Origin of the sequence: Micromonospora sp. NPDC005173, from assembly GCF_040608515.1 — a bacterium.
In the GTDB taxonomy this organism is placed as follows: Bacteria; Actinomycetota; Actinomycetes; order Mycobacteriales; family Micromonosporaceae; genus Micromonospora.
Window position 1 is genome coordinate 1 of record NZ_JBEXIK010000026.1, and the last position, 55,326, is coordinate 55,326.

General features: G+C 70.3%; 60 protein-coding genes and 2 tRNA genes (1 of these 62 only partly in view). 30 read left to right on the forward strand and 32 right to left on the reverse strand.

What is annotated here, in order from left to right; genetic code table 11:
- Window positions 1-575 precede the first annotated feature (575 nt).
- Window positions 576-800 (forward strand): hypothetical protein, encoded by a 225-nt coding sequence (locus tag ABZV00_RS24740; protein ID WP_328419478.1) that lies wholly within the window; start codon window positions 576-578, stop codon window positions 798-800.
- A 4-nt stretch (window positions 801-804) separates the two neighbouring features.
- Here the strand turns inward: ABZV00_RS24740 and ABZV00_RS24745 are convergent, their stop codons facing one another.
- Complete coding sequence (locus ABZV00_RS24745) at window positions 805-1,602, reverse strand: carbon-nitrogen hydrolase family protein (protein ID WP_355610024.1); 798 nt, start codon at window positions 1,600-1,602, stop codon at window positions 805-807.
- A 39-nt stretch (window positions 1,603-1,641) separates the two neighbouring features.
- Complete coding sequence (locus tag ABZV00_RS24750; RefSeq protein WP_355610026.1) at window positions 1,642-2,475, reverse strand: DMT family transporter; 834 nt, start codon at window positions 2,473-2,475, stop codon at window positions 1,642-1,644.
- Window positions 2,476-2,516: 41 nt separating this feature from the next.
- Between ABZV00_RS24750 and ABZV00_RS24755 the strand changes: the two genes are divergently transcribed.
- Window positions 2,517-3,143, forward strand: coding sequence for an XRE family transcriptional regulator (locus tag ABZV00_RS24755; protein WP_355610028.1), 627 nt, complete (start codon window positions 2,517-2,519; stop codon window positions 3,141-3,143).
- Window positions 3,144-3,168: 25 nt separating this feature from the next.
- Here the strand turns inward: ABZV00_RS24755 and clpX are convergent, their stop codons facing one another.
- From clpX to ABZV00_RS24780, 5 genes are all read right to left on the reverse strand, one after another.
- Complete coding sequence (gene clpX, locus ABZV00_RS24760) at window positions 3,169-4,464, reverse strand: ATP-dependent Clp protease ATP-binding subunit ClpX (protein WP_139588132.1); 1,296 nt, start codon at window positions 4,462-4,464, stop codon at window positions 3,169-3,171.
- 211 nt (window positions 4,465-4,675) lie between these two features.
- Window positions 4,676-5,338, reverse strand: coding sequence for an ATP-dependent Clp protease proteolytic subunit (locus ABZV00_RS24765; protein WP_130339200.1), 663 nt, complete (start codon window positions 5,336-5,338; stop codon window positions 4,676-4,678).
- 10 nt (window positions 5,339-5,348) lie between these two features.
- Window positions 5,349-5,990, reverse strand: coding sequence for an ATP-dependent Clp protease proteolytic subunit (locus tag ABZV00_RS24770; RefSeq protein WP_328419489.1), 642 nt, complete (start codon window positions 5,988-5,990; stop codon window positions 5,349-5,351).
- Between the two features lie 194 nt (window positions 5,991-6,184).
- The gene (tig, locus tag ABZV00_RS24775) at window positions 6,185-7,531 is read right to left on the reverse strand and encodes a trigger factor (protein ID WP_328419491.1); all 1,347 of its coding nucleotides are present in this window, start codon (window positions 7,529-7,531) and stop codon (window positions 6,185-6,187) included.
- Between the two features lie 147 nt (window positions 7,532-7,678).
- Window positions 7,679-7,752 (reverse strand) — tRNA-Pro (locus tag ABZV00_RS24780).
- 286 nt (window positions 7,753-8,038) lie between these two features.
- Here ABZV00_RS24780 and ABZV00_RS24785 point away from each other — a divergent pair.
- Both ABZV00_RS24785 and ABZV00_RS24790 read left to right on the forward strand, forming a co-directional pair.
- Window positions 8,039-8,112: transfer RNA gene (locus ABZV00_RS24785), tRNA-Gly, on the forward strand.
- Between the two features lie 229 nt (window positions 8,113-8,341).
- Window positions 8,342-9,559 (forward strand): low temperature requirement protein A, encoded by a 1,218-nt coding sequence (locus ABZV00_RS24790; RefSeq protein WP_355610031.1) that lies wholly within the window; start codon window positions 8,342-8,344, stop codon window positions 9,557-9,559.
- Window positions 9,560-9,788: 229 nt separating this feature from the next.
- Here the strand turns inward: ABZV00_RS24790 and ABZV00_RS24795 are convergent, their stop codons facing one another.
- Window positions 9,789-10,157, reverse strand: coding sequence for a hypothetical protein (locus ABZV00_RS24795; protein ID WP_355610033.1), 369 nt, complete (start codon window positions 10,155-10,157; stop codon window positions 9,789-9,791).
- A 180-nt stretch (window positions 10,158-10,337) separates the two neighbouring features.
- Between ABZV00_RS24795 and ABZV00_RS24800 the strand changes: the two genes are divergently transcribed.
- Entirely contained in the window at window positions 10,338-12,488 is a 2,151-nt protein-coding gene (locus ABZV00_RS24800) for a M14 family zinc carboxypeptidase (protein WP_355610035.1), read from the forward strand.
- Window positions 12,489-12,725: 237 nt separating this feature from the next.
- Here ABZV00_RS24800 and ABZV00_RS24805 read toward each other — a convergent pair whose 3' ends face one another.
- Entirely contained in the window at window positions 12,726-13,271 is a 546-nt protein-coding gene (locus tag ABZV00_RS24805) for a hypothetical protein (RefSeq protein WP_355610037.1), read from the reverse strand.
- Window positions 13,272-13,406: 135 nt separating this feature from the next.
- On the opposite strand from ABZV00_RS24805, the gene ABZV00_RS24810 reads away from it, so the two are divergent.
- Window positions 13,407-13,748, forward strand: coding sequence for a hypothetical protein (locus ABZV00_RS24810; RefSeq protein WP_328419502.1), 342 nt, complete (start codon window positions 13,407-13,409; stop codon window positions 13,746-13,748).
- Window positions 13,749-13,764: 16 nt separating this feature from the next.
- Here ABZV00_RS24810 and ABZV00_RS24815 read toward each other — a convergent pair whose 3' ends face one another.
- The 4 genes from ABZV00_RS24815 to ABZV00_RS24830 all read right to left on the reverse strand — a co-directional run bounded on the left by ABZV00_RS24815 (window position 13,765) and on the right by ABZV00_RS24830 (window position 17,065).
- Window positions 13,765-14,232, reverse strand: coding sequence for a ribose-5-phosphate isomerase (locus ABZV00_RS24815; RefSeq protein ID WP_328419504.1), 468 nt, complete (start codon window positions 14,230-14,232; stop codon window positions 13,765-13,767).
- 88 nt (window positions 14,233-14,320) lie between these two features.
- Window positions 14,321-15,520 (reverse strand): DUF1015 family protein, encoded by a 1,200-nt coding sequence (locus tag ABZV00_RS24820; RefSeq protein WP_355610040.1) that lies wholly within the window; start codon window positions 15,518-15,520, stop codon window positions 14,321-14,323.
- A 91-nt stretch (window positions 15,521-15,611) separates the two neighbouring features.
- The gene (locus ABZV00_RS24825; RefSeq protein WP_355610042.1) at window positions 15,612-16,247 is read right to left on the reverse strand and encodes a hypothetical protein; all 636 of its coding nucleotides are present in this window, start codon (window positions 16,245-16,247) and stop codon (window positions 15,612-15,614) included.
- A 191-nt stretch (window positions 16,248-16,438) separates the two neighbouring features.
- On the reverse strand, window positions 16,439-17,065 hold the full coding sequence (locus ABZV00_RS24830; RefSeq protein ID WP_355610044.1) for a disulfide bond formation protein DsbA: 627 nt from the start codon (window positions 17,063-17,065) through the stop codon (window positions 16,439-16,441).
- Between the two features lie 221 nt (window positions 17,066-17,286).
- Between ABZV00_RS24830 and pepN the strand changes: the two genes are divergently transcribed.
- Window positions 17,287-19,836: an aminopeptidase N gene (gene pepN / locus ABZV00_RS24835; protein WP_355610046.1), complete on the forward strand. Its 2,550-nt coding sequence runs from the start codon at window positions 17,287-17,289 to the stop codon at window positions 19,834-19,836.
- An 80-nt stretch (window positions 19,837-19,916) separates the two neighbouring features.
- Complete coding sequence (locus tag ABZV00_RS24840; RefSeq protein ID WP_355610048.1) at window positions 19,917-20,483, forward strand: Uma2 family endonuclease; 567 nt, start codon at window positions 19,917-19,919, stop codon at window positions 20,481-20,483.
- A 66-nt stretch (window positions 20,484-20,549) separates the two neighbouring features.
- Here ABZV00_RS24840 and ABZV00_RS24845 read toward each other — a convergent pair whose 3' ends face one another.
- The 14 genes from ABZV00_RS24845 to ABZV00_RS24910 all read right to left on the reverse strand — a co-directional run bounded on the left by ABZV00_RS24845 (window position 20,550) and on the right by ABZV00_RS24910 (window position 33,652).
- Entirely contained in the window at window positions 20,550-20,957 is a 408-nt protein-coding gene (locus tag ABZV00_RS24845) for a DUF5130 family protein (protein WP_355610050.1), read from the reverse strand.
- Complete coding sequence (locus ABZV00_RS24850; RefSeq protein ID WP_328426029.1) at window positions 20,944-21,240, reverse strand: hypothetical protein; 297 nt, start codon at window positions 21,238-21,240, stop codon at window positions 20,944-20,946. Before ABZV00_RS24850 ends, ABZV00_RS24845 begins: the two co-directional genes overlap by 14 nt.
- Window positions 21,241-21,312: 72 nt before the next feature.
- Complete coding sequence (locus ABZV00_RS24855) at window positions 21,313-22,776, reverse strand: amidase (RefSeq protein WP_355610052.1); 1,464 nt, start codon at window positions 22,774-22,776, stop codon at window positions 21,313-21,315.
- A 72-nt stretch (window positions 22,777-22,848) separates the two neighbouring features.
- Entirely contained in the window at window positions 22,849-23,850 is a 1,002-nt protein-coding gene (locus ABZV00_RS24860) for an amidohydrolase family protein (protein WP_355610054.1), read from the reverse strand.
- Window positions 23,850-24,374 (reverse strand): 3-hydroxyanthranilate 3,4-dioxygenase, encoded by a 525-nt coding sequence (locus tag ABZV00_RS24865; protein ID WP_355610056.1) that lies wholly within the window; start codon window positions 24,372-24,374, stop codon window positions 23,850-23,852. Before ABZV00_RS24865 ends, ABZV00_RS24860 begins: the two co-directional genes overlap by 1 nt.
- Complete coding sequence (locus ABZV00_RS24870) at window positions 24,371-24,799, reverse strand: RidA family protein (protein ID WP_328419525.1); 429 nt, start codon at window positions 24,797-24,799, stop codon at window positions 24,371-24,373. The genes ABZV00_RS24865 and ABZV00_RS24870 overlap by 4 nt, the downstream gene beginning before the upstream one ends.
- Window positions 24,796-25,569, reverse strand: coding sequence for a fumarylacetoacetate hydrolase family protein (locus ABZV00_RS24875; RefSeq protein ID WP_355610059.1), 774 nt, complete (start codon window positions 25,567-25,569; stop codon window positions 24,796-24,798). Before ABZV00_RS24875 ends, ABZV00_RS24870 begins: the two co-directional genes overlap by 4 nt.
- 114 nt (window positions 25,570-25,683) lie before the next feature.
- Window positions 25,684-26,757, reverse strand: a complete 1,074-nt coding sequence (dmpG, locus tag ABZV00_RS24880; protein ID WP_355610061.1) for a 4-hydroxy-2-oxovalerate aldolase — start codon at window positions 26,755-26,757, stop codon at window positions 25,684-25,686.
- Entirely contained in the window at window positions 26,754-27,683 is a 930-nt protein-coding gene (locus ABZV00_RS24885) for an acetaldehyde dehydrogenase (acetylating) (RefSeq protein WP_355610063.1), read from the reverse strand. The genes dmpG and ABZV00_RS24885 overlap by 4 nt, the downstream gene beginning before the upstream one ends.
- 76 nt (window positions 27,684-27,759) lie before the next feature.
- On the reverse strand, window positions 27,760-28,557 hold the full coding sequence (locus tag ABZV00_RS24890) for a fumarylacetoacetate hydrolase family protein (RefSeq protein WP_328419533.1): 798 nt from the start codon (window positions 28,555-28,557) through the stop codon (window positions 27,760-27,762).
- A gap of 22 nt (window positions 28,558-28,579) precedes the next feature.
- The gene (locus ABZV00_RS24895) at window positions 28,580-30,061 is read right to left on the reverse strand and encodes a 2-hydroxymuconic semialdehyde dehydrogenase (RefSeq protein WP_355610144.1); all 1,482 of its coding nucleotides are present in this window, start codon (window positions 30,059-30,061) and stop codon (window positions 28,580-28,582) included.
- A gap of 23 nt (window positions 30,062-30,084) precedes the next feature.
- On the reverse strand, window positions 30,085-31,422 hold the full coding sequence (locus ABZV00_RS24900) for an NAD(P)/FAD-dependent oxidoreductase (protein ID WP_355610065.1): 1,338 nt from the start codon (window positions 31,420-31,422) through the stop codon (window positions 30,085-30,087).
- Window positions 31,419-32,729 (reverse strand): kynureninase, encoded by a 1,311-nt coding sequence (kynU, locus tag ABZV00_RS24905; protein WP_355610067.1) that lies wholly within the window; start codon window positions 32,727-32,729, stop codon window positions 31,419-31,421. Before kynU ends, ABZV00_RS24900 begins: the two co-directional genes overlap by 4 nt.
- A 20-nt stretch (window positions 32,730-32,749) precedes the next feature.
- Entirely contained in the window at window positions 32,750-33,652 is a 903-nt protein-coding gene (locus ABZV00_RS24910) for a tryptophan 2,3-dioxygenase family protein (protein ID WP_328426033.1), read from the reverse strand.
- Window positions 33,653-33,798: 146 nt separating this feature from the next.
- Between ABZV00_RS24910 and ABZV00_RS24915 the strand changes: the two genes are divergently transcribed.
- The 3 genes from ABZV00_RS24915 to ABZV00_RS24925 all read left to right on the forward strand — a co-directional run bounded on the left by ABZV00_RS24915 (window position 33,799) and on the right by ABZV00_RS24925 (window position 35,738).
- Window positions 33,799-34,263, forward strand: coding sequence for an Lrp/AsnC family transcriptional regulator (locus tag ABZV00_RS24915; protein ID WP_355610069.1), 465 nt, complete (start codon window positions 33,799-33,801; stop codon window positions 34,261-34,263).
- A gap of 104 nt (window positions 34,264-34,367) precedes the next feature.
- Complete coding sequence (locus ABZV00_RS24920; RefSeq protein WP_355610071.1) at window positions 34,368-34,889, forward strand: hypothetical protein; 522 nt, start codon at window positions 34,368-34,370, stop codon at window positions 34,887-34,889.
- A gap of 12 nt (window positions 34,890-34,901) precedes the next feature.
- Window positions 34,902-35,738, forward strand: a complete 837-nt coding sequence (locus ABZV00_RS24925; protein ID WP_355610073.1) for a class F sortase — start codon at window positions 34,902-34,904, stop codon at window positions 35,736-35,738.
- 23 nt (window positions 35,739-35,761) lie between these two features.
- Here the strand turns inward: ABZV00_RS24925 and ABZV00_RS24930 are convergent, their stop codons facing one another.
- From ABZV00_RS24930 to ABZV00_RS24945, 4 genes are all read right to left on the reverse strand, one after another.
- A complete protein-coding gene (locus tag ABZV00_RS24930; protein WP_074313833.1) occupies window positions 35,762-36,298 on the reverse strand; it encodes an HNH endonuclease in 537 nt (178 codons plus the stop codon).
- 539 nt (window positions 36,299-36,837) lie between these two features.
- Window positions 36,838-37,719 (reverse strand): hypothetical protein, encoded by an 882-nt coding sequence (locus ABZV00_RS24935; protein WP_355610075.1) that lies wholly within the window; start codon window positions 37,717-37,719, stop codon window positions 36,838-36,840.
- 239 nt (window positions 37,720-37,958) lie between these two features.
- Window positions 37,959-38,441 carry a hypothetical protein gene (locus tag ABZV00_RS24940; protein WP_355610077.1) on the reverse strand — a complete coding sequence of 161 codons (483 nt, stop codon included), beginning with the start codon at window positions 38,439-38,441 and terminating at the stop codon, window positions 37,959-37,961.
- A gap of 534 nt (window positions 38,442-38,975) precedes the next feature.
- Window positions 38,976-39,551, reverse strand: a complete 576-nt coding sequence (locus tag ABZV00_RS24945) for a hypothetical protein (protein ID WP_355610079.1) — start codon at window positions 39,549-39,551, stop codon at window positions 38,976-38,978.
- A gap of 629 nt (window positions 39,552-40,180) precedes the next feature.
- On the opposite strand from ABZV00_RS24945, the gene ABZV00_RS24950 reads away from it, so the two are divergent.
- The 19 genes from ABZV00_RS24950 (at window position 40,181) to ABZV00_RS25040 (ending at window position 55,206) form a co-directional block, all read left to right on the forward strand.
- A complete protein-coding gene (locus ABZV00_RS24950; protein WP_355610081.1) occupies window positions 40,181-40,561 on the forward strand; it encodes a hypothetical protein in 381 nt (126 codons plus the stop codon).
- Between the two features lie 455 nt (window positions 40,562-41,016).
- Window positions 41,017-41,334 carry an antibiotic biosynthesis monooxygenase gene (locus tag ABZV00_RS24955; RefSeq protein WP_355610082.1) on the forward strand — a complete coding sequence of 106 codons (318 nt, stop codon included), beginning with the start codon at window positions 41,017-41,019 and terminating at the stop codon, window positions 41,332-41,334.
- Window positions 41,327-42,523: a helix-turn-helix transcriptional regulator gene (locus ABZV00_RS24960; protein ID WP_355610084.1), complete on the forward strand. Its 1,197-nt coding sequence runs from the start codon at window positions 41,327-41,329 to the stop codon at window positions 42,521-42,523. Before ABZV00_RS24955 ends, ABZV00_RS24960 begins: the two co-directional genes overlap by 8 nt.
- Window positions 42,524-42,709: 186 nt before the next feature.
- On the forward strand, window positions 42,710-43,042 hold the full coding sequence (locus ABZV00_RS24965) for a hypothetical protein (RefSeq protein ID WP_355252205.1): 333 nt from the start codon (window positions 42,710-42,712) through the stop codon (window positions 43,040-43,042).
- A 120-nt stretch (window positions 43,043-43,162) separates the two neighbouring features.
- On the forward strand, window positions 43,163-44,089 hold the full coding sequence (locus tag ABZV00_RS24970; protein WP_355610086.1) for a hypothetical protein: 927 nt from the start codon (window positions 43,163-43,165) through the stop codon (window positions 44,087-44,089).
- A 111-nt stretch (window positions 44,090-44,200) separates the two neighbouring features.
- Window positions 44,201-45,079 carry an FtsK/SpoIIIE domain-containing protein gene (locus ABZV00_RS24975; RefSeq protein ID WP_355610088.1) on the forward strand — a complete coding sequence of 293 codons (879 nt, stop codon included), beginning with the start codon at window positions 44,201-44,203 and terminating at the stop codon, window positions 45,077-45,079.
- Complete coding sequence (locus ABZV00_RS24980; protein WP_355610090.1) at window positions 45,076-45,267, forward strand: hypothetical protein; 192 nt, start codon at window positions 45,076-45,078, stop codon at window positions 45,265-45,267. The genes ABZV00_RS24975 and ABZV00_RS24980 overlap by 4 nt, the downstream gene beginning before the upstream one ends.
- An 85-nt stretch (window positions 45,268-45,352) precedes the next feature.
- A complete protein-coding gene (locus ABZV00_RS24985; RefSeq protein ID WP_355610092.1) occupies window positions 45,353-45,871 on the forward strand; it encodes a hypothetical protein in 519 nt (172 codons plus the stop codon).
- Entirely contained in the window at window positions 45,868-46,290 is a 423-nt protein-coding gene (locus ABZV00_RS24990) for a hypothetical protein (RefSeq protein ID WP_355610094.1), read from the forward strand. Before ABZV00_RS24985 ends, ABZV00_RS24990 begins: the two co-directional genes overlap by 4 nt.
- 764 nt (window positions 46,291-47,054) lie before the next feature.
- Window positions 47,055-47,387: an RRQRL motif-containing zinc-binding protein gene (locus ABZV00_RS24995; RefSeq protein ID WP_355610146.1), complete on the forward strand. Its 333-nt coding sequence runs from the start codon at window positions 47,055-47,057 to the stop codon at window positions 47,385-47,387.
- Window positions 47,388-47,403: 16 nt separating this feature from the next.
- The gene (locus ABZV00_RS25000; protein ID WP_355610096.1) at window positions 47,404-47,610 is read left to right on the forward strand and encodes a hypothetical protein; all 207 of its coding nucleotides are present in this window, start codon (window positions 47,404-47,406) and stop codon (window positions 47,608-47,610) included.
- Window positions 47,607-48,470: a hypothetical protein gene (locus ABZV00_RS25005; RefSeq protein WP_355610097.1), complete on the forward strand. Its 864-nt coding sequence runs from the start codon at window positions 47,607-47,609 to the stop codon at window positions 48,468-48,470. Before ABZV00_RS25000 ends, ABZV00_RS25005 begins: the two co-directional genes overlap by 4 nt.
- Entirely contained in the window at window positions 48,467-50,062 is a 1,596-nt protein-coding gene (locus ABZV00_RS25010; protein WP_355610099.1) for a replication initiator, read from the forward strand. The genes ABZV00_RS25005 and ABZV00_RS25010 overlap by 4 nt, the downstream gene beginning before the upstream one ends.
- Window positions 50,063-50,150: 88 nt before the next feature.
- Window positions 50,151-50,354, forward strand: coding sequence for a hypothetical protein (locus tag ABZV00_RS25015; protein WP_355610101.1), 204 nt, complete (start codon window positions 50,151-50,153; stop codon window positions 50,352-50,354).
- Window positions 50,351-50,545 carry a helix-turn-helix domain-containing protein gene (locus ABZV00_RS25020; protein WP_355610103.1) on the forward strand — a complete coding sequence of 65 codons (195 nt, stop codon included), beginning with the start codon at window positions 50,351-50,353 and terminating at the stop codon, window positions 50,543-50,545. Before ABZV00_RS25015 ends, ABZV00_RS25020 begins: the two co-directional genes overlap by 4 nt.
- Window position 50,546: 1 nt before the next feature.
- Window positions 50,547-51,788 carry a tyrosine-type recombinase/integrase gene (locus ABZV00_RS25025; RefSeq protein WP_355610105.1) on the forward strand — a complete coding sequence of 414 codons (1,242 nt, stop codon included), beginning with the start codon at window positions 50,547-50,549 and terminating at the stop codon, window positions 51,786-51,788.
- 249 nt (window positions 51,789-52,037) lie between these two features.
- Window positions 52,038-53,060, forward strand: a complete 1,023-nt coding sequence (locus tag ABZV00_RS25030) for a mechanosensitive ion channel family protein (RefSeq protein ID WP_355610148.1) — start codon at window positions 52,038-52,040, stop codon at window positions 53,058-53,060.
- Between the two features lie 236 nt (window positions 53,061-53,296).
- Window positions 53,297-54,670: an MFS transporter gene (locus ABZV00_RS25035; RefSeq protein WP_355610107.1), complete on the forward strand. Its 1,374-nt coding sequence runs from the start codon at window positions 53,297-53,299 to the stop codon at window positions 54,668-54,670.
- A 119-nt stretch (window positions 54,671-54,789) separates the two neighbouring features.
- Window positions 54,790-55,206 carry a globin gene (locus ABZV00_RS25040; RefSeq protein WP_328419547.1) on the forward strand — a complete coding sequence of 139 codons (417 nt, stop codon included), beginning with the start codon at window positions 54,790-54,792 and terminating at the stop codon, window positions 55,204-55,206.
- Between the two features lie 43 nt (window positions 55,207-55,249).
- On the opposite strand, the gene ABZV00_RS25045 is transcribed toward ABZV00_RS25040, so the two are convergent.
- Window positions 55,250-55,326: the final stretch of a YbjN domain-containing protein gene (locus ABZV00_RS25045; RefSeq protein ID WP_109817147.1), read on the reverse strand. 508 nt of this gene lie beyond the right edge of the window; the window shows 77 of its 585 coding nt (coding positions 509-585); its start codon lies off the right edge, out of view; the stop codon is at window positions 55,250-55,252.

A 55,326-nucleotide genomic window follows, 5' to 3' on the forward strand; every position in this document is an offset into this window, starting at 1 on the left:
CAATCCAAAAGGATCACCAGTCCGGGGTATAAATCATAATTGGCACTGGCTTTTCAAGCACCCTGTTGAGTTCTCAAAGAACAACCACACACCGATCAGAAGCTCCACTTCGTGGAACCCCGTTTCGGGGCAACCGCTCAAACCTACTTGGTCGAATTTTCATTGTCAACCTCGTGTTCGAGGCGATCAATGTGATTCGTCCGGACCCACGATGACGCACGCCGTACCCGGCGGTCGTTACTGTCGTGGGAAGCCGCAGACCGGCCGATCGCCACTTCGTGGCTCTCCGCCCGGCTCCTGCCGGCTTCAGAACTCTACCCGGTCGGCTTCGCGTTCGCAACCCCGTTTCCGGAGTGTTCCGCACCGCCCGATCCTCAGTCTCGCTCGGCGTTCCCGCCACGAGCCTGGTGCCTGGTCTCGGCCGGTTTGTCCGGCCTCCCCCGTGCAGAGAGAAAGTTACGCGGACGGCCCCGAGAAGGCAAATCAGGGTTCATCACTGGTTCGGCTCGCGAGGGCGCTGCGATGTCCCACGCAGCCGGGGACGCGGGGCGCGTCGGCGTGCCAGAGTGTCAGGCATGGATGAGTCCGGGCTCGGCGCCACGGTGTTCGCCGAGGAGGCGCTGCTCGGCCTCCTCCTGCCGTTCTGGCAGTTGGTGATCGGCGCGGTAGTGCTGGTCGTGCTGGTGCTCTCGGTAGGGCGGTTGGCGCGGCGGGGCCGGTCCCGGATGAGCACCGCCCTGCTGGTCACCGCCGCGGCCATCGCCGGCTTGGCGACGATCGGCGTCCTGTTGGAGGGCTGAAGGCTCAGAGCCGGCGGTTGGCCAGGCTGGGCAGCTCGGCACGGATCGCGGCGAGCCGGTCGAGGTCCAGGTCGACGACGGACACCCCCGGGCCGTCCGGCAACTGGGTGAGGACCGTCCCCCACGGGTCGACCACCATGCTGCGCCCGAAGCAGGTGCGGCCGGGCTCGTGGTCGCCGGTCTGGCCAGCGGCCGCCACGAAGCACTGGTTCTCGATCGCCCGGGCCCGCAGCAGGACCTCCCAGTGGTCCCGCCCGGTGTGGAGCATGAACGCCGCCGGGACCACCAACAACTGGGCGCCCCCCTCGGTGGCGAGTCGCCGGTACAGCTCCGGGAAGCGCAGGTCGTAACAGATCGACAGGCCGACCCGGAGGCCCTCGACGTCGACCACCACGGGCTGGACACCAGCAGCGACGCTCGCCGACTCCAGGTATGAGACCCGGCCGGGAATCTCCACGTCGTACAGGTGGATCTTGCGATAGCTCGCGGCGAGGCTGCCGGACCGGTCGAACACCAGCGAGGTGTTCCAGGTGTGCTCCGGGTCCGGGCCGGCCTCGTGGAACGACCCGGCCACCAGCCAGATGCCGAGTCGCCGGGCGATCCCGGCGAAGAAGCTGCCCACCTCGCCGTCCACCGGCTCCGGCTCGGGCAACCCGGCGGCGGGGCCGAGGTAGTCGACGTACTCCGGCAGGACGGCGAGGTCCGCGCCGCCGGCGGCGGCGCGTTCCAGCAGGGCCTCTGCGGCGGCCAGGTTACCCTTGCGGTCTTCCCGGGCGTTCAGCTGGCAGACGGCGACGCGCATGAGCCCAGAGTACGGCCGGAAGGGCCGGCGCCGACAGCTTCAGATGCTGGCCAGCACCAGAGCCCCGGCGGCGAAGCCGAGGCCGGCGACCTGGATCGGGCGCAACCGCTCTCGGTCGACGGCGAGCGCGAGCAGCACGGTACTGGCCGGGTAGAGCGCGGTGATCGCCGCGACGATGCTCAGGTGGCCACGGGCGGCGGCGGCGAGGAAGAGCGCGTTGGCGGCGCTGTCGAGCAGGCCGGCGACTGCCGCCCAGCCCAGCACCCGCCGTCCGAGCCGGAGCCGCACACCGGTTCCGACGGCGAGCGCGAGACCGAACGCGATCGAGCTGGCCCGCACCGCCGCCACCGGCCACATGCCGGCGCCCTCATCGGCCTGGCCGAGCAGCGTGAAGAAGACGCCGAAGAGTGCGCCGGCGGCGAGGGACAACCCCACCAGCCGCGCCGGGACGGACCGCCGGCTACCACCGTCTCCCAGGCTGACCAGTGCGATCGCCAGCACGGCGAGGCCCGCCCCGGTGAGTGCCGCTGCGCCGGGGAAGGTCGCGGTGAACAGGCCGGCGACGATCGGCACCACGGCGGCGGTGATCGCGGTGACCGGCGCCACCACGGCCATCATCCCTCCGGCGAGCGCCCGGTAGAGCAGCATGACCCCGGCCGCGCCGGCCACCCCGGCGAGCAGCCCCCAGGCGATGTCCCCGACGGTCGGGGTGCCGGGCACCACCAGCACCAGGACGACCAGCAGCGGGACGCTCAGCAGCTGGGAGATCACGGTCACGGCGATCGGGTCCGCACGGCGGGACGCCTTCCCACCGGAGAAGTCGGCGGTGCCGAACGCGACTGCGGACACTGCGGCAAGGACAATGGGGAGCATGGAGTGTTCGTATCACAATAGTGACCGTGAGGGATAGTTTAATGACCGAGACCGGAACCGGCCGGGTGGGCGCGGTCACCGCCGCGGTGGCCCAGCAGGTACGCGAGCTACGCGCCGCCCGGGGCTGGTCCTTCGACGAGTTGGCCGGCCGGTCCGGGGTGAGCAAGGGCATGCTCGTGCAGATCGAGAGCGCACGCACGAACCCGAGCGTCGGCACGCTGTGCCGGGTCGCCGACGCGTTCGGCGTCAACATCGCCCGACTGCTGGAGCCCGCCGAGGAACGGACCGTGAAGATCACCTCGGCCGCCGAGGCGCCGGTGCTCTGGCAGGGCGAGCGCGGCGGCACGGGCCACCTGCTGAGCGGGCTGGGCGAGCCGGATCTGGTCGAGCTCTGGGACTGGCGGATGGAGGCCGGGGAGGCGCACCGCTCCCCCGACCACCCGCGCGGCACCCGGGAGGTGCTGCACGTGCTGACCGGCGCGGTGGTCGTGCGGGTCGACGGGCAGGACCACCCCGTCCGGGCCGGCGAGACCATCGAGTTTCACGCCGACCGGGAGCACGGCTACCGCAACGACGCCGACGTACCGGCACGGCTGATGATGGTGACGGTCACCCCGTCGGGCGAATGGGATCGACGAACCCGTTCGCGCCGGCCGCGTCAGGACTGAACGGGCCGGCGCGACGCGAGAAAGATCAGGCCGACTTCTCCTCGCGGTCCCGCCGGGCCCGACGGCCGGTGAACTCGCGCGGCACGATGGTCGGGTTGACGTTCTCCAGGACCACCTCGCGGGTGATCAGCACCCGAGCGGCGTCGGGGTTGCTCGGCACCTCGAACATCGCGGAGAGCAGAACCTCCTCGATGATGGCCCGGAGGCCACGGGCACCGGTGCCCCGCAACATGGCCTGGTCGGCGATGGCCTCCAGCGCCGGCTCGTCGAACTCCAGCTCGACGCCGTCCAACTCGAAGAGACGCTGGTACTGCCGGACCAGGGCGTTGCGCGGCTCGGTGAGGATCCGTACGAGAGCGCTGCGGTCCAGGCTGCGCACATTGGTGATCACCGGCAGCCGGCCGACGAACTCGGGGATCAGCCCGAACTTGAGCATGTCCTCCGGCATGACCTGGCTGAAGATGTCATCGGTCGACCGGTCGGAGACCGACCGGAGCCGGGCACCGAAGCCGGTGCCGCCCTGCCCGGTGCGGGACTCGATGATCTGATCCAGCCCCGCGAAGGCACCACCGCAGATGAACAGCACGTTGGTGGTGTCGATCTGGATGAACTCCTGGTGCGGGTGCTTGCGACCGCCCTGCGGCGGCACGTTGGCCACCGTGCCTTCGAGCATCTTGAGCAGGGCCTGCTGCACGCCCTCGCCGGAGACGTCCCGCGTGATCGACGGATTCTCCGACTTGCGGGCGATCTTGTCGACCTCGTCGATGTAGATGATGCCGGTCTCGGCGCGCTTGATGTCGTAGTCGGCGGCCTGGATCAGCTTGAGGAGGATGTTCTCCACATCCTCGCCGACGTAGCCCGCCTCGGTCAGCGCGGTGGCGTCGGCGATGGCGAACGGGACGTTCAACATCCGGGCCAGCGTCTGCGCCAGGTGGGTCTTGCCGCACCCGGTCGGGCCGAGCAGCAGGATGTTGGACTTGGCCAGCTCGACGGCGTCGCTGCCGGAGCCCGGCGCGCCGGCCGCCTCGGCCTGGATCCGCTTGTAGTGGTTGTAGACCGCGACGGCGAGCGCCTTCTTGGCCTGATCCTGCCCGACGACGTAGTTGTCGAGGAACTGGCAGATCTCCATCGGCTTGGGAAGCTCTTCCCACTTCACCTCGCCGGACTCGGCCAACTCCTCTTCGATGATCTCGTTGCAGAGATCGATGCACTCGTCGCAGATGTAGACCCCAGGGCCCGCGATGAGCTTCTTCACCTGCTTCTGCGACTTGCCGCAGAAGGAGCATTTCAGTAGGTCGCCGCCGTCACCGATCCGTGCCACCTACGTTCTCCCTGCACTCATCGGCCGGAGACCCGGCCCTGACCTGCGGACGCTGCGCGCCGTCCCGCTCCGTTCACCCCCGCCGGCCCAACCGGCGAAGCGGTACGGACCCGACGTTACCCGCTGGCGGGGCATTCTCCGACCCCCAAAACGGGTGTGTCAGAGGTCGGCCGGGAACCGATGCCCCGGCCAACCTCTGACCCGGTGCTGCTCAGCTGGCGGCGTTGGCTGCCAGCAGGCCCTTCTTGCGGCTGGTCAGGATCGTGTCGACCAACCCGTACTCCTTGGACTCCTCGGCCGTCATGATCTTGTCACGGTCGATGTCCTTGCGAACCTGCTCGATCGGCCGGTTGCAGTGCCGAGAGAGCATGTCCTCCAGCTGCGTACGCATCCGGAGGATCTCCCGAGCCTGGATCTCGATGTCCGAGCCCTGCCCGTAGCCGCCCTCGGTGGCCGGCTGGTGGATGATGATCCGCGAGTTCGGAAGAGCCATCCGCTTACCCGGCGTGCCGGCCGACAGCAGCACCGCTGCCGCGCTGGCGGCCTGCCCGAGGCAGACCGTCTGGATGTCCGGGCGGACGTACTGCATGGTGTCGTAGATCGCCGTCATCGCGGTGAACGAGCCACCCGGCGAGTTGATGTACATGATGATGTCGCGGTCCGGATCGGTGCCCTCGAGCGTCAGCAGCTGGGCCATCACGTCGTTGGCCGACGCGTCGTCCACCTGGACGCCGAGGAAGATGATCCGGTCCTCGAAGAGCTTGTTGTACGGGTTCGACTCCTTGACCCCGTACGACGTGCGCTCGACGAACGACGGCAGCACGTAACGGTTGTGCACGGCCGCGAACTGGGGCGGCAAGCTCAGATCGGTCATCGTCAGCTCCTCAGCTCAGGGTCCCGGCGCCATCCGGAACCTGAGCGGCCCCGATGATCACCTTGTCGATGAAGCCGTAGTCCATGGCCTCCTGGGCGGTGAACCAACGGTCCCGGTCCGAGTCCGCCTCGATCTGCCCCTGGCTCTGGCCGGTGTGGTGCGCGACCCGCTCCTGGAACATCCGCTTCGTGTAGAGCATCTGCTCCGCCTGGATGGCGATGTCGGACGCCGTGCCGCCCAGACCACCGGACGGCTGGTGCATCATGATCCGGGCGTGCGGCAGGGCGTACCGCTTGCCCTTGGTGCCCGCGCAGAGCAGCAGCTGGCCCATCGAGGCCGCCATGCCCATCGCCACGGTCGACACGTCGTTGTCGATGAACTGCATGGTGTCGTAGATCGCCATGCCGGAGTAGACCGAGCCACCCGGCGAGTTGATCCACAGATTGATGTCGCGGTCCGGGTCCTCCGCGGCGAGCAGCAGCAGCTGCGCGCAGATGCGGTTGGCGACCTGGTCGGTCACCTCGCTGCCCAGGAAGATGATGCGCTCCTTGAGCAACCGGTTGTAGACCGAGTCGTCGAGGTTGCCAATGGTGTCGCCACCTCGGGCATCAATCGCCCGGAGCGGCTTCGCTGGGATGTGCATGTCGGTCATGGCAGCCCTTCGCTCTCCGTACCGTCTTTCCCGACACTAACCGCTGTGCGGGGCGGCAGAGTCCCGGTCGGGGCACTGTTCGCTCTCAGCGCAGCTGTGTCGGGCGTACCCGCGGCGCGGGCTTCCGGGCGTACCCGGAAAAGGATTTGGCCGCCGTCCACCGCACAGCGGCGGACGGCGGCCGCACCCGACGATCAGTGCTCGTGGTTGTGCTCCGCCTCGTTGGCCGCACGCAGCGCGTCAAGGGTGACCTCGTTGCCGGCCGAGTCCTTGATCTTGATCCGCTCCATGACTGCCGCGAGCGCCTTGCCCCGCCGCACGTCACCGAAGACCGCGGCAGCCGCCCCGGAGCGCATGAGCTGGTCGTAGTACTGCTGCGGGGCCATCCCGGCGCGCTGCGCCCGGTGCACGATCTCGTGGCCGAACTCGTCGTCGGAGACCTGCACGTCCTCGGCGTCGGCCAGGGTGTCCAGCAGAAGCTGCACCTTGACGCCCTCGGTCGCCGCCTCGGTCAGCTCGGCGTCGATCTGCTCCTCGGTCTTCTCCTCGGCGGCGAGGTACTCCTCCATCGAGGCGCCGATCCGCTCCAGCTGATCGATCATGGCCTGCTTGCGGCTGGCCACCTCCTCGCGGATGACACCCTCCGGCGCCGGCACCTCGGCGGCCTCGACCAGCTCCGCCAGGGCCTTGTCCCGAGCCGCGTAGATCTGCTCGACCTGCTTGCCCTGGGTGACCCGCGCCCGCAGGTCGCCGCGCAGCTCCTCGATCGTGTCGAACTCGCTCGCCATCTGGGCGAACTCGTCGTTCAGCTCCGGCAGCTCCTTCTCCTTGACCGTGCGCACGGTCACCGCCACCTCGGCGTCCCGGCCGGCGAAGTCGCCGCCGACCAGCTGCGTGGTGAAGGTGGTGCTGTCACCGGCGGCGAGGCCGACCGCGGCCTCGTCGAGGCCCGGCAGGAGCTGCTTGCTGCCCACCTCGTGGGAGATGTTGCTCGCCTGGCCGCCCGGCACGTCCTCGCCGTCGACGGTGGCGTTCAGGTCGATCTGGACGAAGTCGCCCTCGGCGGCGGCGCGCTCGACGGTCTTGAGGGTGGCGAACCGCTCACGCAGGTTCTTCACCTGCTCGTCGATCTCGCTCTCGTCGATCTGCAGCTCGTCGACGGTCACCTCGATGGTCGTGGCGTCGGGGAGGGTGATCTCCGGCCGGACGTCCACCTCGGCGGTGAAGTTCAGCGAGTCACCGTCGTTGAACTCGGTGATCTCGACCTCGGGACGCCCCAGCGTCTTGAGGTCGTGCTCGCGTACCGCGGCGAGGATGTTCTCCGGGATGGCGTCCTGGACCGCCTCGTTGAGGACGGTGCCCCGGCCCACCCGCTGGTCGATCACCGCGGTCGGCACCTTGCCCCGGCGGAAGCCCGGGACCTGGACCTGCGAACCGATCTCCCGGTACGCCTTCTTGAGGCTCGGCTCGAGCTCGACGAACGGCACCTCGATGGCGAGCCGCACGCGCGTCGGGCTCAGAGTCTCGACGGTGCTCTTCACAGGCGTACTCCTTGACGGATCTCAGTTGAGTCTGGGCGTGGATTCAGCCCATCGAGTGTAGGTGAGCCGGCCTGACGCTCCGGCATCGCCCGGGGACCGCACGGAAAACTCGGGCGGCACCCGGGGCTGCCCGGCCGCGGACGACAGTCGGGGTGGCGGGATTTGAACCCACGGCCCCTCGCTCCCAAAGCGAGTGCGCTACCAAGCTGCGCCACACCCCGTGGCGACGTGCAGTCTATGCCGTCGCCGCTCCCGGGACGTGCCGGGGCCGCCCCCACCCGGACACAATCCCCCGAAAGCCGCGGGCGGCGCCCAAGATCCACACAACTTCGGGGAAAGTGTGGCCTCCCGGCGCGCGGAGACCACTACATCCCTGAAGTTGTGTGGATCTTGGGCACATCGCGACGCGGCACAGGGCGACGCGGTGGCGCAGGGCGGTGGCGTGGCTGCGCGGTCGGCAGGGGCATTGGGTACGCTGTCGGCGCATCCCGTTCCGGTGGGATGCACGCGGGCGTAGCTCAATGGCAGAGCTTCAGTCTTCCAAACTGACGGTGCGGGTTCGATTCCCGTCGCCCGCTCCATCGACAAAGGCCCAGGTCGACCGCATGATCGCGGCACCTGGGCCTTTCGCTTCTCCCCCACTGCGCAGGTCGTGGAAGTGGAAGCCGGCCAGGCCCAGCGAGGCGACTGTTCTGGTCCACTTCACCGCCCGAGCGAAGTTGCCGGAACGCAGCGGCGCCCGCCTTCGCCGCCGATCGATGAAACAGCGAAACCGGTGCGCGCAAGGCGACGTCCCGCAACCATGGGCGGATGGGGCGTCCATCGGAGCCGGCGCAGACCGGGGACATCCTGCGCGGCGAGGAGGACGCTCAGCAGGCCAGCTTCCTGGAGCTGTTCTTCGACCTGGTGTTGGTCTTCGCCCTGGTCGGGGTCGTAGGCCGGATGGTGCCGGAACTTCTCTCCGACAGCGCTGGCATGCGCTGGCTGGCGCTGTTGGACGTCGTCGTTCTGGGCCTGCCGCTGCTCTGGCTGTGGACGACCACGGCGTACGTCACGAGCCGGTTCGACTACCGCAACCGCTGGATTCAGCTGCTGGTCCTGGTCAGCGCGTTCGGCCTGCTGATCATGGCGACGTCCCTGTACGAGTTCGAGCAACGCGGCGCCGCCTTCGCCGTTGTGTACGTGGTGCTGCACATCGGACGCCCCTTGCTGCTCCGGCCGTTGTTGCGGGAGCACAAGGAAGTACGGGCGCTCTACACCCGTCTGGCCATCTGGGCCAGCGTCTCCGGCGTGATCTGGCTCGCCGGGGCGGCGATGCGCGGAAACCACCGGATCGCCCTGTGGTTGATCGCCATCACCGTGGACATGGTCGTGGCGCGGTTCAGATGGCCGGTACCCGGCATGGGCCGACCACCGACCAGCGCGTGGGCGATGGCCAGCAGCCGATACCTCCCCGAGCGCTACCAGCAACTGTTGCTGATCGCGCTCGGCGAGACGGTGCTGTCCATTGGCCTCGCCTACGCCAATCACCCCACCACGCTCGCCGCAAAGACGGCCCTGGTGATCACGTTCCTGTCGTCCGTGCTGATGTGGCGGATCTACTTCTATCGCGCTGGCCAGGTGCTGGCCGAAGCCGTCGAGATGGCGTCGAACCGAGCAGCTGCCGGCGGTATCGTCGGCGTGGCCCACGTGCTCATGGTGCTCGGCATCACCGCCACTGCGGCTGGCTCGGAAATCGTGCTGGCGCACCCCGAGGGGCCCTCCGTGCCGGCCTGGCTCGCGGTCATCCTCGGCGGGCCGGCGGTCTTCCTGTTCGGCCGCAGTCGGCTGGAACGGGTCGTCTTCAACCGGCTCGCCGTGCGCCGGCTCGTCGGCATCGCCGCTCTGGCTCTGCTGGCGCCGCCGCTGTTCTTCGGCCCGCCGCTGCTGGCCGCCATCGCCGCTGCCGTCGTGCTGCTCGGGGTCGCCGTCGCGGACGCTCGACGCGCCGCCGGCAGCCCACCGGAGGCCCCATCCCCGTCCGCCTAGCGGAGACGGCCGCATCCAGTCCGCCAGAGGTCCACAGACGATGGGGAAGCGTTGGGGGATGTCGGAAGGATTTCCGCTGCGAGACCCCCATGCGCCCAGGTCGGCGGCATGGGCAGTCTGATCTCATGATTCTCCGGTCACCGTGCCATCCACGTACCAGTGGCCGATACCTGGGCCGGTCGGCTGCTCCCCGCTTCGGTCTTGCGTGCGCCGCTGCCGGTGCGGTCAGTCAAGACGGCAGGACGATCGCAGCGAGGATGCCGGCCACGACCAGTGCGGGGACGGCGGACAGGCTGCCTGTCAGCAACGCGGAACGCCTCCGGCTACGGGTGACCAGGAGCCAGAGCGCCACCAGACTGATCAGCAGGGCGAGGAACAGCGCTGGCGTGGCCGTGTAGAGCCCGAACATCAGCATCCCCGACCGGTCGGAGTCGCAGCCCTCGTGACAGTCCGCCGGGACGTCCCCGGACAGCAGGCTCAGATACACGCCGAACGACACGACGAGCGCGCCGTACCAGCCGAGCATCACCAGGAGCGAAGCCCTCGGGTCGGGCCGGGGCGGACCAGCAACGTCCGGACGTGCCGCCGACAGGGTCATGCGGCGAATTGTCCACCACTCGCAGCGATCGGGTCGCCCTGGACAGGGCGGCACAGCCCGCCCCGCTCCGAGAGCACTCGCGTCCGCCCGATCCCGGCCACCCGACCGGGGTGTCTTGACAGGTGTCGATCTATGCACTGGTGTAAGGACCAGTGACATCGACGTCCGTCAGGAGGGCACATGATCGTCCGACGACGGTGGACAGCTGCCGCCACCACAGCGATCCTGATCAGCGCGGTACTGTCCCACCCCGGTCCGGGCACCGCGGCACCCGCCGCCTCACCCGCACCGGTCACCCTGACCAGCACCGAGACCGCCCTGGTCCGGGTGCAACTGCGCGATCAGGCGCAGCTCGACCGGCTGGTCGCCGCCGGTGCCGACCTGGCCAACCGGCCTCGGGCCCGGGACGGGCGGATCCTCGCCGACCTGGTGCTCAACGGCGCCCAACTCGCCGACCTGACCGCGCAGGGCGCGACGGCCGTGCAGATCGTGCAGCGCGCCGGGGACGGCAGCCGGCATCACGCCGACAGCATCCGCGCGGCACAGGCCCGCACCGCCGCAGGGCTGAGCGCTGCGGCCCCCGGCCAGCGGACCACCGCCGCCGCGACGGCCGTCGACACCCTCCAGGTCCAGCAGGCGTACTGGTGGACCACGGGTGGGCAGACGTTCCTGCAGGCCCAGGTGGCCACCACCGCCACCGACGACCCGGACGTGGAGATCACTGTCAGCTGGCGGACGGCCGATGGCGCCACCGGAACGTTCCCGCTGTTCCGGTTCGAGGACTCCGGCGAGTACCAGTACCACTACGCTCTCCCCCAACCGGTGCCGAACCGACCGGTCCAGCTCACCGCCACCTCCAGCCTCGGCGGGGTCAGCCGGGTGGTCACCCCGGCGCTCTGGCCGAACGCCACCCCGCCGCCGCTGCCGGCTGGTTATCAGAAGGACTTCATCGACGCGTACCTGACGCCGGTGGACATCCAGGCGCGGATCAAGCGGTTGGCCCGCCAGTACCGGGACCTGGTGGACGTGATCGACCTGCCGAACCGGACCCAGGGGTACCGGCGCAACGCCGTCGCGTACCTGGGCGACCCGGCGGTGGCAGCCGTGGTGGTCGAGTCGGTCCGCTTCGGCGACCAGAGCATGAACGGCGTGCAGGTGCGGACGGTCGACCCGGGCCGGCGCAACCGCCCGCTGACCGTTGGCTACCGCGACCGGGTCCTCACGGTCTCGCTGGCCACCGACACCGCCGGCAAGACGGTGAGCACCACCGACGAGGTCGCGGCGGCGATCAACGCCCGCCAACCGAACCGTTTCCGGGCCACCGTCGAGGACGGCTCGGCCGGGCTGCCGATGCCGGTCGCCGGCCCCGCCCGGCTCGACGACGGCCTCCAGGGCACCGAGGTGCCGGCGCGGCCGTGGACGGTGCAGGCGCTGCGCCTCGGCGTGCACCGGGACGGCTCCCGGGTCGGGGTGCTGGCGTACTCCCAGGAACACGCCCGGGAGTGGGCCACGCCGCTGGTGACGCTGGAGTTCGCCGAGCGGATGCTGGCCAACGCCCGCACCGACCCGGCCACCCGTGAGCTGCTGGAGCAGGTCGACGTCTTCGTCATCCCGACGGTCAACCCGGACGGCGCGAACTACTCGTTCAACGACTTCAACTTCCAGCGCAAGAACCTGGTCAACCACTGCGCAGGGGCGGCCCGCGACCCGAAGAACCGCAACTCGTGGGGCGTCGACATCAACCGCAACTACACCGTCGGGTCGTACTTCGACGGCTACGTGGGTGCCAGCGCCAACTGCCTCTCCGGCAACTACGCGGGCACCGCCGAGTTGTCCGAAGCGGAGAGCCGGAACGTGGTCGCGCTCGCCCAGGCCCACCCGAACATCAAGTTCGCGATGAACGTGCACTCCTACGGCGGGTACTTCATGTGGCCGCCGGGGGCGTACCGGGCGGACGGGCGGATCACCCTGCCCCGGCCGTCGATCGACGAGTCGACGCTGTTCCTGAACAGCGCCCGGCGGATCGTCGGCGCCATCGCCCAGGAGCGCGGCACCGTCACCTGGCCGTCGCAGACCGGCCCGGTCGCCGACGTGCTCTACTCCGCCGCCGGGAACTCCGCCGACCAGCTCTACTACGAGCTGGGCATCTTCGCCTGGGACTTCGAGGTCGGCAACGACCGGTGGAACCCGGCCACCGGCGAGTGGGAGGGCGTCGGCTTCCAGCCGCCGTTCGACGAGGCGCACGGCGAGTCCCAGGAGTACGCGGGCGGGCTGGTGGAGCTGGTCCGGGTGGCCCGCGACTACGCCGCCGCCCAGGCCGCCGAGGGCTGATCTGCCGGCGGTGCCGCGTCCGGCCCTCGGACGCGGCACCGCCGGACCGGCCGACCGCAGCTAGGGACCGAGCAGGCCCCGAACGGGGCACCAGTCGGACCGGCCGGCCACGGATGAACCGTGGCCGGCCGGGTAAGCAGCGGCCCTGCCTGGTGGGGAGACGACCGGTGTCGCGGCGTGCTGCGACCGGGCGCACGGGCGGGCGGCGGTGGCCGGCCCGCCCGGGCGTACCCCGGGTCAGTTCGAGGAGATCCAGTTCCAGGCCGAGACGACCCACTCGGTCTGTTGGAGCCAGGCCACCCCGAGGCCGACGAGGAAGACCGCGGTCGCCAGGTGCGCGCCCCGCGCGCTGCGCCGGACCCGTCCCATCTGCCGCTCCAGCACCATCCGGCCGACCAGCCGGGACAGCGCGAACAGGCCGACCGCCACCAGCAGGCTCAACACCAGCACCAGCAGCGGACCGCTCAGGTCGCCCTGGCCGGAGAGCGCCCAGATCCCCCAGCAGACGAACGCGAAGAGCCCGGCCGCCGCACTCCACTCGCCGCCGCGACGCAACTGTGCCAGGCGCCAGCTCAGCGGCCGGCGGGGCGCCGGTTCGCCTGGCCAGCCGGTGCCGGTCGGATCCTGCTCGACCACCGGGAACGGCTCGGTCCGCGGGCTGCGCGGCTGACCGACCGGGGCCACGCCCCGGCGGAACCCGTCCCGCTGCGGCGGCACCCCGACGCCGGCCTGCGGCGGCACCTCCACGGTCCGTTCCGCCCACGGCTGCGTCTGGTCTGCCATCTCGTCTCCCCCTGACCGGCGGCACACCACCGCCCGGTTCCGAGGGTAGCCAGCCGGCAAATCGGTCGACGAGCCCGTCCGCGCACGCCCGGCACGACCGTGCCGAATCCCACCCCAAGCGAGTACGGTCGGCTGATGGGTGACCCGGACCGACGACGACGGCGGCTGCGCCACCACCCCGACTCCGAACCGGCCGGACGGGGCACCGACGGCCCTACGGTCAGCACGGCCGGGGTGCACGACGGCGCGGAGCCACCGACCCGCCGCCGGGGCCCGGCCGGCGACGAACGCGACGGCGAACGAGGGCTGCGTGGGCTGGTCGGATCCGGCTCGTCGCAGGTGGGGCTGAGCGCCGCGCTGCGGGCCCGGGACGCGGCCCGGCCCACCGACGACGACCTGGCCGAGGCGGAGGCCCGGGTGGTGGTCGTCCGACGCAACTGGGTGCCCCGCGAGGAGCTACCCCGCCCGCCGCGCTGAGCGCCCGCTGGCCGGGTCAGGGCAGGTCGGGCAGCTGCCGGGTCAGCTCGTACTCGGCCACCTGGGCGATCCGGCGGGCGTGCCGCTCGTTGCCGGAGAACGGGGTGCTCAGGAACGCCTCGACGATGGCGGTCGCCTCGTCCAGGGTGTGCTGGCGGGCGCCGACCGCGACCACGTTCGCGTCGTTGTGCTGGCGGGCCAACTGGGCGGTCTCGACGCTCCAGGCCAGCGCGGCGCGGACCCCGGCGACCTTGTTCGCGGCGATCTGCTCACCGTTGCCGGACCCACCGATGACCACTCCGAGGCCGGTCTCGTCGGCCACCACCCGGTCGCCGGTGTGCAGGCAGAACGCGGGGTAGTCGTCGTCCGGGTCGTAGCCGTGCGGGCCGACGTCGACCACGTCGTACCCCTGCTTGGCCAGGTAGTTGGCCAGGTGCACCTTCAACTCGAAGCCGGCGTGATCGGAGCCCAGGTAGACGCGCATACCGGGCAGTCTGTCAGGCCGCCGTCGGGGACGCCGCAGGGGCGGCGTCCCCTGGCCGGGTTCGTCACATGGTCGTTCGGACGGTCACTCAGCGGGGCAGCTCGGCGACCACCAGGCCGCCGCGCGCCTTCGGGGTGAACCAGGTGCTCTTGCGCGGCATCTTCTCCCGGGCCAGATTCACCGCGACGAAGTCCGCCACGGTCACCGGCGCGATCAGAATGGCCAGCTCGGCCCGGCCGGCGTCGACCTCCCCGGTGAGCCAGCTCGCCGGGTAGTCACCGCCGACATAGGTGATCCGCTTGTCGCCCGGGTCCAGCCCCAGCGCGTCGCGCAGCAGCAGCCGCTCGACCAGGGCGTGGTCCAGGTTCTCCAGGCGGTCGCCGACGGTGGCGGGCAGGCGCACCGCGTACCCCTGGCCGGGGAGCTGGAGGTGGACGGTGCCGCCGGCCGCCGGAACCTCGACCCGGCCGTCGATCGGCTCGACCTCGGCGCCCGCCGCGCCCAGCCGGTCCAGCAGTTCCTCCGGCGTGGTGGTCAACTCGCTGACCAGCCGGTTGTACGGCTGGATGGCCACCGACGCGGGGGTGGTGACCACGGACAGGAAGCGCGGCAGCCCACCGGTCTGGGCGGCCAGGCTGCGGTGGTTGCCGTCAGCGACGACCAGCTCCCCGCCGCCGGCGAGGGCGGTGAGCGCGTCCTGCTCCGGGCCGGGGCCGAGCAGCCAGATGGCGTGCGTGCGCCCCGCCTGGTCGGTGTCCGTGGCGGCAGGCGCGCCGGCCGCGTCGGTCACCGCCGCGAGCGCGGCGTGCAGTTGGTCGCCGCACCCGGTCTGCAGCAGAAGTACGGGCGAGAGCAGGTGGCCCAGCGCGTCGGCCAGCGCCACCCGCTCACGCACCTTGGCGATGAAGACGTCCTCGTTGCGGATGACCAGGCCCGGCTCGTCGGCCCGGGTGGAGATCTGGTCGGTGTCCACCATCGCGAACAGCCCGTACGCGGGATCCTCGCCTGGTGCGCTGATCCGGTAGAGCACCACCACCTGCTCGGCGGGGGTGTAGCTGCCGTCGGCCTTGGCCTCGGCGAAGCGGGCCACCGCGTCCGGCAGCGCGTCGAGGAAGGACTTCCCCTGGCTCTCCGGCGCCCGGTGCGGCATCTCGATGCCGAGGGCACTGTGCGGGTTCGCCTCGATGATCGCGGTGATCTCCGCGTCGTCGGCGAACTCGTCGTAGTTCTGCGCGCCGGTGCCGCCAGTGGTGATCCAGGCCCGGGCGATCGGGTGTACGACCGTCATGCCCGCTGACGCTACCGGCGACGGCGTCGCCTCCGGACGGGGACCCGCACGGCGTCCACCAGATGAAAGTGCCGCAGCCTGGGCGGAGCGGTCAGCCGGCGCGGCCCGAGGTGCCGTTGTGCCGGCGGTGTCGACCGGCTGCGGCGGGTCCACCGTTGCCCCGCCGGCCGGTCCCGGCAGGCCCGGTGGTGGCGTTGCGGCGGGGCGCGGCGGGCGGCCCGGGCACGGGACGCGGCTCGGGCGGCGGCGCCGGGACGGGCCGTGGGCTCAGCGGCGGCGTCGGCACCGGCCGCGGGTTGGCGGGCGCCGGCGGGGGCGGCGCGGGCTCGGCGGGTGCGGCGGCCGACGGTACGGCCAGCACGGACGCCGGGAGCGACGCCGGAAGGTCGGCCGGGGCGCTGCCCGGGGGCGGCGCCGGACGGTGGGTCGGCGCGAGGCCGGCGGGTGGCGTCGGCAGTTCGGCCGGCACGGGGCCGCCGGTCGACGTCAGCGGCCCGGCCGGACCGGCGGTGGCCGGCGGCCCGGGCGGCGTCAGGCGGGACGTGACCGGGACCCGCGCCACACCGACCACGATGGGAGGCGCGAGCAGGTCCACCAGGTGGGCGGGCAGGTCGGGGCGGACCGACGGCCAGCGGGAGTCGTCGACCGACCAGTAGGCCGCGCCGGGAGTCTCGATCACCCCCTGCCGGGTCAGCTGATCGTCACCGGACGCACGGTGCTTGGCCATCGGGATTGCCTCCACGAACTGCGGGTGCGGCCCGGTGGGCCGCTGCGGCGGACACCGAGGGAAACGATGCCGCCCGCCCACCGGTGACGCAGCGACCGCCACCGACCCGAGACACACCCGGACGCCGAACGCGACGTGCCCCCGCCCGGGCAGCCGACGGTGACCGGAACGGGGGCGCGTGGTGTCGTGGATCAGTCGAAGATCGGGCCCTGCTCGCGGGTGCGCTTGAGCTCGTAGAAGCCTGGGGTGCCGGAGACCAGCAGCACGCCGTCCCAGAGCCGGCCGGCCGCCTCGCCCTTCGGCGCCGGCGTGACCACCGGACCGAAGAACGCGACCTGGCCGCCGTCCGGGCCGGGCGCGTGGACGACCGGGGTGCCGACGTCCTGACCGACCGGGCGCATGCCGGCCTCGTGGCTGGCCCGCAGCGCCTCGTCGTACTCGGTGCTGTCGGCGGCCTCGGCCAGCGCCGGGTCCAGGCCGGCATCCGTCAACGCGGCGACGTAGAGCTCCTGGCCGCGCTCCTCCTTGCCGAGGTGGATCCGGGTGCCGAGCGCCGTGTAGAGCGCGCGCAGGACATCGGTGCCGTACCGCTGCTCGGCGGCGATGCAGACCCGCACCGGGCCCCAGGCGGTGCTCAGGAAATCCTTGTACTCCTTGGGCAGGTCGTCCCGGCCGTCGTTGAGCACGGCCAGGCTCATCACGTGGAAGCGGATGTCCACATCACGGACCTGCTCGACCTCGAGCAGCCAACGGGACGTGATCCACGCCCACGGGCAGGCCGGGTCGAACCACATGTCGGCGGTGACACGATCGGTCACGGTGAGGTCCCTTCATGATGGGTGGCGCCGGCAATCCGGCGTCTCTCCGAATCTTCACCCCGGGCCGCGTCGAGCGGCACCCGAATCAGAGCGTGACCTCGGCCACCGCCAAATGCCCGTACATGGAAGACTCGGATCCGGACCGGCCGCCACGAGCGGTCGGCAAACGGGCGCCGCCGGGCGTACGGCGAGATGTGGGATGGAGACGAACAGTGCCGGGAGTGCGCAACCTGACGCAGGTCGAGGCGACCGAGCGGGCACGCCTGCTCGACGTGACCGGGTACGACATCAGTCTGGACCTGTCGACCGCCGTGCTGGCGGCCGACGGCCGCACGTTCCGGTCGACGACCGAGGTCCGGTTCCGCTGCACCGAGCCGGGTGCGAGCACGTTCATCGAGGTGGCCGCCGACTCGGTGCGCTCCGCCACGCTGAACGGCGCTCCCGTCGACCTGTCGGACTGGTCGGCCGAGAAGGGCCTGACCCTGTCCGGGCTGGACAGCGAGAACGTCCTCGTGGTCGACGCCGACTTCGGCTATTCCAACAGCGGGCAGGGGCTGCACCGCACGGTCGACCCGGTGGACGGGGAGACCTACCTCTACAGCCAGTTCGAGACGGCCGACGCGCAGCGGGTGTTCGCCTGCTTCGACCAGCCCGACCTGAAGAGCGTCTACACCTGGCACGCCACCGTGCCGGCGCACTGGCGGGCGGTGTCCAACATGCCGGTGCAGCGCGAGGAGCCGGCGGGTGAGGGGCTGAAGACCGTCCACTTCGCCGAGGCACCCCGGATGAGCACCTACATCACGGCGCTCTGCGCCGGGCCGTACCACGAGGTGCGCGACACCCACGACGGCATCGACCTGGGCGCGTTCTGCCGGGCGTCGATGGCGCAGTACCTCGACACCGACGACCTGTTCCTGATCACCAAGCAGGGCTTCGACTTCTTCCACGAGAAGTTCGGGGTGCGCTACCCGCTGCCGAAGTACGACCAGCTCTGGGTGCCCGACTTCAACGCCGGCGCGATGGAGAACTTCGGCTGCGTGACGCACGCCGAGTCGCACTACCTCTACCGCTCGCAGGTCACCGACTTTGAGTACGAGCAGCGGGCCAACACGATCCTGCACGAGATGGCCCACATGTGGTTCGGTGACCTGGTCACCATGCGCTGGTGGAACGACCTGTGGCTGAACGAGTCGTTCGCCGAGTGGGCCAGCCACTGGTGCAACACCAACGCCACCCGGTTCACCGAGGCCTGGACGACGTTCCTGTCCATCCGGAAGAACTGGGGCTACCGGCAGGACCAGCTCTCCTCCACCCACCCGGTCTACACCGACATGCCGGACATGGAAGCTGTCGAGGTCAACTTCGACGGCATCACCTACGCCAAGGGCGCGAGCGTGCTCAAGCAGCTCGTCGCGTACGTCGGCGAGGAGCCGTTCGTCGCCGGGCTGCGGGCGTACTTCGGCAAGCACGCCTGGGGCAACGCCACCTTCGACGACCTGCTCACCGAGCTGGAGGCGGCCTCCGGCCGGGAGCTGCGCAAGTTCGCCTCGCAGTGGTTGGAGACGGCGCAGGTCAACACGCTGCGGCCGGAGGTGACCATCGGCGCGGACGGCACATACCAGCAGGTGGTGGTTCGGCAGGAGGCGCCCGCGGCGTTCCCGACGCTGCGGACGCACCGGATCGGCGTGGGCCTGTACGACCTGACCGACGGACGGCTGGTGCGCCGCGAGCGGTACGAGGTGGACGTGGCCGGCGAGCGGACCGACCTCGCCGAGCTGCGCGGCGTCCCGGCGGCCGACGTGCTGCTGCTCAACGACGACGACCTGAGCTACACCAAGCTGCGCCTCGACGACCGGTCGATGGCCACCGTGGTGCAGCACATCGGTGGCTTCGAGTCGTCGCTGGCCCGGGCGCTCTGCTGGACCGCGGCGTGGGACATGACCCGCGACGCCGAGCTGGCGGCCCGCGACTACGTGGCGCTGGCGCTCGCCGGTCTGCCCGCGGAGACCGACATCAACCTGGTCACCGCCACCCTGCGGCAGGCCACCACCGCGCTCACCCTCTACACCGACCCGGCGTCGGCGCCGACCGGCTGGGCCAACCTGGCCCGTACGGCCCGCGACACACTCGCCGCCGCCGAGCCGGGCAGCGGGTTCCAGCTCGCCTGGGCCCGGGCGTACACCTCGGCGGCCCGCTCGGACGAGGATCTGGCCATCCTGCGCGGGTGGCTGGACGGCTCCGGCGTGCCGGCCGGGTTGACCGTGGACACCGAGCTGCGCTGGGCGGTGCTCGGCGCGCTGGTGGCCAACGGTGCGGCCAACCCGGCCGACATCGAGGCGGAGCTGGCCAGCGACCGCACCGCCAGCGGCGAGCGGGAGGCCGCGTACGTACACGCACTGGTGCCGACGGAGGAGAACAAGGCCGCCGTCTGGGCACTGCTGACCGGCCCGGACGCGCTGCCCAACTGGCGGCACCGGGCGCTGCTGCAGGGCTTCGCCCACCCGGTGCAGGTCGACCTGATCGCCCCGTACCGGGAGCGGTACTTCGCGGCGGTCGGCCAGGTGTGGGCCACCCGGGACAGCGAGCCGGCGCAGGAGTTCGCCCAGCTGGCGTACCCGGCCTACCTGGTGGAGGACGACACGGTGGCGGCCACCGACACGTGGCTGGCCGGTGAGGGCCACCCCGCCCCGCTGCGCCGGCTGGTCGCCGAGGGCCGGGACGGCGTGGTGCGTGCGCTCAAGGCCCGCGCGAAGGACGCCCAGAGCGCCTGATCAGCGGTATCCGGCCCGGGGCCGGCGTGGGCATCAGCCCCCGCCGGCCCCGGGCCTTATCGTGTCGGGAGGAGGTGGACGTGCAGGCACAGCCGACGTACGAGTGGCACCCACCGGAGCGGGGCTGGCTTGAGCAGGATCTGCTCGACCTACCCGCCGACGGGAACCGCTACGAGATCATCGACGGGAGCCTGCACGCGACCCCACCTGCCGGATACGGGCACCACGAGCTGGCGGACGACATCCGCATGGCGGTGCGGCAGACCACTCCGCCGGGCTGGCGGGTCATCCGTGAGATCGGGATACGAGTACCCGGTGGCAACCTGATTCCGGACATCACCGTGCTGAAGCCCGGCGCTCCCTCGAGCCGCATGTGGGCCGAGCCGACGGACATCGCGCTCGTCGTCGAGGTGGAGTCGCCAAACAGCCGGCGGCATGACCGCTTCACCAAGCCCGCGCTGTACGCCGAGGCCGGCATCCGGTCCTACTGGCGCGTGGAGCGGGGCGACTTCGGCCCGGTGGTGTACCGGTACCAGCTCGGCAAGGGTGAGCACTACGAGCTGTTGGGCACGGTGGGGCCGGATGATCCGGTGAACGTGGACGAGCCCTGGCCGATGTCGCTGGACCCGAGCACCTGGCCGCGCTGAACCAGCCCCAGACAGACCGAGCCCCGGCACGCAGACGCGGACCGGGGTTCGTCGTATGAGTGGTGCTCAGCCCTTGCCGGCGTGGCTGGCGAGCTGGTCGAGGCCGTTGATGATGCCGCCGGCCAGGTCACCTCCGCTGAACGCGCCGACCATGGAGAGCGCGGCCAGCTTGGCGTACGTGTCGGGGATGCGCTTGCGGGCGTACCGCCCGGTGACGATCTCCAGCTGGCGCTGGTTGGGCGACACCGCGATCAGCACCGACCTGTCGGGGTCGGCGAGCTGGCGGTGCAGCCGCTGGGCGTGCTCCCGGATCGGCTCGTCGAGGCCGCCGACGAAGATTGAGAAGACCAGGCCGGTGCCCTGGTCGGCCACGCGCAACGCCTCGTCGATGCGCAGCAGCTGGCGGGTCGAGAACGGCCCGTCCAGCACCTCGGGCGGCGTGTCCGTCCCGGTCTGCTTCTCACCAACGGTCACTTGCGCCTCCGGTTCCACCGGCCGGCGCCTCGACGCTGGCCTGCTCAAGCTTGTGGCTGGTCAGCGCCGGCGCCTGCGCGCCAGCGGTCAGCGCGGTGCCGGCCGAGTCGGCCAGCTGCTCCGGGCGGCCCAGGAACCAGACCGGAGTGAAGTCGAAGGACCGGCCCGGCCGGTAGCGCTTGGCACCGCCACCACCGCCGGTGGCACCGCCGCGGCTACTGGCGTACGCCAGACCGGCGATCACCAGTATCGCGGCCGCCGGGATGCCGACGAAGACCAGCAACGTCTCGGTAACAGACAATCCCAACGCCCCCAGGCGGAAGAAGGACCTCGGACAACCGGGCCGGATGGACGATCATGACGCCGACCGCCGGACTCCGTCGCCATTCACGTTAGCGGAGTCGACGGCCCGCCAGATTGCGGGGTGCCGATCCCATCCGTCACTGGAGTTCTCCAGTTGCGCAGCGGTCGCGATGAGCCGCGCGTCGTCGCCGTACCGACCGGTGAGCAGCACCCCGACGGGCAGGCCGTCGGCGGTGACGCCCAGCGGCAGGGAGACCGAGGGTTCGCCTGTGACGTTGAAGATGGCGCAGTAGGGCGAGAAGCGGCGTTGCCGGTCGAAATCGGCCGCCGGGTCACCGTCGGCGGTGAACCAGCCGACGGGTGCCTGCGGGGCCGCCAGGGTGGGACAGAGGAGCAGATCGCAGCCGGCGGTACGGCGGGCGCCGAGGCGGACCTGCGCCTGCAACTCGCCGAGGGTGGCGGCCAGGGCACCGGCTGACACCTCGGCGCCCCGGGCCCGCAGCAGCCGGGTCAGCGGCAGCAGCTCCGCCTCGCGCTGTGGCGGCACCGGGGCGAGCGCCAGCACGTACCAGATGACCTCGAACAGCGGCCACGCCTCCGGCCCGAGCGGCGGCGGCACCTCGACCACCTCGTGGCGGGCGGCGGTGAGCAGCGCGGCGGCCAGGTCCACGGCGGCCACGCAGTCGGGGTGCACCGGCTCGTCGGCGAGCATCGGGGTGGTGAACCGCCCGATCCGCAGCCGGTTGGGCGCGGCCTGGCGGGCGACGGCCAGGTAACCGCCGGACGGTGTGGGCGGCGGCAGGTAGGGCTCGCCGGGCACCGGCACGGCCATGACGTCGAGCAGCGCGGCGACGTCGGTGACGGTCCGCCCGAGCGGCCCACTGGTGGGCAGGCCGAACGCACCGGAGCCGAGTGGCCCGCCGGAGACCAGGCCGCGGCTGGGCTTGTAGCCGACCAGGCCACAGAGCGACGCCGGAATGCGCAGCGAGCCGCCGCCGTCGGAGCCCTGGGCGACCGGGACCAGCCCGGCCGCCACCGCGGCCGCCGCGCCGCCGCTGGACCCGCCAGCGGTGTACGCGAGCTGCCACGGATTGCGGGCCGGTGGCGCGACCAGGCCCTCGGAGTAGAGCGAGCAGCCCAGCTCGGAGGTGGTTGTCTTGCCGAGGCTGACCAGACCGGCGGCCTTGATGAACCGGACCACGTCGGCGTCGACCGGCGGGACGAAGTCGAGGAAGGCGGCCGAGCCGAAGGTGGTGCGTACCCCGGCGGTGAGGGTGAGGTCCTTGATCGCGGTCGGTACGCCGTGCAGCGGGCCACGCCCCTCGGCGGGCACGGCGTCGGCGGCGCGGGCGGCCTCCCGGGCCAACTCCGGAGTGACCGTGACGAACGCGCCCACGGTGTCGCCGATCGCCGCCACCCGATGCAGGTAATGCTCGACCAGGTCCGCGCTGGACAGTTCGCCACGGGCTATCGCGGCGGCCTGCTCCAACGCGGTCAGGTCGTGCATTTCGGTCATCCCGTCATCCTGCCGGCCGCCGGCCCTCGGTGCACCCGTCACGCGCCGACGATCGGAGACGGACCGGAGCGGTCAGCCGTAGAGGAACCGCCGAGCGTTGGCCGAGAGGAGTTTGTCGCGCTGGTCGGGGGTGAGGAAGTCGGCCGCGTGGACCACCGCGCCGGCCGGCCGCTCACCCAGGGGGTACGGGTAGTCGCTGCCGACCAGCACCCGGTCCTCCCCCATGGTGTCGACCAGCAGTCGCAGCGCGGGCGGCGCGAAGACCACCGAGTCGACGTGGAACCGGTCGAGGTAGCTGCTGGGCGGGCCGGCGGACGCGCCCCGTACCAGGTCACCACGGCGGTGCCAGGCGTTGTCCGCGCGGCCGAGCCAGAACGGGAAGCTGCCGCCCCCGTGCGCGAAGCAGATCCGCAGTGTCTCCGGCACCCGGTCGAAGACGCCGCCCAGGATCATCGCCAGCACCGACAGGTGCGTCTCGGCGGGCATCCCGGTGAGCCAGCGGGCCATCCACCGGTCCAGCCGGGGGCCGCCCGGCATGTCCCACGGGTGAACGAAGACCGGCGCACCCACCTCGGCGCAGTGCTGGAGGAAGGTGACCACGCCGGCGTCGTCGAGGTCCCGGTCGCCGACGTGGTTGCCGATCTCCACGCCGACGTGTCCGGCGGCCAGGCAGCGGTCCAACTCGGCGCAGGCGGCGTCCGGGTCCTGCAAGGGCACCTGACAGAACGGCACCAGCCGGTCGCCGCCGGCGGCGGTGACCGCCAGGGTCAGGTCGTTGAAGATCCGGGCGACCCGCACCGCCTGGTCGGCGGGGCGGTCGTAGCTGAAGAAGACCGGGGTGGGCGAGACCACCTGCACGGCCACGCCGTCGGCGTCCATGTCGGCCAGTCGCGTCGGGGCGTCCCAGCACTCGGCGCCGACCGGGCGGAACTCGGTCTCCCCCACCATGATCATCGCGGCCCGCTCGGAGTCGACCCGCAGCCAGGGCCAGCCGGACCCGCCGCACGCGGCGCCGAGGTCCGGCCATCCCTTCGGTACGACGTGCGTGTGCACGTCGACGACACCTGGAGGCATCAGCCCTTGCCCGGGTGCAGGGTCCCGCAGTTGGCGCAGGTACGCGCTGCCTCATCGGCGTAGAACGCCTGGAACACCGGCGGCAGGTCGGCGGCGATGTCCCGGACCTGCAACTCCACCTCGTGCACCCGGTGCCCACACTCCGGGCAGTACCACTGGAACGTCTCCAGGGTGCCCTCCTCGCGGACCCGCTCGACCACCACACCGATCGAGCCGACCTCCGGCCGCTGCGGCGAGTGCGGGGTGTTGCGCGGCAGCATCCACATCTGACCCTCGCGCACGTGCACCGTACGCGGCCCCTCCGGGGTGATCAGGTTGATGTGCATGTTGCCCTTGACCTGGTAGAAGAACTCCTCGTACGGGTCCACGTGGAAGTCGGTGCGCTGGTTGGGCCCGCCCACCACCATCACGATGAAGTCGTCCCCGCCGGGGAACATCTCCTTGTTGCCAACCGGGGGCTTCAGCAGGTGCTGGTTCTCCGCGATCCATCCCGGAAAACTGAACGGCTCGGCAATCTCACTCACGACTGACCTCCCGAGGGAAGAAGGGCAACGGCCTGGATCTCGATGAGCAGGTGCGGGTGCGGCAACTGGTGCACCGCCACCGTCGTACGGGTCGGCCCGGACGCGTCGAAGAACTCCGCCCACACCTCGTTGTAACCACCGAAGTCATTCATGTTGACCAGGTACGACGTCACCTGGACGAGGTCGGTCAGGTCGGCGCCGACCGAGCGCAGCAGGTCCCGGATGTTCTCGATGACCGCCCGCGTCTGCACCCGGACGTCCAGGTCGGTCGTGCCGAGTTCGTCGACCGACACACCCGCGAAGCTGTTGTCCGGCCGCCGCGACGACGTACCCGAGACGAAGACGAACCCGCCCGCGACCTTGACGTGCGGAAACGCTCCCCGCGGGACGGCCTTCCCCGCCACCACGCTCGCACCGCCGCTCATGCCGACGCCTTCAGCGACGCCGTGCCCAGCTTCTCCACCACGGCACGGACATGAGCCCCCGGACGCAGTGGAACGGCGGCCGTGGCGGCACCAGCGAGAAACACCCACCCGGACTGCAGCCGCACCCCGTGCCGGCCGGCCAGCCGGATGCCCTCGTCCAGCGCCCGGCGCGGGTCGCCGAGGATCGCCGCCGTCGAACCGACCTGAACCACCCGCCCGTCCACCTCCAGCAGCACGCCGAGGTTGTCCAGGCCGGCCGGGACCGGCGACCACGGCCCCACCACGAACGCGGCTGCCGAGGTGTTGTCGGCGATCACGTCCGGCAACGAGAAGCGGAAGTCGGCGTACCGGGAGTCGATCAGCTCGATGGCCGGGGCAACCGCGCGGACCGCGGTAGCGAAGTCGCCGATCGGCTCGCCCGGTTCGGGCAGCCGGTCCAGTAGGAACGCCACCTCCGGCTCGACCCGGGGGTGGATGTACGCGGACGGGTCGACGGCGCCGCCGTCGGGCACCCGCATCGCGTCGGTGAGCCGCCCCCAGATCACCTCGTCCACGCCGACCTGGGCCATCTTCGCCTTGCTGGTCAGGCCCATCTTCACCCCGACCAGCCGCTCGCCACGGTCCAGCCGGCGCTGCACCAACGCCGCCTGCACCCCGTACGCGGTCGGCACGTCCAGCCCCACCTCGGCGGCGAGCTGCCCGATGGCGGTGGCGGTGTCCGCCGCCACGCCCAGCTTCGCCGCGACGCCCGCGGTGTCCACCCCGATCACAGTGCCACCTTCATTCGCGACTGCGGGGCTCGCAAACCCGGCTCACTCCTCACGCTCACGGTGCCACCTTCATTCGCGACTGCGGGGCTCGCAAACCCGGCTCACTCCTCACGCTCACGGTGCCACCTTCTGCTCGCGCTGACCCGCCAGGTCCAGCGCCACGTCCACGATCATGTCCTCCTGGCCGCCGACCATCCGCCGCCGGCCCAGCTCGACCAGGATCGACCGGACGTCGACGCCGTACTTCGCCGAGGCCCGCTCGGCGTGCCGCAGGAAACTTGAGTAGACCCCCGCGTACCCCAGGGAGAGCGTCTCCCGATCCACCTGGACCGGCCGGTCCTGCAACGGGCGGACCAGGTCGTCGGCGGCGTCCATCAGCGCGAACACGTCGCAGCCGTGCCGCCAGCCGTGCAGCTCGGCGACCGCGACGAAGACCTCCAGTGGCGCGTTGCCGGCCCCGGCGCCCATCCCGGCCAGCGAGGCGTCCACCCGCACGGTCCGGCCGTGCGGGGCGTCCGGGCCGGCCGGGGCTGACCCGGTGACCCGGCCGTGCTCGACGGCCAGCACGCTGTTGGCGACGCCGAGCGACAGGTTGTGGTGGGCGTGGATGCCGATCTGCGTCTCCGGCGCCAGCACCTGCCGGTACGCGTCGACCCGCTGCGCCACGTCCGACATCAGCAGCCGGCCGCCGGAGTCGGTGACGTAGACGCAGTGCGCCCCGTACGACTCCATCAGCTTGGCCTGCCCGGCGAGCCCCGCCGGGTCGTTCATGTGCGACATCATCAGGAAGCCGGCCACGTCCATGCCGTTCTCCCGGGCCCAGGAGATGTGCTGGGCGGAGATGTCCGCCTCCGTGCAGTGGGTGGCGATCCGGACGCTGGTCACCCCGAGCGCCTTCGCCGCCCTCAGGTCGGCGATGGTGCCGATGCCCGGCAGCAGCAGGGTGGTCAGCTTCGCCGAGGTCAGCACCTCGGCGGCCGCGGAGATCCACTCGGCGTCGCTGGCCGCGCCGTGGCCGTAGTTGACGCTGGAACCGGCCAGCCCGTCGCCGTGCGCCACCTCGATCGCGGCCACCCCGGCGGCGTCCAGCGCGGCGGCGATGGTGCGCACCTGCTCGACCGTGTACCGGTGAGCGATGGCGTGCATGCCGTCGCGCAACGTCACGTCCTGGATGTACAGATCCGTCATCGGGCGATCACCTCGCGCAGAGCGACCAGCCGCTCCGCGGTACGCAGCGCGGCGGAGGTCATGATGTCCAGGTTCCCGGCGTACGCCGGCAGGTAGTGCCCGGCACCGGAGACCTCCAGGAAGACCGACACCTGCAACGCCGTGAGCTGCCGCCCGAGCGTCGGCAGGTACGCCTCGACCCGGTCGAACTGCACGTCCTGCTTGAGCCGGTAGCCGGGGACGTACTCCTGCACCGTCGCCACCATGTCCGCGACCGAGGCGGCGATGGCGGCGGTGTCCGCGTCGGCGTCCGGGCAGAGGCAGTAGACGGTGTCGCGCATCAACAGCGGTGGGTCCGCCGGGTTCAGCACGATGATCGCCTTGCCCCGTTCGGCGCCGCCCACCACCTCGATGGCCCGGGCCGTGGTCTCGGTGAACTCGTCGATGTTGGCCCGAGTGCCCGGACCGGCCGAGCGGGACGCGATCGACGCGACGATCTCCCCGTACGCCACCGGGGTGACCCGGCGCACCGCGGCGACGATCGGCACGGTCGCCTGCCCGCCACAGGTCACCATGTTCACGTTCGGCTCGTGCAGGTGCTCGTCCAGGTTGACCGGCGGCACCACGTACGGGCCGAGCGCGGCCGGGGTCAGGTCGACGACGGTGCGGCCGTGCGCGCGCAGCACCTCGTCGTGGCGCCGGTGCGCACCCGCCGAGGTGGCGTCGAAGACCAGCTCGACGTCGGCGAACTCGGGCATCGCGACCAGCCCGTCCACACCGTCCGCGGTGGTGGCCACGCCGAGCCGGCGGGCCCGGGCCAGGCCGTCGGAGGCCGCGTCGATGCCGGCCATCACCACCATCCGCAGCTCGCTACTGAGCCGCAACACCTTGATCATCAGGTCGGTGCCGATGTTGCCGGAACCGAGCACCGCCACCCCGACGCTCATGCCGGCACTCCGCTTCGCTCCGTGCCGCCATGAGGCACCACGACCCTGCGCCGATGATTCGCTCGCTGACGCTCGCTCATGAGGATCCCTCCGTCGAGAAGCAGGTCCGCACCGAGCCGAGCCCGGAGATCCGCGCCTCGTACGCGGCGCCCGGGGTGACCGGCACCATCGGGCCGAGCGCCCCGGAGAGCACCACGTCCCCGGCGCGCAGCGGGTCACCGGCGCGGGCCAGCGTTTCGGCCAGCCACTGCAGGGCGTGCAGCGGGTTGCCCAGACAGGCCGCGCCCGCGCCCACCGACACCGGCTCCCCGGCGTGCTCCAGCACCATCCCGCACAGCCGCAGGTCGACGTCGGCGAGCCGGCGTGGCGACGTGCCGAGCACGAAGAGCCCGCTGGAGGCGTTGTCGGCGACGGTGTCCACGATGGAGATGTCCCACGCCGCGATCCGCGAGTCGACGATCTCGATGGCGGGCAGCACATGGTCCACAGCGCGGATCAGGTCGACCGTGGTGAGCTGCGGGTCCGGCAGGGCCTTGGCGAGCACGAACGCGATCTCCGCCTCGACCCGCGGCTGGAGCAGCCGGTCGATGGGCACCTCGACCCCGTCGCCGACCGCCATCGCGTCGGTCAACATGCCGAAGTCCGGCTGGAACACCCCGAAGGTCTCCTGCACCGCCCGCGAGGTCAGCCCGATCTTCGCACCGACCCGGCGCTCGCCGCGGCCCTGCCAGGCCCGCGCCTGGTGCTGCTGCACGCGGTACGCGGACTCGACGTCCCCCTCCGGCAGCAGCCGGCCGCGCAGTGGCGGGCACGGCTTGCCGGTGCTGCGGGCCTCGGCCAGCTCCCGGTTAGCGGCCTCGATGTCAGCTTTCATGCCCGCTCCTCGCTGCGGCGGCTCACGACAGGTCCACGCACACGTTGGTGAGTTCGGAGTAGAAGTTCAGTGAGTGCACGCCACCCTCGCGGCCGATGCCGGACGCCTTCACCCCGCCGAACGGGGTGCGCAGGTCGCGCAGGAACCAGGTGTTGACCCAGACGATGCCGGCGTCCAGCCGTGCCCCGGCCCGGTGCGCGCGGCCCACGTCCCGGGTCCAGACCGTCGCCGCCAGACCGTACTCGGTGCCGTTCGCCAGGGCGTACGCCTCGTCCTCGGTGTCGAACGGGGCGACGTGCACCACCGGGCCGAAGATCTCCTCGCGGTTGGTGCGGGTGTCCGGGCCGAGCCCGGTGAGCACCGTCGGCTGCACGTACGACCCGCCGTCGCGGGCGTCACCGAAAGTGGGCGTGCCGCCGCCGGTGAGCACCTCGGCGCCCTCGGCGCGGGCCAGCTCGTAGGCGCCGAGCACCTTCGCCCGGTGCTGGTGGGAGATCAGCGGCATGGTCGCCGTGGCCTCGTCGGCCGGCCAGCCGTACGCCAGTTCGCCGGCCCGCTTCGCCAGCCGGGCGGTGAACTCCTCGAAGACCGGGCGCTGCACGTAGAGGCGTTCGGTGCAGAGGCACACCTGCCCGCCGTTGGTGAAGCTGGAGCGCACCGAGCCGGCCACCGCGGCGTCCAGGTCGGCGTCGGCGAAGACCAGGCCGGCGTTCTTGCCGCCCAGCTCGAAGCTCACCGCCTTCACCCCGTCGGCGGCGGCCCGCATGATCGCGCCGCCGGTGGCCGACTCGCCGGTGAAGGTGATCGCGTCCACCCCGGGGTGGCGGGTGAGGAACTCACCGGCCGAGTCGGGCCCGAACCCGTGCACCAGGTTGAACACCCCGGCCGGTACGCCGGCGGCGGCCATCACATCGGCGAGCAGTGTCGCCGAGGCGGGCGTCTCCTCGCTGGGCTTGACCACCACGGCGTTGCCGCACGCCAACGCCGGGGCCACCTTCCAGGTGAGCAGCAGCAGCGGCAGGTTCCACGGCACGATGACCGCGACCACGCCGACCGGCTTGCGGACCGCGTAGTTGAGCGCCCGGCCGCCGGTCGGGGTGACCGTGGTGAACGACTCGGTGGGCGCGGTGGCCACGATCTCCGCGAACGCCCGGAAGTTCGCCGCGCCGCGCGGGATGTCCAACGTGCGGGCCTGGGCGATGGACTTACCGGTGTCGGCGACCTCGGCGGTGACCAGGTCGTCGAAGCGGCGTTCCAACTCGTCGGCGACCCGGCGCAGCACCTCGGCGCGCTCCCGTTCGCCCATCCGGCCCCACGGCCCGCGCAGCGCTGCCCGGGCGGCGGCCACCGCATCGTCCACCGTGGACTTCGACGCCTCGACCACCTCGAAGACCGGCTCGCCGGTCACCGGGCTGGCCTTGGTGAAGGTGGGCCCGCCGTCGACGAACTCGCCGGCGATGAAGTTGCGCAACCGCCCCGGCCCGGCCGGCGCGTGGCCGGCCATCAGCCGCGGATCCCAGTTGCCGGTCATGCGCGCCTCCCTCGGCTGAGCGCGGCGCCGATCGCGCCGACCAGCAGCAGCGCGGCGCCGCCGGCGAACGCGCCGAGCACCCGGTGCTGTCGGCGGACCCGGCGGCGAACCTCGGCGTACGGGGTGGTGGAGAAGGACACCAACTCGTACTGGGAAACGTACCGGCCGGGCAGTGCCCGTTCCAGTGCGTGCTCCACCCGCCGGCCGAGCTGGAAGACCGGGGAGGCGACCTTGTCCCGCATCTCCACGAAGTTGGTCAGCGCCATCCTCGCGATGGCCTCGGCGTTCTCCTGCCGCCGCCGCTGGAACAGCGGCAACGCCGCCAACCAGTCGTCGGCGCACTCGTCCAGACAGCGGTCCAGCTCCACCACGTCCTCGAAGGCACAGTTGGCGCCCTGGCCGTAGAAGGGCACGATGGCGTGCGCCGCGTCGCCGAGCAGGCCGACCGTCCCGTTGACCTGCCAGGGGGTGCAGCGGACCGTGCCGAGCACGCCCACCGGGTTGTGCTGGTAGTCGTCCACCAGGTTCGCCGCCAGCGGGACCACGTCCGGGTAGTGCTGGACGAAGTGCCGCTCGATGGCCGCCGGGCTGTCCAGCGAGGCGAAGCTCCCGGCACCCTGGTTGGGCCAGAACAGCGTGCAGGTGAAGGAGCGGTCCGGGTTCGGCAGCGCGATCATCATCGAGGTGCCGCGCGGCCAAATGTGCAGCGCGTCCGGGTCCAGCGCGAAGTCCCCGCCCAGCGGCGGGATCGTCAGCTCCTTGTAGCCGTAGTCGAGGAAGTCCACGCTCTCGCGCAGCAGCCCGTGCGCCAGCAACTGGCCACGCACGGCGGAACCGGCGCCGTCGGCGCCCAGCACCACCGACGCCTTGGCACTGACCGGACCCTGCGGGGTGTCGAAGCTCAGGCCGCCGTCGGTCGGGTCGAGCCCGACCAGCCGGTGGTCGAAGACGACCCGTACCCCGGGCAGCGCGGCTGCCGCGTCCAGGAGGGCGTTGTTCAGTGCGCCCCGGCTGATCGAGTTGATCGCCCGGTCGCCGGCCGCGCTGTACGACTGGAACTGCGGCTCCCCGTCGACCGGGTGGATCATCCGGCCGCGCATCGGCAGCGCGTCGGCCATCACCTGCTCGGCCAGGCCGATCCGGCGCAGGGCGTCCAGGCCGCGCTCGGAGAGCGCCAGGTTGATCGAGCGGCCCCGCTCGGCCGTGCCGGCGCGCGGGTCGGGCCGGCGCTCGTAGAGGGCCACCGGGTAACCACGCCTGGCCAGGAAGCAGGCGGCCAGGCAGCCGGCCAACCCGGCACCGATGATCGCGATCTCGTCACGCCGGGCGGTCATGCGGACACCTGCCCTACCGTCGCGGCGAGCGCGGCGGCGGCTCGCCAACAGTCGTGGTACGTGGAGTAGAGCGGCACCGGGGCGAACCGGACGACGTCCGGTTCGCGGGCGTCGGCGATCACGCCGTGTTCGTGCCGCAGCCGCTTGGTCAGCTCAGCGGCGTTGCCGGCGCCGATCCGCACCGAGAGCTGACAGCCGCGCCGGGCCGGGTCGCGCGGGGTGACCACGCGCAGCGGCCGATCGGCGGTGACCTCGTCGAACAGCCGCTCCAGCCAGCCGGTGAGCCGCAGGCTGCGCGCGCGCAGCGCCGGCATGCCGACCGCGTCGAACAGCTCCAGCGAGGTACGCACCGGGCCCATCGCGAAGATCGGCGGGTTGGAGATCTGCCAGGCCTCCACTGTGGCCGGTGGCCGGGACACCGGCGTCATCTCGAACCGGGTGGCCGCCGCGGTGCTCCACCAGCCCTCGAAGCGGGGCAGGTCGGGGTCGCCGAGGTGCCGCTCGTGCACGAAGACGCCGGCCAGCGCGCCCGGCCCGGAGTTCAGGTACTTGTAGGAGCACCAGGCGGCGAAGTCGACGTCCCAGTCGTGCAGGGCCAGCGGCACGTTGCCGACCGCGTGCGCCAGGTCCCAGCCGACCACGGCACCGGCCGCCCGGCCGGCGGCGGTGATCGCCGGGATGTCGAGCAGCTCGCCGGTGAGGTAGTTGACCCCGCCGAGCAGCACCAACGCCACCCGGTCGCCCTCGGCGGCCAGATAGCCGGTCACGTCCTCGGTGCGCAGGGCATCCTCGCCGGGACGCGGACGCAACCGGACCACGGTGTCGTCCGGGTCCAGGCCATGGAACCGGGCCTGGCTGCGCACCGCGTAGCTGTCCGAGGGGAACGCGGAATCCTCGATGACGATGCGGGTGCGGGCGCCGGCCGGGCGGTAGAAGCTGACCATCAGCAGGTGCAGGTTGACCGTGAGGGAGTTCATCACGACGGTCTCCGCGGGCCGGGCGCCGACCAGTCGGGCGGCCGGTGCCGTCAACAACTCGTGGTACGGCAGCCAGGCGCGCTCCGCCTCCAGGTGCCCCTCGACGCCGAGCCGCTGCCAGGAGTCCAGGTCCGCGAGGAGTTCGTCGCGGGTGGCCCGGGGTTGCAGGCCGAGCGAGTTGCCGGCGAGGTACGCCGACTCGGGGTGGCTGCCGCCGTCCGCTGGCGGGACGTGGAACAGGTGCCGGTGGCCCGGATCGGCCTCGTCGAGGCGGCGGGCCTGCGCTTCGCCAGCGGCGAGGCCCAGAGGCTCGGTTTCAGGGGTGTGCACAGGGGTGTCTCGCTCTCCGGTCACATCGCGGTGCGGGCCGACCACAGCTCCGGGAAGACCACCCGGGCCATGCTGCGCTGCAACCACGCCAGTCCGGCGGAACCGCCGCTGCCGACCTTGGCGCCCATTGTCCGCTGCACCGCCTTGACGTGGTTCCACCGCCAGTCGCCGAACTCCTCGGCGACCCCGCTCAGCGCCTCGCCGAGCAGCCGCAGGTGGTTGTCCGGGCCGGTGTCGGCGTAGATCCGTACCCAGGCCGCCTCGACCGACGGCTGCGGGTCGTGCTCGACCGCCACGTCCCGGTTCAGCAGGTCGGCGGGGAGGTCGAAGCCGCGCCGGGCGAGCAGCGCGAGCACGTCGTCCCAGAGGCTCGGGGCGGCCAGCGCCGCGGTCAGCGCGGCGTGCACCTCGGTCTGCCGGCGGAACGGCCGGATCAGCGCCGGGTCGCGCAGCCCGAGCAGGAATTCCAGGTGCCGGTACATCGCCGACTGGAAGCCGGAGCCCTCGCCGAGCAGGTTGCGGAACCGGTTGAAGTCGGCCGGGGTCATCCAGCGCAGGCCCTGCCAGGCGGCGTTGAGGCCCTCCAGGTGCAGCGCGGCGCGGCGCAGCGGGGCCAGCGCGTCCCAGACCCGGTCGTCGCGCAGCAGCCGCTGGGTCTCCCGCAGCTCGTGGCAGGTCAGCCCGAAGTACAGCTCCATGATCTGGCTGACCATCAGGAAGGACATCTCGCCCGGGTCGCTGCTGAGCGGATGCTGCAACTGGTGCAGGGCGCTGGCCTGCACGTACGCGTCGTAGGGCACCAACTCGGCGAACTCCAACGTCGGCTCGCCGCCGTTGCGTGCGGCGCGGGCGGCCCGCTGCCGTGGGGTCACCGGTCGCACCGTGGCGGCGCGGTTCGGCGCCCGCCGCTCCGTCTGATCCACCATTCGTCTCCCTCCCCCGGACTGGTCGACGTCATGATCTCGCGGTCGGATGGCCTGCGGAATGCCGGATCAACGGCGCTTCCCGCGCTCAGCCGACAAGCCAAAGGCATCTGGGCGAATCCGGTTCACGAAAGTAAGGTCTGAGCGTGGACGACATGGACTGGGCGCTGCTGCGCGAGTTGCAGGCTGACGCCCGCCTGTCCTTCAGCGAGTTGTCCCGGCGGGTCCACCTCTCGCCACCCGCCGTGGCCGAGCGGGTCCGTCGGCTCGAGGAGGCCGGGGTGATCACCGGCTACCACGCCCAGGTCGACCTGACCCGGGCCGGCCGCACCGTGGTCGCGCTCATCCGGATGTCCTGCTACGGCGCGCGGTGCATCCTGCACGACCCGGCGGTGGCCGGCTGGCCGGAGATCCTGGAGATCCACCGGATCACCGGGGACGCGTGCAGCATGCTCAAGGTGGCGGCCGGCTCGATCGGCGAGTTCGAGGCGGTCATCGACCGGCTCGCCCCGTACGGCCAGCCGTCGAGCACGATGGTCCTGTCCTCCCCGCTGGGCTGGCAGCCGATCACGCCGCTCCCCTCCGGCGGCACCACGCCCCGCCGCCGCTGACCGACCCCACCCTGCCCGCCTGCGGGTTTGCCCCCCGGCCAGCGGGAAAACAGCGCGTGTGCCCAGGGGAGGGTTCCGGCGGTTGTCGCCGGTAGGGGGAAATCATGCAGGGTCTTCGCACGATCAACCGCGCACTCTCGGCCGCCCTGACACTGATGGGGCTGGTCGGGGCATTCGTCCTGTTGTCGGTCTCACCGGCGAGTGCCGGTGAGAACACCTTCGTCGAGGTGACGCCCAGCAGCGTCCAGGCCGGAGGCCGGGTCCAGGTCCGGGCGAGCTGCGACAACGACAACAATCGCCAGGCCACCGTGCAATCCGACGCGTTCGGGCAACTGATGCTCAGACCGGACAGGGGTTTCCTGACCGGGTCGGTCACCATCCCGGGCGACAAGCAGCCCGGCGAGTACCCGGTCGACCTGCGCTGCGACAACGGCCAGACCGCCTCGACGACTCTGACCGTGCTGAACATGGCCTCGCCCAGCAAGGGACCGGCGACCGGGGGCGGCGGCACCGCTGGCGGCCGGGGCACCGGATCGCTGCTGGTGCTCGGCGGCGTGGCGCTGGTGGCCACCGCCATCGCGCTCGGCATGGCCGGCGGCCGGCGGCGTACCGGGGCGGGCTCCTGAGCAGGACACGCCATGACCCGATCCTCCGCGCGTGCGCGGCCGGACCGCGGTGCCCGGGCCCGGTCCGGGGCGGCGCTGCGCGCCTCCGGCCGGCTGGTCGCCCGGGCCTCCGGCCGGCTGCGCAGGGTCGCTGGGCAGGCCGTGTCGGCCAGCGTCGCCACCACCGATCCGGCCGCCCGCCCGTTGCCGCCGAGCCGCCCGGCCGGCTCGCCGCTGCTCCGACGTCGGTTCACCACCAGCCCGGGAGTGCCGGTACTGGCCGTCGCCGCGCTGATGGTGCTGATCGTGGCGATGCTCGGCATCGAGCAGGTGACCGGGGTCAGCCTGCTGCCGGACCGGATCACCGCCGGCCTGCGGCCACCGCCGAAGAAGTACCCGGTGCTCCCGGCCAGCCGCCCGGTGGGTCTCGCCATCAACACGCTGGACCTGCGGGCTCCGGTGCACGACGTGGGCATCGCCCCGGACGGCACCATCGCCGTCCCGGACGCGGCCCGCGCCCAGGAGGCCGGCTGGTACGACCAGGGCCCCACGCCCGGGCAGTACGGCCCGGCGGTGATCGTCGGACACGTGGACACCACCAGCGGACCGGCCGTCTTCCACAAGCTGCGGGACCTGCGTTCCGGCGATCAGATCGAGGTCACCCGCTCCGACCGGAGCGTGGCGGTCTTCGAGGTGGACTCGGTGGAGCGGTTCGACAAGGCGCAACTGCCGGTGGACGAGGTGTACGGCGACTTCAGCCGCCCGAGCCTGCGGCTGATCACCTGCGGCGGCCGATGGGTCGGGGGCGAGACCGGCTACGCGGACAACGTGGTGGTCTTCGCGTCGCTGGTCAAGGCTCGTTCTGCGTGAGGTCGGGGTCTGCGGGACCAGGATCAGGCGGCCGCTTCGGGCTCTCGCAGGTCGAGCCAGTCGGCCCAGCGCGGATCGGGGGCGCGGTGCCCGAGCACCCGCCAGGCGGTGCCCTTCGGTGCGGCCGGCAGCGCGTGCAGCCGCCAGCCCAGCTCGGCCGGGGTCTTGTCACCCTTGGTGTGGTTGCACCGGGCGCACGCGGCGACCACGTTCTCCCAGGCGTGCCGGCCACCCCGGCTGCGCGGAAAGACGTGGTCGATGGTCTCGGCCGGGCCTCGGCAGTAGGCGCACCGCCACCCGTCCCGGGCGAAGATCGCCCGCCGGGACAGCCCGACGTGGGTGCGGTAGGGCACCCGGACGAAGCGGGTCAACCGGACCACCGACGGGACTGGGAGGGCGTCCCGGGCGCTGTGCAGGATGCCGTCACCGTCGGCGACGCAGACAGCCTTTGCGGAGAGGACGAGGATGGCGGCTCGGCGCACCGACACGACACACAGCGGCTCGTAGGTGGCGTTGAGGACCAGCGCGCCGGAGCCCACCGTGGGTCGTATGTCAGGCATCGCGCTCACCCTCCCGGTTCAGCGGCTGCTGCGGTACCGCCGCCGACCGGGGCCGGGCACGACGGCCCACACGGTCGACGCCGGTCCGATCACCGACGTCCGTTGCGCCAATAGTCCCTGATCGGACCCCGGATTGCACGTACTAATCTCGCTTGTGCCAGACGGATCACCCGCACTGGGACGGATCAGCGCCAGGAGCTGGGCGGCACCTTGCGTCGTCTGACGACGTTTGATGGCCCTTGTCGGTGTCAGTTGTGCCGGATCTGTGCCCGATGATCTTCAGCCCCGCCCTCCCTCGGCTGCGCCCCCCTAGCCATCCCGTCGGCCTTCGTCCGCACCCCGTGGAGTGGGTGGGCCTGCCCGGTCATGCTGCGCACCCAGCGGCTAGATGACCTTGACCGGGGCAGCCCCCGTTCGCTCGGCTTCGTTCGGAGGGCACGCCTGGCATGGATGGTCAGCGATGATCAACTTTGGCTCCGGTTTGGCGCTACTCGTCGGGCGGTTGTCGGTCGTCGTTGGTGGGGTCGCCCGTCGCCACGTCACAGACTAGGCGCGGACCGATCGTGACCTGGCCGCTGCTCAAGCACCTTGACGACCTGAAGGTGGTAAAAGCGCTCCCGTTCCCTTATGGCGAGTAGATCTCGGTGCTGACCATCAACCATGACCAACAAGGTGGCGATCGCCCGTCGAAGCCGATCGGGAAAGGGTTGGTTCCTGTGCTCGTCCATGTCCAAGCCAGAGGCGGCTCGTGCCTGCGGCCCAAGGGAGTCTACTAAGGCCTGCTCTTCATCCCCGCCAATAGCGGCATCGAGTTGATGCGCGGCCTGGTTACGAAGCTTGTTGAGCGTAACGAAGGCGGATAGTTCGCCCGTCGGAATCAGATCCAGGGCGGCCATGAGCTGAAGCCGCTGAGCGAACGAAAACCTTGCCTTGTCTAAGTGAGTCGGACGCGGTGTGTACTCGGCGAGCAACCGCAGCAGAGCGGCCTCAACCCACAAATGCCCCCTGAGAATGACCTCCAGCGGGGTACCCATTTCAAGATGATCCAGAAACCGCCGCTCACTGTCCTTGTCGAGCACACGTCCTGGCCGGAAGGCTGCTAGCTCGACGGCGGGGTCTGGCGGCGGTAACAGGCTATAGGGAATCTTCCACTTGTCCGCAATGACGCTAACTGCCACGTCACCTTGTAAGCACATCAAAACGTCGTTGAGGCTGGTGCGGAGCTGGTCGGATGGCTCCTCTCCGCACGCTTGACGGATCGCAGTAGTGACCTCGTCATCCAACCTCCACGGGACGAGCGGGCGCTGGGATCGAAGTCCAATCCGCGCAACGCGGAGAGCGACTCTCACGCTTGGACTGGCGGTTTGGGCCGCCGCCAGGTGCAGGATCGTATCGAGGTCGCTGAACTCAAAGTCGCGCACCGCGCAATCATTGCTGCCGGGGACCGGTCAACACCATCGGCCGTTGGTGCTCTGTCATCCCGATGCTTCTATGGATGTCAAGCTCCGCCGGCCGTCGCCTGGCGGAGATTGAGGACCTTCGTCCCGAAGGAAGGATCAGCCGGCGGGGAGAGGGGCGAGCAGTGGGGCTGAACTGCTGGAACGGTGCACCGTAGTCCATAGACGTCCAGCAGCGGTCGCTTCCGGCGTCACCCAGTTGATCACCCAGCCTGGGCGCCGGGGGCGCGTTGCGTCGGCTTACGGGCCTTGACTGTCGCGGTGATCGACCAAGCCAGGGCTACCAGCAGCGCCGCGAGGGTAGCGGGAACCAGACCCCAGGGCAGGGCCCGCGCCGAAACGGTCCACGCCTGCCGGCTGTCGGCGAGCACCCGCGGCTGCTTGACCGACTCCGGGATGGTGACCTCCCACTCGTAAGCGCTGTTCGGTTCTGCGTCGATGAGCTTCCAGGACTTCTTGACGTCGACGCCGTAGATCGGCCCTTGATACCCGCGGTCGCTGCGGGTCCAGTTGCCGATGCACCGGCTGTGCCTGACCTCCTGCCGGTCGTACGTGACGTAGCAATGGTCCACCGTGGCGTGCGGATCGTCGGCACCCGGCCACAAGCCCGCTGTCCAGCTCAGCACCCCACCGAGGGCCAAGCCCACAAGGACGACCACCCCGAGCCGCATCCTCAACGCGATCACGGTCTCTACTCCTTATCAACGCGCCGGTTACGCGCAGGACTGTCGATCTCACGCGCGGCCTGAAACATGGCGCAAACGATCGCACGAGAGCAGCCTGTCCGCCATCCACTGTCTGACGGCCCTGATGATGAGGCGATTTGAACCCCATAGACCCGCTGCAACGAGTGGTCATCGCCAATCGGACGTATCGCGGCTACGACCAGGGCGGGCGTTATCAACGTCTGCCACCGCTTGCCGCCCCTGGTGGTTCTCAGTTGGGCCGCGCTTGGGCCGGATGATCTCCCCCTCGACCGCAGTCCGGGCTTCCCGATCATCGCTGTCGCCCCGCCAGGGACTCCACGTGCGGCCATCGGGTCGTGGCCCTGATGACACAGGACCAAGTTCAATATCGGTTCTCGGCATGGCAGCGCCTCCGAGAGGCAGCACTCCAGGCCCTTCCCGAGGAGAATCCCGAGATTCCCTCCCAACAGCCGAGCCCAGACGGACGCTGAACGGTTGCTGCGCACTGCTGATGCGCCGTTGAGCCCTGGTCTGTTAGTAGCGCTTCGGGGGAAAGGGCCGTCCTTCGAGCCGCGCTTCAAGGCACATTGTCGCGTAGTCGAGCCTGCCCAGGGCGCCCTCAAGAGCCCTCGCCCAGTCGCAGCGCGTTTCGTCGGGCTTGCCCAACACCGTTTGATTGAAGCGCGGAAAGCGTGAAGTGGTGTCCCAGATGGTGTCCTCGACATACTCAAGCTCACCGGCGGGCTCAGCCGGGAGAAAGGCCCGATACGCGCGCTTAACCCGGTCAGACTCCTCGATAATTTCGTCCATGCCTGCCAAACGAATCGGATCGGGGCAAGAACCGCCCGGAAGCGGCTCGTGGGCATGCAGCTTGAATAGCTCGAAGAGAGCGTTGTGCTGCTTGTCGGCGAGGTGCGAGTAAGCAATTATTGCCTCCCGCTCTAACTCTTCTCTCCGCAAGAGGCGTTGCGCTTCGAGATTATCCTCAACCTGCATTTTTGCCACGCGAATCGCCCCTCGTACTTGGACGGACGCAGCCAACCAGCTTGCGACTCCTCCCACGGTTGCACCGATGAGTGCGCTCGCTGCCCCACTCCAGAAGTCGTTCATGACCGCAATGATCTCAGCCTGGCACAATCTGCCCGACCCTCGCGTCGGTCTGGCCGCGCGCCGACAACCAGACTTTCGCCGCTGTACCGCTGACACACCGCCCTACAGCCATCCCGTCGGCCTTCGTCCGCACACCGTGGAGTGGGTGGGGCCTGCCCGGTCAAGGTGGAGCACCCCACCGTCTGAACGACCTTGACCGGGCAGGCCCCACCCACTCGGCTTTGCCCGGACGAAGGTTGTCGGGATGGCGCCAACCATCCCAGAGCGCCCGAGCGCCCCGCCGGCGGCACGCCCTGGTCGTCGCCTTCAACACCGAAGCCCCGGATCTGCCACTCATCATGGCGGCCCGGGGCTTCTTCGTATGTCGCGCCGCCGGCGGGGCTGCAACCGTTCGGGGTGCGCCCGTGCGCTTGCGCTAAGGGCGCGGGGTCCCCGATCGGCGACCCGTTGGGTCGGCCCCTGGTCGGCGGCGCGAGCGGCCTGCGAAGCGGGCCGCCTTGATCCCGTACAGAAAGTTCTCACACGAACTGAGAACCAACGATGTCCGGTCTCGGGACCTGCGCGACAGATCGGTATCAGGACCTGCGTGACACCGGCCCTCCTTGTGCTCTTTCTGGCACGCTCTCCGCGTGACCGACATGCCACCCGAAGACATGGTCGATGGACTAGCCGAACTCCTCAACCCCTACATGCGTCGGATCCTCGGCGGCAGCGAAGATCCGCACGACGTCGTCGACGAACTGAAGTGGACGCTGACCGAAGCACCGCACATGGAGCACTCCTGGGGCGCGGGCTGGTTGTACCGAATGTGGGGAAGCCTCTCCGACATCATTGACGGATATCCCGTTGACTTCGGTCCTGACCGCGAAGCCATCGCGATCCGGGAGTTCAGGCACGCCGCTCAGGATTGGTTAGGTATGCCGCGCACCCGCGCCGGGCTGGAGAGCTACATCGAGCGGCAGAGGACCCGCCTCGCGTCGTTGTGGTCCCCCGGGCCAAGGACAGAGTAGTCGGGGCTTCGCCAGAACGCGTGACAGCCTCAGCTCCTCGCCCGCACTCAGTTGCAGGACCCAGACCAGCGCGGCGGACTCAGGCGAGGCTTCGCCCCGCTCGGCCTCGGCCTGCTTTCGTACGGCCCACGACACCGGAACGGCTACGACTCCGCTACCGAGCACGGCGACAAGAGAGAGTCACCCATGGCCATCGTCGCGCCGGCCGACCCGTTCTCCTGATCCGGTGCGGTCGCCATCCTGGTAGTTCCTCCCCCATGGTCATCCGTTGACGATACGAAGCGACCGGAGAAGATCCAAGCCCATCGCTATCGGACCTCTTCTTGTGTGAGCCAACCCCTTCGCCGACTACCTCACCGAGGCGATCCGTAATAGAATACGGGTGGCCGAACAAGAGTACGGCCAGAGTTGCGTACGCAAGCCGTGACTCTCGGTTGAACAAGAAGGGTGGCTGCATGTTCGCATTGGTGGTGCGTTTCGATCTGAAAGACGACGAGAGCGCGAAAGCGTTTGACGCGCTTGTCGCAAAGACAGGGATTGAGATCCGTGCCCGCGAACCAGGGACGCTGATTTATGCTACTCACTCCGTAGAGGGGGCACCGCTCGCCCGAGTCTTCTACGAGTGCTACGCAGACCGAGAAGCATTCGAGGCGCACGAAGTGCAACCCCACGTGCTCCGCTTCCACAAGGAGCGCGAACCGTACACGCAGGACGCGCGGGTTGAGTTTCTGACGGTCGGACCTAGCAAGGGCCTTGGTTCACTAGATGCCTGACAGCAACGAGCAAGGTCGACTTATAGCTAGGCGGCGGCAAAAGCGTGGCCTTTCTCAGCGTGAGTTTGCCGAGATGATCGGGCGGTCTGAGGCTTGGCTTTCGCAGGTCGAGCGCGGGGTACGTTCGATCGATCGGGTCTCCATCTTGGAGCGGATCGCGGGTGCGCTCGGTATCCCGATGGCCGAGCTGGCCCCGGGTACGGCGGACACGGAGAGCGCTGAGGTTCCCTCGGCGGCTGTCGCCCTACGTTCGGTGCTAAGTACCAGCTACCTCATGGCCGCGATTCTGGGCAAGGACCGAGAGCTTCCCCTGCCGCAGACAGCCGAGCGAGCCGATCTGTGCTGGACGTACGCACACGCCGCCCGTTACGAGGACCTGGCCGAGCTGCTGCGGGGCCTACTGCCGGATCTGGAGAGAGCAACACGATCCACCAAGGGCGCGGCGCGAAAGACGTACCTCACCGAGCTAGCGTCGGTGTATCACGCCCTCTCGGCCGCACTGTCGAAGCTTGGTCAGCATGAAGCGGCCTGGGTAGCAATCGATCGGGCGTTGCTCGTTGCGGAGCAGGTCGGAGACCCGCTGTTGGTCGCCGCTGGAACGTTCCGCCTTGCGCTGGTGTTTCAGGGCGGGCGGCAATTCGAGCAGGTCATAAGCGCTGCATCGTCGTCTGCGGCAGCGCTTGAGTCCGAGGTATCGGCGGACAAGCCAGCGGCTGTGTCGCTGTTCGGCGCGCTGAATCTGCAACTGGCTGTGGCCTCTGCGCGGATGGGAGATGACCAGAGGGCTCACGAGTATCTCGGAGTAGCGCGAGAGGCAGCTCAGCTCCTGGGGGTCGACCGCAACGATTACGAGACCGAGTTTGGCCCCACGAACGTCCAGCTACACGAGGTCGCAGTGGCAGTCGAACTCGGCGACGCCGGTTCTGCGCTCCGGGCGGCGGAGCGGATCGACTCGTCCGGCCTATCGTCCGAGCGGCAGGCTCGGCTCCTCATGTACGTGGCAGGGGCCTGGACTCAGCGACGCAGGGTATCTGAGGCGGTCGATGCGCTTGAGCAGGCCGAGGCGCTAACCCCGGAGCAGGTCAAGGGACACCCGGTGGTCGAGACGATGGTTTCCGACCTTGTACGGATGGAACCCGTCCCCTCCGACCGACTGGCAGCCTTGGCTCGCCGCGTAGGAGTGGCTTAGCTACCGTCACACCTTCCGAGCTGCACCGAAGGGCGTCCCACAGCGGGGCGCCCTTCTTCGCACCAAGATTTCGATCGATGACCAGTACTGAAGTACTAGACACGTACTTTTGTACGGGCTAGGCTGATCCCATCGAACACGGGCAATCGCTCAAGGTGAGCGAGCCCTAGTTGAAGGGAGTCAGTCATGGGACGTCTGCTGCTGGACACCTCGAAGGTGTCGTACGAGGTCGCGGTGAACCCGGTTCCGAAGCTGGACCAGTCGGGTCAGCAGAAGTTCGACCGGGAGACGAAGGCCCCGATGTGGGCGGTGCAGCTCTACGCCCTCGCGGACGGTAGCGCTGAGGTCATCAACGTGACCGTGGTCAGCCCGGTGATGCCGGCCGTCGCGGTTCGTCAGCCGGTCGTGCCGGTGAACCTGGAGGCGCTGCCCTGGGTCAACGACCGCGACGGCAAGGTCCGCTCGGGTGTCGCGTTCCGGGCCTCGGCTCTGACCGCACTGGACACCGCCGCCGCGTAGCGGCCGGTGTTCCTGTTCGGCTCCACAGAAGCGAAGAGGTGGACACGGGGTCGCCGTTGATTGGCGTCGTCTGCGACCCCGCGTCCTGTCCAACAAGGTCCCTACTAGGGAGGACTTGTCGTGTCCAAGTCTAGCCAGAGGTCCCCGTTCGGCTGGTCGAACCGTGGGGGTCAAGTCACTGTCATCGAAGCGCCGGTCGCCCGCTCGTACCGTCGTCGGGCCACCATCGCCTTTTGGGTCACCCTCGGAGTGGTCGGCCTCCTGGCCGCCACGGTGGCCTCTGAGTACATGCACCCGATCGTGGGTGCGCTGTTCGGCGTTGTCCTCGGCGCTGTGCTCGGCGCTGTGATGTTCGCGCTGATCGTGGCGTGGCCGGTCCTGCGCGTCTTCTGGCACTGGCTGCCGGAAATCGGGCTCGGCCTGGCCGTCGTCTACGGCTGGACCACGCTGATGCAGTCAACCCCGCTGTGGGGCTCGCTGCTCATCGTCGCCCTGGTCGTCGGCGTCCCCGCCGCGATCGCACCTGTGCGCCGTCGGGTGATGGCCTGGGTCTGGTGCCTGATCGTGCGGCATCGGCTGCGGATGTGTTTCGCGGCGTTCATCGCCACGAACCGGCACGGTTCGCTGCCGCTGATCCTGCCCGCCAAGTCGACCCCGGCTGGTGAGCGGGTCTGGGTGTGGCTGCGCCCGGGTCTGTCCCTGCGGGATCTGGAGCAGGACGGCCAGATGCAAAAGCTGGCTGTGGCGTGCTGGGCCAACGAGGTCCGCGTCATGCGCGCCGGTCGCAAGTACGCGGCGCTGATCCGCATCGACATCACCCGCCGCGAACCCTTGGCGCACACGGTTGTGTCGCCGCTGCCGGACTACGTCCCCACGGACATCCCGTCCAACGCTCCTACCTCACCGGGCATGCCGCCTGTCGGCCTGGACCTGCCTGACGTGCCCGACCAGCCGGTCACCGCACCGGCCGACACTCCCCGCCAGCGCAAGCCGCGCAACACCACCACTGCGAGCCCGAACGGGTTCGACCCCTCCGACTACGCCTAACCACCGGGACGGCGCGGACCAAGCACCCCTGACGGGTCGAGCGTCCGCGCCCTACCCGATCCCCCACCCGCTTTGACACGTACGTGTCAACCGACCCCGGGAGCCCCTGCCATGGACCTCACGGACACCATCGAACTGCCCACCCGGCCAGACGCGCCGCAGACGGTGCCGGTCGGCGCGGGCCTGTCCATCTTCGACCCGGTCTTCCTCGGCATCGACGAGTTCGGCCAACCGGCCTACCTGCCGATGATCTACCGCAACATCCTCATCGGTGGTGAACCCGGCGCGGGCAAATCGTCGCTGCTCAACACCATCGTCGGGCACGCCGCTTTGTGCCCGGATGTGCGGCTGTGCCTGCTCGATGGCAAGCAGGTCGAACTCGGGTTGTGGAAGGACGCCGCCGACGTGTTCGTCGGCCCCGACATCGAGCACGCCATCCGCACCTTGCGCCGCGTCCAGGTGGTGATGGACAACCGGTACGCGTTCCTGCTGTCGCACCGCCGCCGGAAGATCGGCCCCAACGACCTGTTCGGTCAGATCCTCGTGGCCTGCGACGAGATCGCCTACTTCTCCGCCACCGCCGGTGACAAGAAGGACCAGGACCTGTTCGCCGCGCTGCTGCGCGACATCGTCGCCCGGGGCCGCGCCGTCGGCATCATCGTCGCCGCCGCCACGCAGCGCCCGTCCTCGGACATCATCCCGCCGTCGCTGCGGGACCTGTTCGCGTGGCGGTTCGCTGGCCGCTGCACCAACGACGTGTCCTCCGACATCGTGCTCGGGCACGGCTGGTACGCCCGCGGCTTCTCCTCCAACAGCATCGACCCGAACAACCAGGGCGAGGGCTACCTCATCGCCGAAGGCGGCACTCCCAACCGGGTGAAAGCCGCCTACATGACCGACGCCGACATCATCCGCGTCGCCGACTACGCCACCTGGACCCGCCGCCGTAGCGGCCTCGTCGCCCCCGCCGACCTGCGGACAGCGGCATGAGCACCACGACCGCTACGCCGACTCGGGTCCTGGACCTGGTGCTCATCGGTGACGGCGAAGACATCGCCGCCCTGACCACCATCGCCCGGCACGCGGGCGTCCTGGTCTTCCGCACCGCACCCACCCCCGCCGGTGAGAACGACGACCGGCAGCGGGTGTTTCTGAGGCTCCACCTGCACCACCGATAGAAGACGGCCGACGAACCGGGACCAGCCCTGGAAAGCAACCCCGGCTCGCCGACCCAACCACCGCCCACGAAAGGACGTGGCCGCCATGAACCCTACCCAAGAACAGCCCACCACCCCCGCCGCGCTGGCCGACCTGACCCCGGCCGACATCCTGCGCTGCGCCGCCCGCTACCTCGAAATTCGAGGCTGGACCCAGGGCACCTACTACGCCTCGACCGAGGACAACCCCTACCCGCCGGCCTGCGTGTCCGGCGCAATCGGGATGGCCGCGCACGGCCACCGTATGTCGATCCCGCACCACTGCAAGACGCGCGGCGGAGCCCGCGACTACACCCACGCCATCGACGCCCTGGCCAACTACCTCGACTTCAACCAGCCCCAGCCACGGGCCACCGAGGACGACGACCCCACCTGCCCACTGACCTGGAACGACCGCCCCGGGCAGACCGCCGAGCAGGTCATCTCCACCCTGCGCGACGCCGCCGACGACTACGACTGGACCCACGCCACCGAGGACGACCTCGAAACCTACGCCGAGAACGAGTACAGCCAGGAACGGCTACCCACCCGCGCCGGCTTCCTCATCTGGCGGGCCACCCGATGAGCACCGTCGCCGCCCTGCCGACCGGCAACGTTCACGCCGTCCTCGACCGCGCCGCCGTCTACCTGGGCCGCTACGGCTGGACCCCCACCGGCCTCTACGACACCCACGACGCCTGCCCGGCTAAATGCGCCTGTCACCGCACCGGCACCTACCCGGCGTCGATCCTCGGCGCGATCCGCGCCGCCGTGTTCGGCCACCCCCGCTGGTACCTGACCGGCATCACCGAAGCCGACCAGCGCACCTACAGCGCCGCCGTCGAGTGGTTCAACACCTACCTCATCGCCATCGGCTACGCCGGCCTACACGCCCCGGTCTTCGACTGGGAAACCCTGCCCGGCCGCACCCCGGCCGACGTCATCGAGGCGCTGTGCGCCGCCGCCATCGCCTACCGCCGACACACCATCCGGAGGGCCGCATGAGCACCGCCGCCCACACCCCCGACGTGACACGTACGTGTCAAAACCCTGTCTCCACCGCCGCACTTGTCGGCGCGCTTGAGTCCGCCTGGGCCGCTATCCGCGACCAGCACACCGAAGTTCCGGCCGCCGTCCTCGTGGTCGGCTCCGGCTCCCCCACGAAGGCGAGTCAGGGCATGAAGTGGGGCCACTTCGCTGCCCTTCGCTGGCAAGCCGGCGAGCAGCAGTTGCCCGAGATCCTCATCTCCGGTGAGGGACTGTCCCGCGAACCGGAGGCCGTGTTCACCACGCTCCTGCACGAAGCAACCCACGCCCTCGCCGACGTGCGAGGCATCCAGGACACCTCCCGGCAGGGCCGCTGGCACAACAAGAAGTTCGCCACCCTCGCCGCCGAACTCGGCCTATCCACCACCAAGGACGACAAGCTCGGCTACTCGCCCTGCACCCTCACCGACCTCACCCGCGCCCGCTACCGGCCCGCCATCGCCGGCCTCTCCGTCGCGCTGCGGTTCTACCGCCACCCCGAACCGACCGGGGAAGGCAAAACCCGCACGAACAACAACAACGGCGTCACCTGCGAGTGCGAATGCCCCCGCAAGCTGCGCATCTCCAAGACCGCCTTCGACGAAGGCCCCATCGTCTGCGCCCTGTGCTCGGCGGCGTTCCTGCCCGAGGACATCGACCGCGACACCTACGAACACCCCACCTTCACCACCGGCCGCGCCGGTGACGGCGACCAGGACGACGCCGACGACTCGGAGGACCCGATGGTGTTCTACGACCCGACCGGCGAGCGCTACGGCCTGCCGACCTACCCGTTCAAGTTCGCCCCCGACGGGCTGCTGACCCGCCGGCAACTGCGGACCCGCAACCTGCGCCCCGGCGGCCAGGAACCCGCCGCGCAGATCCTCTGGCGGCGCGGTAAGCGCGTCGCCTATTTGTTCCGCCTCGACCTCGCCGTCCCGAAGCGGACCGCGACCCCCGCCCAGAAGGCGGCCATCGACAAGGCGCTCACCGCGCGGCGCACCTGCCCCGACTGCGGCCAGGTCCAGCCCTACTACATCCCCCGCCGAACCGGCACCTGCCTCGACTGTGCCTGACCGAAAGGACACGACCATGCGCTACTACGTCACCTTCACCCACACCACCGCCAACGGCGACACCCTCGAATTCTTCGAGTACCAGCCCGCCAGCCCCATTGCCGGCTACGACGACATCGACAAGCTCACCACGATGATTCGCGGCTGGGGCCGCACCAACGTCACCGTCATCGCCTTCTCCCCCCTCGCTGACCCCGCCCCCACCTCGCAGGCGACGTCATGACCACGCCTACGCCCAAGTCCCCGTTCATCGCACGTCTCCAGGACGGCGTCCTGGTCCTCATCGTGCTGCTCGTCGGAGCCATGGCCGGAGCAGCCTCGTTCAACCACGTCCACGACTGGACCATCAGCAACAGCCCCACCGGTACCGCCGACTGGTTCGGCTGGGCCAACGCCGTCATCACCGAACTCATCCCGATCGCCGCAATGATCGTCATCATCCGCCGCCGCAAGACCAGCGGCCCGATCGGCTACCCGATGTTCCTGCTCATCGCCGCCGTCGGACTCTCCCTGACCGCGCAACTGGCCGTCGCCAAGCCGACCGTCTTCGGATGGATGGTCTCCGCGCTGCCCGCACTGGCCTTCTTCGCCCTGTCCAAGCTCGTCTTCACCGCAACCCGGCCCACCAACAACGTCCCGGCACCCCTGCCGGCCACCTCCGCCCCGGCGTCGTCACCCGACACCACCGCCGACGCGAAGGTCCGCCCGGCAGCCGCGACCACCACGGCCACCGCACCCAACGAAGAGATCACACCCAACGAGCCCGCAACTCTGGCGAAGAAGACCACCCCCGCGACCGCAGCACCGCAGACCGACCCGACCGAGGACACCCCGGCCCCGGCGACACCGCCGGCTGCACCCGCGATCCCAGCGGTCAAACCCGCTCCGGCGCTGCTGTCAGGTGCCCGGATCGTCGCCGACGCCCACGAGAAAGCCCACGGTGAACCGATCACCCCCGGCCAACTCGCTGTTCGACTGCGCGTCCCCACCCAAACCGCCGCCGACATCCTGACGGCCCTCACCACCAATCCGACCGTCAACGACAAGACCCACAACGGCACTGCCGTCGGAGCCACCGCGTGACCTCCTCGACGCTGCCTCTCGCGCCCGAAACCACCACGGTTTCGGGCACGGGAGCCTCCGCTGTAGCAGGAAACGACTACTGGCCCTGGGCTACACCCACCACCAGCACCCGCAACCCCGCCGCCGACGGGTGGGTACGCGGCCACGACCCCCGCACCGTCGCCTCCGGCCGCGCCCGCGCCCAAGACCCCGACTACCCCGAATGGCTCGGCCACGTCCGCGCCGCATCCGCGTGCAAGCACCCGATCCGCCTCGCCGGGCAGATCCACGTCAACGACGCCGACGGCAACCGCATGGCCACCGTCGACACCGAAGACATGCCCGACGGCGCGATCTACACCCCCTGCGGCAACCGCCGCGCCGCCGTCTGCCCGTCCTGCGCAGAGCTGTACCGCCGCGACACCTACCACCTGATCAAGGCTGGTCTTCAAGGCGACCGGTGGGGACTACCCCCGCTGGACGAGCACATCGCCATTTTCCTGACCGCCACCGCGCCATCGTTCGGGCCGGTGCATCACCGGGTGGTGAAGGTCCACGCGGCGGACTGCCGGAAGAAGGATGGCTGCACCTGCCGGGCCTCGGTGTGCCACCCGTTCGAACGTGCCTGCCCGCACGGTGTGGAGCTGCGCTGCGGCCAGAGGCACAAGGCCGCAGAGCCGAACCTCGGGCAGCCGTTGTGCCTGGACTGCTACGACCACACCGGCCAGGTCGTCTGGAACCACGAAGCACCCGAGCTATGGCGCCGCACCATCCAACAAGCCGACCGGGAGTTACGCCGCCTCGGCCGCACCCATGGCGTGGATCTGCGCCGCCGCTACATCAAGGTCTACGAATTCCAGGTACGCGGTGTCATCCACTACCACGCCCTCATCCGCCTGGACGGCTACAACCCCGACTGCCCTGAGGCGATCGTTCCGCCACCACCTGTGGTCACCCGCGACATGTTCGAGCAAGCCGTCCGGACGGCGTTCGTCAAAACCTCCTACACCTCGGCCTCGCACCCGGCCAACGGCGGGCAGGGGTGGCACATCGCGTGGGGCGGTAAGGGCCTGGACCTCAAGCAAGTCAACGCACCTGGCACTGAGGTCAACCTCGCGCAGATCACCGGCTACATCGCCAAGTACGTCACCAAGAGCACCGAGGTAACCGGCCTGAGCCTGCGCCGCGTCGACGACCTCTCCGTGCAGATCCACGGCGACCCGGCAACGCACCTCGGGCGGCTCATCCGGGCGTGCTGGGACCTCGGGGAGCACCCCGACTACGCCCGCCTGCGGCGGTGGGCGCACCAGTTCGGCTACGGCGGACACATCGCCACCAAGAGCCGCGCGTTCTCCGTCACCCTCGGCTTCCTCCGCATGCAGCGCACCATCTGGCGGCGCACCGAGGGCCATCCGCACACCTGGGACGACGAGCAGACCGAGCGCGTCATCTACGAACTCGGCTACCAAGCCACCGGCTGGATCACCACCGGAGACGCCCTGCTCGCCAACACCGCCGCCGCCATGGCCCGCGCGCAACACCTGGCCAGCATCGACGCCCTGGCCGACGAGCAGGCCACCCACCACACCGCCGCCCGACCCCTGGCCGCTTGACACGTACGTGTCAACGCCTGTGAAGCCGTTCCTTGACAACTCCACAGCGCAAGCAACACCCCACCTCAACCGACCCGGAAGGAGAGCCATGCCCACACGTCCCCGCCCCCTGGTCGCGGTCCGGCTCATTGGCCCGACCGCCGCCGTCACCGCCCACGCCACGACCATCGCGGCTCAGCTCACCGCTTACTACGGCCGCGAACGGGTCACCTGCCGCACCAGCACCCGCCACGCCGGCTACAGCGGCGAAAGCCGCACCTACATCACCATCACTCGGAAGGAGCCACGATGACCGCACCCATCCCCCTCCCGCTGCCGGACCTCTGGTCCATCAGCGACACCGCCGCCTTCCTGCGCATCCCCGTCGGCACCCTCTACCAATGGCGACACCGCCGAACCGGCCCGCGCGCTTTCAAGGTCGGCCGCCACCTCCGCTACGACCCGGCCACAGTCCGGGCCTGGCTGGAAGACCAGGCGGCCTGACATGCCCATCGATGACCTGTGGTACCTCAAGAAACGCGACCCGGACACGAAAAAGTTCATCCCGTCGAAACGGCACGGTCGGGGGAAGCGCTGGCGCGTGCGTTACACCGACGCCGACACGAACGACCGAGACAAGCTGTTCGATCTCAAGCGCGACGCGGAAACCTTCGACCTCAATTGCCGCTCGGGGGTCGCCGCAGAGGTCAAGGTTGGCCGCGAGATGGAACAGCTCACCTTTGCCAAATACGCGCAGCGATGGAAGGAATCCCGCGAGTCGGGGTGGAGCGTCGAGACACGGCGACGCGTCCCGCAGAATCTTCGCAAGCGTCTTGTGCCGGCCTTTGGCGAGCAGTCCATCCGGTCGATCACCCTTACCGATGTGATGGCCTGGCTCGGTCGGCTGCTGGACGATGGCACCGCGAAGTCGTCCATTGGCCTCTACTTCGGTGTTCTCAAGACCATCCTGAACGCTGCCGTCATCGATAAGGTGCTTGACGACAACCCCTGCGACGGCGTGAACCTCGCGCAAGTGCTGCGGGGGATGTCACGAGCACCGAGATGGGTACCGACTGAGGACCAGGTGCTCAAGCTCACCGAGGTCGTACCCCGACGATTCCGCGCGGCCATCTGGCTGGGAGCCGGTGAAGGCTTGCGCATCGGTGAAGTCCTGGGCATGGAAGACAGCTCACGGTGTCTGGATGTTGCTCACGAAGAGCTTCATGTCGTCCAGCAGTTGCGGCACTCCCGGGAGCACTTCGGCGGCTTCTACCTCGCCGCGCCAAAGAGCGGATCGGCAGGGACAGTCGACCTGGACGCCGTGGTCGCCGAGGAAGTGGCGACCCACATCAAAGAGGTCGGCCCCGTCGAATTCGAGCTGCCGGACATCACCAGCGAAAGACGGGTTTCTCGTCCCGCAGCTCTCCTGTTCACCACCACAAGCGGAAAGCTGATAACCGACCGCTACTGGTCTGAGCTGTGGGAGGGCTGGCGTTCCGCCGCAGGCTGGCCCAAGGCGGGAACCTTCCACTCCCTGCGCCACTTCTTCGCCACCACGCTGATGAGCAACGGCGTCGAGCCCCAGGAGGTGCAGCACGCACTGCGGCATGCCAGCCTACGGATCACGCTGGAAACCTACGTGCACTGGCTGCCGAAGAAGGACCGGCCGCGCGGCCTGATCGGGCAGATCCTCCGCCCAACCAAGGGCAGCCACACCGGCGCTCCCGCCGCCCAAGATCGGAACTAATTTGTGCCCTGGTTGTGCCGGATGATCTTCGACCGGAGTTCTTGCAGGTCAACAGCGGTCCGGGCCGCCAAATCAGGGATTGCACGTACTAATCCGGGGTCCGACATGAAGCTCTTTCCCGCACCTGTCACGATGGCCGGTTCGCCCCGGTCCGACCCCGCCCTCGGCGGCAGGTCACCCGGCCGGTGGGTCGGCGACGGGCTCGCCGGCTCGTTGCGGTACGAAGACAGGGTGAGTGCCGCCAGCCTGATGCCCCTTGCCCTGTCCACCGCCGCCCCGCCGGACTGTCAGGGAAGTACCTCCTGCGAATGGCTGTACGACCTGACCAAGTCGGCCTGGTTCGCCGAGGGCAGCTACTGGATCCTGCTCAAGCCACTGCGGGTGCTGGTGATCGTGGCGGTAGCGATGATCGCCCGCTGGGCGGTGCACCGCACGATCAACCGGCTGGTCCGGACCACCACCGACGGTGCGGTGCCGACGATGCTGCGGCCGCTGCGCGAGCGGGTGCCCACCGCCGCGGTCGACCCGACGGAGTTCGTGCCGGAGCGACGTCGGCAGCGGGCCGAGGCGATCGGCTCGGTGCTGCGCAGCCTCACCACCGCGTTCGTCTTCGGCATCGCGTTGCTGATGATCCTGCGCGAGTTCAGTTTCGACCTGGCCCCGCTGCTCGCCAGCGCCGGGATCGCCGGCGTCGCGCTGGGCTTCGGCGCGCAGAGCCTGGTCAAGGACCTGATAGCTGGGCTGTTCATGCTGATCGAGGACCAGTACGGCGTCGGCGACAACGTCGACCTCGGCGAGGCGACCGGTGTGGTGGAGTCGGTCGGGCTACGCGTGACCACCGTGCGCGACGGGCGGGGCGTGCTCTGGTACATCCGCAACGGCGAGGTCGTCCGGGTGGGCAACAAGAGCCAGGGCTGGGCACTGGTCGTGGTGGACCTGCCGATCGGCTTCAGCGGCACCGAGGAGGCCACGGCCGTGCTGCGGACCGCGGCAGCCTCGATGGCGGTGGACCCGGAGCTGTCGCCGGAGATCGTGGAGGCGCCGGAGGTGCTGGGCGTCGAGCAGATGACGGTGGAGGGGGCGGTGATCCGGACGGTGGTCAAGACGACCGCCGATGGGCAGTTCGCGGTGGGCCGGGAGTTGCGCCGGCGGCTGGCGGAGGCACTGGAGAACTCGGGGATCACCGCCCAGATCGCCGCCTCCCGCAGCTATCCCGGCGTCCCGATCCGGCCGCTGGCCGACGGCGAGACGGGTCAGGGCGGCCCGACCTGACCCGGACGACGCTGTCCGGCCATCGAGGGGTCGCGAGCCGCCCGGCCCCTCAGGTATCGTCCGTTCGTTCAGTCGGGGATGCGACGAACGAACCGTTCGCCCTAGCTAGTTGTCAGACGATCGGGCAGAATCCGGAGCACGCGTTCCCGCCGGAGCGTGATCCACATCCTCGCTGATCCGTAGATCTGACGAGTGTTTCCGGCCCCGGCTGTCACGAGCGGCCGTCCCGGGAGCCGATGGAGGCGACGGTGCCCGACGAGCGACCTTCCGCGGAAGGCCCGGCGACATTCCGCGAGGTGTTCGCCCAACGCGAGTTCCGGGCCGTCTTCGCGGCCGGCGCGCTCTCCTGGGTCGGCGACTATGTCGCGAAGGCCGCGGTCACCCTGCTCGTCTACCAGCAGACCAAGTCCGTCGCACTCTCCGCCGCCGCCTTCGCCGTCAGCTACCTGCCCTGGCTGCTCGGCGGCCCCGTGCTCGCCGCACTGGCCGAGCGGTACCCGTACCGCCGGGTGATGGTGGCGTGTGACGTGATCCGGACGGCGCTGATGCTGCTCATCGCCCTCCCGGACCTGCCGGTCCAGGCCGTCCTGGTGCTCATCTTCGCCGCCACGCTGGCCAACCCGCCGAGCCAGGCGGCGAAGTCCGCGCTGATGCCGCAGATCCTGGCCGGGGACCGGCTGGTGGTCGGGTTGTCGCTGAACAGCAGCGTGGGGCAGGCCGCCCAGGTCGTCGGCTACCTGCTCGGCGCCGCCGTCGCCGCGATCGACCCGGCCCTCGCGCTGCTGATCAACGCGGTCACCTTCGCCGTCTCGGCGCTGCTGGTCCGTCTCGGCGTCCGCGACCGGGCCCCGATGATGACCACCGCGCAGCGCAGCCACCTGCTCCGGGAGACCGGCCAGGGGTTCCAGATCGTCTTCGGCACCCCCGTGCTGCGGGCCATCGCGGTGTTGGTGTTCAGCGCGATGCTCTTCTCGATCGTCCCCGAGGGGTTGGCCGCCGGCTGGGCCAACCGGGACGACAACGGCGACCTGGACGCCGGCCTGGCGCAGGCGGTGATCATGATGGCCAACCCGCTCGGGTTCATCCTCGGCGGGCTGCTGGTGAGCCGACTGTTCGGCCCGGCCCGTCGGTTGGCCCTGATGCGACCGCTGGCGGTGTTCGCCCCGCTGGCGCTGGTGCCGGCGCTGTTCGACCCACCGCCGATCGTGGTGGCGCTGCTCGCCGCTCTCTGTGGGTTCGCGGTCGCCGGCATGCTGCCGATGGCCAACGGGCTGTTCGTCCAGGCGCTGCCCGGCGAGTTCCGGGCCCGCGCCTTCGGTGTGATGGCCACCGGCGTGCAGGTCATCCAGGGCATGGCGGTGCTCGTCACCGGCCTGCTCGCCGAGCGGTTCTCCATTCCGCTGGTGGTCGGCGTGTGGAGCGCGGCCGGTGTGGTGCTGATGGTGGTGGCGTCGCTGCGCTGGCCGGACCAGCAGACGGTGGACGGCGCCATCGCGACGGCCTCCGCGGCCAACGCCGGGTCGCCGGCCAACCCGACGCCCGGCGGCACCCCGGCAGGGCCCCCCGAGCCGCGGGCCGGTGACGACCGCCGTCGGCACGCGGTCAGCTGAGCTGATCCGACACGAGCGGCCCTGACACGAACGGCCCTGACACGAGCGCGCGCCCGGCGTGACCCGACGCACGGCGTCCGGGTCGGGCCGGCACTGAGCACGCCTGGCAGGATGGAACGGTGACTCCCGCAGGTGACTCCGACCGTCCTGGTGCGTCGACGACCCTCTTCGAGGCGGTCGGCGGCGAGCCCACCTTCCGCAAGCTGGTGGACGAGTTCTACGCCGGCGTCGCCACCGATCCCCTGCTGCGGCCGATGTACCCGGACGACCTGGCCCCGGCAGCGGACCGGATGACGCTGTTCCTGATGCAGTACTGGGGCGGGCCGAACACGTACTCCGCCCAGCGGGGGCACCCGCGGCTGCGGATGCGGCACGCCCCGTTCCGGATCGGCGTGGCCGAGCGGGACGCCTGGCTGCGGCACATGCGCCGCGCCGTGGACCGGCTCGACCTGGAGCCGGAGGTCGCCAGCACACTCTGGGACTACCTGGAGCGGGCGGCGCACTTCATGATCAACGCCACGGAGGACCCGGCCTGACCGCGCCTGACGGCCCGGCCCGGGCACCCGGGTCGCGGCAGGGTCAGAGCAGCGCGCCCTCGTCGTGCAGCCAGTCCACGAAGCTGGTGGCCACCGCGGCGCCGCAGTCGAGCATCTCGA

Excerpts from the sequence above, each read along its gene's own strand:
- ABZV00_RS24740 (WP_328419478.1), top strand. The coding sequence starts at position 576 with ATGGATGAGTCCGGGCTCGGCGCCACGGTGTTCGCCGAGGAGGCGCTG.
- ABZV00_RS24745 (WP_355610024.1), bottom strand. The coding sequence starts at position 1,602 with ATGCGCGTCGCCGTCTGCCAGCTGAACGCCCGGGAAGACCGCAAGGGT.
- ABZV00_RS24750 (WP_355610026.1), bottom strand. The coding sequence starts at position 2,475 with ATGCTCCCCATTGTCCTTGCCGCAGTGTCCGCAGTCGCGTTCGGCACC.
- ABZV00_RS24755 (WP_355610028.1), top strand. The coding sequence starts at position 2,517 with ATGACCGAGACCGGAACCGGCCGGGTGGGCGCGGTCACCGCCGCGGTG.
- ABZV00_RS24765 (WP_130339200.1), bottom strand. The coding sequence starts at position 5,338 with ATGACCGATCTGAGCTTGCCGCCCCAGTTCGCGGCCGTGCACAACCGT.
- ABZV00_RS24770 (WP_328419489.1), bottom strand. The coding sequence starts at position 5,990 with ATGACCGACATGCACATCCCAGCGAAGCCGCTCCGGGCGATTGATGCC.
- ABZV00_RS24790 (WP_355610031.1), top strand. The coding sequence starts at position 8,342 with ATGGGGCGTCCATCGGAGCCGGCGCAGACCGGGGACATCCTGCGCGGC.
- ABZV00_RS24795 (WP_355610033.1), bottom strand. The coding sequence starts at position 10,157 with ATGACCCTGTCGGCGGCACGTCCGGACGTTGCTGGTCCGCCCCGGCCC.
- ABZV00_RS24800 (WP_355610035.1), top strand. The coding sequence starts at position 10,338 with ATGATCGTCCGACGACGGTGGACAGCTGCCGCCACCACAGCGATCCTG.
- ABZV00_RS24805 (WP_355610037.1), bottom strand. The coding sequence starts at position 13,271 with ATGGCAGACCAGACGCAGCCGTGGGCGGAACGGACCGTGGAGGTGCCG.
- ABZV00_RS24810 (WP_328419502.1), top strand. The coding sequence starts at position 13,407 with ATGGGTGACCCGGACCGACGACGACGGCGGCTGCGCCACCACCCCGAC.
- ABZV00_RS24815 (WP_328419504.1), bottom strand. The coding sequence starts at position 14,232 with ATGCGCGTCTACCTGGGCTCCGATCACGCCGGCTTCGAGTTGAAGGTG.
- ABZV00_RS24820 (WP_355610040.1), bottom strand. The coding sequence starts at position 15,520 with ATGACGGTCGTACACCCGATCGCCCGGGCCTGGATCACCACTGGCGGC.
- ABZV00_RS24825 (WP_355610042.1), bottom strand. The coding sequence starts at position 16,247 with ATGGCCAAGCACCGTGCGTCCGGTGACGATCAGCTGACCCGGCAGGGG.
- ABZV00_RS24855 (WP_355610052.1), bottom strand. The coding sequence starts at position 22,776 with ATGACCGAAATGCACGACCTGACCGCGTTGGAGCAGGCCGCCGCGATA.
- ABZV00_RS24860 (WP_355610054.1), bottom strand. The coding sequence starts at position 23,850 with ATGCCTCCAGGTGTCGTCGACGTGCACACGCACGTCGTACCGAAGGGA.
- ABZV00_RS24870 (WP_328419525.1), bottom strand. The coding sequence starts at position 24,799 with ATGAGCGGCGGTGCGAGCGTGGTGGCGGGGAAGGCCGTCCCGCGGGGA.
- dmpG (WP_355610061.1), bottom strand. The coding sequence starts at position 26,757 with ATGACGGATCTGTACATCCAGGACGTGACGTTGCGCGACGGCATGCAC.
- ABZV00_RS24885 (WP_355610063.1), bottom strand. The coding sequence starts at position 27,683 with ATGAGCGTCGGGGTGGCGGTGCTCGGTTCCGGCAACATCGGCACCGAC.
- ABZV00_RS24890 (WP_328419533.1), bottom strand. The coding sequence starts at position 28,557 with ATGAAAGCTGACATCGAGGCCGCTAACCGGGAGCTGGCCGAGGCCCGC.
- ABZV00_RS24895 (WP_355610144.1), bottom strand. The coding sequence starts at position 30,061 with ATGGCCGGCCACGCGCCGGCCGGGCCGGGGCGGTTGCGCAACTTCATC.
- ABZV00_RS24900 (WP_355610065.1), bottom strand. The coding sequence starts at position 31,422 with ATGACCGCCCGGCGTGACGAGATCGCGATCATCGGTGCCGGGTTGGCC.
- ABZV00_RS24920 (WP_355610071.1), top strand. The coding sequence starts at position 34,368 with ATGCAGGGTCTTCGCACGATCAACCGCGCACTCTCGGCCGCCCTGACA.
- ABZV00_RS24925 (WP_355610073.1), top strand. The coding sequence starts at position 34,902 with ATGACCCGATCCTCCGCGCGTGCGCGGCCGGACCGCGGTGCCCGGGCC.
- ABZV00_RS24930 (WP_074313833.1), bottom strand. The coding sequence starts at position 36,298 with ATGCCTGACATACGACCCACGGTGGGCTCCGGCGCGCTGGTCCTCAAC.
- ABZV00_RS24945 (WP_355610079.1), bottom strand. The coding sequence starts at position 39,551 with ATGAACGACTTCTGGAGTGGGGCAGCGAGCGCACTCATCGGTGCAACC.
- ABZV00_RS24955 (WP_355610082.1), top strand. The coding sequence starts at position 41,017 with ATGTTCGCATTGGTGGTGCGTTTCGATCTGAAAGACGACGAGAGCGCG.
- ABZV00_RS24960 (WP_355610084.1), top strand. The coding sequence starts at position 41,327 with ATGCCTGACAGCAACGAGCAAGGTCGACTTATAGCTAGGCGGCGGCAA.
- ABZV00_RS24965 (WP_355252205.1), top strand. The coding sequence starts at position 42,710 with ATGGGACGTCTGCTGCTGGACACCTCGAAGGTGTCGTACGAGGTCGCG.
- ABZV00_RS24975 (WP_355610088.1), top strand. The coding sequence starts at position 44,201 with ATGGACCTCACGGACACCATCGAACTGCCCACCCGGCCAGACGCGCCG.
- ABZV00_RS24980 (WP_355610090.1), top strand. The coding sequence starts at position 45,076 with ATGAGCACCACGACCGCTACGCCGACTCGGGTCCTGGACCTGGTGCTC.
- ABZV00_RS24985 (WP_355610092.1), top strand. The coding sequence starts at position 45,353 with ATGAACCCTACCCAAGAACAGCCCACCACCCCCGCCGCGCTGGCCGAC.
- ABZV00_RS24990 (WP_355610094.1), top strand. The coding sequence starts at position 45,868 with ATGAGCACCGTCGCCGCCCTGCCGACCGGCAACGTTCACGCCGTCCTC.
- ABZV00_RS24995 (WP_355610146.1), top strand. The coding sequence starts at position 47,055 with ATGGTGTTCTACGACCCGACCGGCGAGCGCTACGGCCTGCCGACCTAC.
- ABZV00_RS25000 (WP_355610096.1), top strand. The coding sequence starts at position 47,404 with ATGCGCTACTACGTCACCTTCACCCACACCACCGCCAACGGCGACACC.
- ABZV00_RS25005 (WP_355610097.1), top strand. The coding sequence starts at position 47,607 with ATGACCACGCCTACGCCCAAGTCCCCGTTCATCGCACGTCTCCAGGAC.
- ABZV00_RS25015 (WP_355610101.1), top strand. The coding sequence starts at position 50,151 with ATGCCCACACGTCCCCGCCCCCTGGTCGCGGTCCGGCTCATTGGCCCG.
- ABZV00_RS25020 (WP_355610103.1), top strand. The coding sequence starts at position 50,351 with ATGACCGCACCCATCCCCCTCCCGCTGCCGGACCTCTGGTCCATCAGC.
- ABZV00_RS25025 (WP_355610105.1), top strand. The coding sequence starts at position 50,547 with ATGCCCATCGATGACCTGTGGTACCTCAAGAAACGCGACCCGGACACG.
- ABZV00_RS25030 (WP_355610148.1), top strand. The coding sequence starts at position 52,038 with ATGCCCCTTGCCCTGTCCACCGCCGCCCCGCCGGACTGTCAGGGAAGT.
- ABZV00_RS25035 (WP_355610107.1), top strand. The coding sequence starts at position 53,297 with ATGGAGGCGACGGTGCCCGACGAGCGACCTTCCGCGGAAGGCCCGGCG.